Source organism: Deinococcus actinosclerus (assembly GCF_001507665.1).
GTDB classification, from domain to species: Bacteria; Deinococcota; Deinococci; order Deinococcales; family Deinococcaceae; genus Deinococcus; species Deinococcus actinosclerus.
In genome coordinates, this window is sequence record NZ_CP013910.1 from 461,060 (window position 1) to 516,593 (window position 55,534).

Genomic DNA, 55,534 nt, shown 5'->3' on the forward strand with positions numbered 1-55,534 from the left:
CGTGCCTGACTGGGTGGCGTACCTGCCGTACATGCCCGATCTGGGCACACCTGGGTGGCACCTCACGTACGAGGGCCGCGCGTACTACCCGACCGCTGACGCTGAGAACGCAGGCGGGCAGGGCGTCGTGTGGATCGTGCCACTCGCAAGTCCTGGGGAGGTCACAGATGGCCCAAGTGAACCCGGCTGGACTGGCTAAGCTGCGTGCCCGCCTGACCCCCCTGGCCCTGGCCGGTGCACAGGCGGCTGCGGACGTCGCCCGCGAGAAGCTCAGCGGTCCCGGCAGTGGCCGGCAGCACGCCCGGCTGCCCAACCGGTCCAGCGCGGAGGGCGAGTACCCCGCTGAGCAGAGCAGCCGCCTGCGGGACAGCCTGGGCGCCGAGGGGGCCGGGAGCCTGCGCGCCCGCTGGGGTGCCCTGCGCAACGTCCCCGGGTACGTCATGGCGCTGCACTTCAAACCCCCGGACATGGGCGGGCGCCCCTTCATGGACGACCTGCTGCAGGACCGGGACGTGCACCGCGCCGTCCGCACAGCCATGGGGGTGAAACCGTGAGGGTCTACGTCGCCACCGCACAGTGCCCTGTCTGTGAACCCGACAGCTGCGTCGTGCTGCGCATGGATGAGCAGGCTGTCACCATCCTCGCCCTCGACCAAACCCGGCAGGTCATTCCCGCCGCGCAGTTCCACCACTGGTATGAGCCCTACCGAGGTCGCCCATTCACCGTGGATGCCCACGGCACGGTGGTGTACCAGGAGCCCCCGTGAACGCCGCCCAGGCCCTCGCGCAGCTGTTCCCGACCCTCGTGCCCGTCCGGGACATCCACGAGGCCCGGCCCACCCCGCTCCCCACCGGTGCGTTCTGGGTGATCAGCGAGATCACGGACGCCGCCCGCCGCGACTACTACCCGGAAGTGGGCGGCGCGCGCCCCCAGGAGCGCACCCTGACGCTCCTGATCACCCTGTACGGCAAGGAAGGCTGGAAGCTCAGCGACCTGCGCCCCATCTGGCAGGCCGCCCGCGCTGGCCTCGCCAACCTCGTCACCGAACACCCCGGCTACCCGCCCCTGCGCGGCATCACCCGGGGCGCCGTCCTGCCCCCCACCCCAGACAGCGACACGCGCCGCCCCCTGGCCGCCGTGCGACTCATCTGCGTGTACATCGAGTAAATCCACCCCTGGAGGGAACCACCATGACCAAGACCGACGCCACGCCCAGCACCCCCGTCGTCAAGCCCAGGAAGGACAACAAGGGCAACAGCTACTACAGCGAGGAGGTGAACGGGCAGCACAAGGTGTACCTCACCACCAAGGACGGCCGCCAGCTGGAAAACACCGCCGACACCGCCGACGAGGCGTACCAGAACATCCTCACCTACCTCAAGAGCTAAGCGCGCCCGCGCCGGCCACCCGCCCCTCACCCGCCCCCACCTGACGTGGGGGCGTTCCCCTGGAGGAACCCATGCCCACCGCCGCCACTGATCCCGGATTCGTCGCGCTCGATACCGTCGCCGTCCGCAAGCAGCTCGACTACCTGCTCATCGCCGTGAAAACCCCGGGCGTCACCACGCCCGTGTTCGAACGCGTCAGCCTCGTCGCGGAACTGGGCGCGTTCGCCAAGAACGTCCAGACGAGCGAACTGCCGCTGTTCGTCGAGGCTGACGGCAGCACCCCCACCCTGCGCGCCACGCAGGACAACGGGGGCACCATCCCCTTCGCCACCGCGTCCGGCGCGAGCAACCCCCTCACCAAGAAGCTGATCGCCGCCGCGAAGAACGGCTGGCCCGTCGCGTTCAAGAGCATGTACCACAGCGCGGGCGTGCGCGTGTACGGCAACGGCACCATCGGCGACCGCGGCATCCAGGGTGACGCCACCGCGATCCCCACCTGGGGCTTCGACCTGAACGTCATCAACTACCGGTACGTCGACACCAGCAACAACTACATCGACGACAACGCCTAAAACTCGTGGACACCCTGACACTCACCGCGCGGGGCTGCAGCGTCACGCTGTTCGCCCCGCGCGACGTGCCGGGGGGCGTGGAGGCGTTCGCGTTCTACGCCACCGCGCCCCTCACGCGCGTCCGCACCCTCATCACCCCCGATAAACGAAGATTTCGCGCGCCTGCCGGTCTCCCCAGTGGCTTCCGGCTGGGCCGCGTATTTATGCCCCAGGAGGGCGAATGAACCTTTTGACCGTGCTCGCTGGTACCAGCAAAGACACCTTCACCATTCAGGAGGTCGTGTTCATGGCCGCGCCCCTGACCATCGCGGAGGTCGCGGAGTACAACGCCCTGCCCACCGTGACCGTCACGGTCGGTGGGGAGGCCCGCGAGCGGATCGCGGAGGACGCCCGCTGTGAGTTCTGGGCGGACAAGCTGCGCCGCCGCGTGAAGAACCACACGACCGACCCGGCCAGCATTACCGCCGAGTGGTTCATGGAGCACATGGAATCCAGCCGCCTGCCGCTGCTGGAGCACCTGCTGTTCTACGGTGAGCTGCCCAAGGCGGGTGAGAACACAAAAGCGCGCTGAGCGACCAGGAACTCTCGGACCAGATGTACGCCCTGATCGGCGTGACCGGGTACGACCTGCCCACCCTGGCCGCACTGACCATCCCGCAACTGCACTGGCTGATGCGGGGGCAGGGTCAGATCCTGTACCCCCGGCTGCGCCCGCAGCTGGACGCGAACTGGGCGCACATGGACAAGGACGGCGTGGCGAAGATCCTGCGGGGCCGCGCGGCGGAACCCCCGCCACCCACGAAGGAGGAACGGGACCGGGCCGAGGCGTACCGCATCGCCCACGCGTTCTACCTGCCCAGCACGCCCGCAGCGGGCACCGCTCTCGTCCCGAAGGCCGAGCCCATCGCGGGCCTGCCCGTGAGCACCGCGCGCGCCGTCATGGCGTTCGCGGAGGCCGGCGGCTTCCCCGAGAACGTCTGGGCGGATGACGTGGCGCCCCTGTGGCACCAGATTCAGGCAACGGCCGCACAGGGCACCCCGTAAGCTGGCAGCATGCCCCCCGAACTGGACGCCGAGACGAAAGCCCGCATTGAAGCGGAAGAGGCGTACCGTGCCCACGTGCGGGCTGAGCGTGCCGCCGGAGTCGAGGCCGCCCCACGGCGGCGCTCGGACCTGCCGCTCATCCTGGGTATCGCGTTCGCTGTTCTGATCGCCTCTGGCGTGATGTACCAGCTTGCGCCTCCTGGCATGTCCACCGTGCAACGACAGCAGTACAGCTTCGGGAACTTCGGAGCTGCCTGCCAGCGCCTCGTGCGCGAGCAGCTCAAAGCACCCACCACGGCAGTGTTCAGCAACTACTACACCGATCAGGACGAAGGCCGCGCCGGGGGAACGTTCCCAACCGGATTCCACTGGACTGGGAGTGTCAGCAGTCAGAACACGTTCGGCGGCATGGTTCGAGCGTCGTTTGCCTGCTCCACCCCAGCGGGGAGCGACGCTGTGCAGCTTGACGCCCTGAACTGAAACACCACACCACCCACAGCCCCCGCCCAGCGCGGGGGTTTCTCATTCCGCCCCGCGCGGGAGGTGAACCATGACCCAGAGTGACGCTCCCGACACCCCTGGCATCAGCCTCGGCAGCCTGACCGCCGACGTGGTGTTCAACCTCGACGAGGCGCAACTGAAACGCGCGCTCGACGCCGCCGAGGCCCGACTCGGCAAGAAGATCGAGATCCCCGTGCTCGTCGGCGGAAACGCCGTGCCCGCGCTGCGGGACCTGCGGGCCGAACTGGACCGCGTGAGCGGACAGACCACCAAGGTCAGCCGTGAGCAGGCCGCCGCTGCCCGCAGCCTGGAGCAGCAGTACCGCGCCGCCGGTCAGGCCCAGGTGCAGGCCGCGCGTGTCACGGCCGCCGAGAGTGCCGCCGCTGCCGCGAAGATCCGTGAGCAGTCGGCTGCTTACTCCCTGCAGACCCGCATGGCCGCCCAGGCCGCGCGGGATGAGCGCGTGCGCTCCCAGGCGACCATCACGGCCCTGGAGAACGAGCAGCGCAGCTACCGGAACCTGTGGCGGGCGCGGCAGATGAGCGACGACGAGACCATCGAGGCGCAGCGCCGCATCTACCAGCAGGCGCTCCTCCAGGCGCAGGCCGTGGACAAACAGAGCGACGCCTACCGCCGCCTCACGCAGGTCATGGCCAGCGCGCAGAACACGGTGAACAACGTCCAGGGCATCAACACGCCCGGTGGGTTCAGCGCGGGCATCACCCAGGGCATCCTCCAGGCGGTCGGGAACCTCGGGCCGTTCGGGCAGCTGCTCGAACAGGTGATCACCAGCGGCATGCAGGCCGCCGAGCAGGCCGCCCGCGAGGGCGCACGTGACGTGGCGCAGCAGGCCGGGGCGGGCCTGCAGGGTGGGCTCGCCGGGCAGCAGGGGCGCGTCCGGCAGGCCGCCGTGAACCTCGCGCACGAAGTGCAGGATGGCGCGGAGGACGCGCTGGACATTCACAGCCCCAGCCGCGTCATGCGCCGTATCGGTCAGTTCGCCGGGGACGGCCTGCGGGACGGGTTGCTCAGCAAACGCGCCGAGGTCGGTGCCGCCGCCAAGGCCCTCGCCAACGCCGCCGAGGTGAACGCCACGCCGAACATCCCCGTCGTGGCCACGCCCGTCAGCGGGGGCGCGCTGGGCGGCGCGGCCCTCCCGGCTGTCCTCCCCAGCGCGCAGGCGGGCCTCAGGGGTGTCGCCACGCAGGCCGCCCTGGCCACCGCTGCGCTGGGCGGCACGGCCCTGGCGGCCGGCGCCGTGAGCGTTGCCCTCGTGAACGGCACGCAGAAAGCCGCCGCGTACCAGCAGGGGCTCGCGGAGATCAGCACCCTGACGAACAAGATGCCGGGCGACCTCGACGACCTAGGCCGCAAGATGCTCAAGCTCAGCGTGGACACCCGCCGGTCCTTCGCGGACCTCAAGGCCGGGTACGAGGAAATCCTTGGTGCCAGCGTGCGCGGTACGGACAGCGAACCTGCCGCGCTGCAATTCCTGGAGCGCAGTGCGCAGCTGGCCCGCGTCACCCGAGAGGAAACCAAGGTCAGCGCCGACGCCCTGACCAGCATCCTGAACGCCTATGAATTGGACGCTACCAGCGCCGCACGCGTCACAGACATGCTGTGGGCCAGTATCAGCGCGGGCAAGGTGCGCCTCGGTGAGATCGCTGGGAGCCTGGGCGCCGTGGCCGGCCAGGCCAAGAGCCTGGGCGTCCCGCTGGAAGAACTGCTGGGTGCCATGGCACTGCTCACCACGCGCGGCATCCCCGCCAGCACGGCCCTGGAGTACATCCGCTCGGCTCTGAGCAACGTCCAGAAGCCCAGCGAGCAGGCCACCAAGACCGCCAAGGCCCTCGGCATCGAGTTCAACGCTACCGCCCTGAAATCCATGGGACTCGTGAAGTTCCTCGACCAGCTGGGCCGGGGCGTGGGTGACAACAGCCAGGCGCTCGCCACCCTGATCGGGGATGTGGGCGGCCTCCAGGCCGTGATTGGCCTCCTGAACGGCGGGCTGAGCGACACGGGGGGCATCCTCAGCAAAGTCACGAACAGTACCGGCGAACTGGACCGCGCCACCGCCAAACTGAAGGGCACCGCGCAGGACAGCGTGGGGGAGTTCAACGCCGCGTGGGACCGCACGCAGATCCTGTTCAACGGCACCCTTCTGAGCAGCTTCACCACGTTCCTGGAGAAGGGCGTGAATCCCCTGCTGATCAAGCTGGGCGACCTGAAAGAGGCCATGAACAACGCCGCCACCCCGGCGGAACTGCACGCCACGCTCCAGATCACGGCGAAGGACGACGGCACCACCGCCATCCTGAAGTTCCTGCTGGGCGCGGGACAGCAGATCGAGAAGGGCTTCAACCCGGCCAACAACCCGGCTCTGCGCGCCGCTGCCTTCATCGTGGCTCGCACCGGCCTGGGACGGGGGGCGGGAGAGGCCGCCCCGACCAACCAGGCGGACCTGACCCTGAAGCGGATTCAGCCGCAGGTGGGCGAGGGGCCGCTCCTGCCGGGGCAGCAGCGCGCGGTGCAGCAAGCCACGGACGGGATTGTCCAGGCGCTGGGTATGGCCGGGAAGCGCATCCTGAACGAGTTCGGCGTGAGCGGGAAGGACTACCACCACGACGGCGCCGTGCGGGCCGACGCGACCCACAACGGCATCGACTTCGGCGCGCCGCGCGGCACGCCGATCCTCGCGCCGTTCGCTGGGCAGATCAGCACCCGGCAGGACGCGCGGAACGGCAAGGTGTTCGAACTCGTGGACGCCCTCGGGAACAAACTGGTGGGCATCCACCTCGACCAGTTCGACGCGGGCGTGCAGGAAGCCCTGCGTAAAGGCGGCGGGAAGGCCCTGATCCTCAGGGGGCAGCAGATCGGCACCGTGGGTAACACCGGCACGACTGCCGGCAGCGCGCCACACCTCCACCTCATGGGCTACCGCGCGGGCAGCACGACGCCCGTGGACGCCCGGACCATCGGGTACGCGGGGCTCGACGGCAGTGTCCGCCCTGCCAGCACGAACACCACCCCGACCGCCACCGCGTTCGTGAAGAAAACCGATCAGGCGCTGATCGCCGAGGCGCGGCGCATCCTCGACCGCATCGAGGCCGCCACGAAAGCCGGGGACGTGACCGGCAAGGTCAAGGCCGAGGCCGTGCTGAAGGCGTTCACGGACAGCGGCCCGCGCGCGGCGGCGGCGCTGGAGATCGTGCGCAGCGAGGCGAAGGCTACCCGGAAGGAGGTCAGTCAGTACGGGCAGACGTTCGACAAGCTCAAGGGACAGCTCGACCTCGCGGGATCCACGTTCAAGCTCTCGGACGACGCGCAGGGGTACGTGCGGAGCCTCGACGCCATCAGCAAGGCCGCCCAGGCCGCCGCCAGCAGCGAGAAGGCGAAGAACGGGGAGACCGCGAAGTACCGCGCGCTGCTCGATCTCGCCGGGGACGCCGCCGGGAAGGCCCGCCAACAGCGGGAGGGGGATGACCGGGCCGCCCAGCAGGCCAGTGACAAGGCCAAGGCCCGAGCGAAGGAACAGGCGCAGCTGCGCGCCCGGTATGCCGCGCAGGCCCGCGACCTGGAGGTCAGTGAGCAGCAGGCCACCCTCGCCCGGGTCCGGACCCTGAACAGCGCCGAGCTGGACGCCTTCAAGGGCACGCAGGCCCAGCGGGTCGCGCTGATCAAACGGCAGGCGGCTGACGAGGCCAATGCCCGTGAGCAGGTCGCGCGCGCCGTGCGAGACAAGGCGGTGCGCGAGGCTCAGAACGCGGGCGGTCCCAACATGGCCACCACCATTACACAGGCCCGGCAGGCGTACACGGACGAGGTGCAGGCGGCGCGACTCGCGCAGCAGGCCGCGAACCGTGCCGCGCTCGCCGGGGAAGCCCAGGCCGTGCGTCAAGTGCGGGACGCGTACGGCGAACTGGCCACCGGCCTGCGCGAGAAGATCCGCGCGGGACAGGTGGACGAGGAGACCCTGGCCGCGTACCGCAAGCGGGTGGATGAACTGGCCACCTCGGCGCGCGCGGCGGGCGTGGCGGGCAGCCGCTTCGTGACCGGCGCGCAGGCCAGCGCCGAGGCCGTGTACCAGCTCGCCATCGACGCGCAGATCGCCAGCGGCGCGTACGACAACGTGGGCGACAGCTACGACCGGGCCACCCGCGCCGGGCAGGGGTACACCGTGACCCTGGAGCGGGCCCTGGATCTCCTGCCGGACGGGGAGGCCGCCACGGACGCGTACGTGCGCGCCCTGGAGGATCTCGCTACTCAGGGGAAGGTCAGTGCCGACACCCTGAACGCCGTGCGGCAGGCCATCGCGGACCGCACGGTCATCTGGCAGCTGGAGGCCGAGCAGATCGCCCGCGTCACCACCGAGGGCCTGGGCGCCGCCGACGCCCTGGCACAGGTCGGGGATACCGAGGGGGCCATCAACACGCTGTACGGCACGCTCGACGACCTGTACACCCGCCTGGAGAACGGGGAGGACGTGGCCGCCGCCATCGGGCAGGTCGTGGACCGGCTGAACGATCTGGGCAGCGCCCTGGATCTCGACACCGAGTTCGGGACGTTCGTGGCGGGCCTGGGCGGGATGATCGACGATCAGATCGCGCAGGTGGTGGACAAGATCGCCGATCCGGCCACGGGCGCCAAGCTCGCCGCGAAACTGAAGGTGTTCCTGGCGGACCTGCGCGGCCAGCTCCCGAAATACGCCGATCCGTACGCGGCCGGCCTGATCCCCGGGGGCAACGGGTTCGCGCCCCAGGTGCAGGACGGTGCGGACCTCGCCACCATCACCCGCGCCCGGGATCTGGGCACGCTGATCGCTGAGACCACCGACCCGGCCGCGCTCCAGGGCGTGATCGCAGAGGTGACCGACCTGCTCGCCAGCGAGGCAGGCAAGAAGCTCAGCGACGGCACCCGTCAGGGCCTGGAGGACGGCGTGAAGGACGCGCAGACCTACCTGGGCATCCTGAGCGACCTGACCGAGGAGGCGGTTGTGGATGGCTGGGAACGCGGCACGCGCGGCGCCCTGGCCAACCCCACCCCCACGAACGAGTTCACCGCCTGGGCCCAGAAGATCTTCGACCTGGGCGCGGCGGGCCTGAACGATCCCACCACCTTCGACGGGCTCACCCAGAGCCTCGACGAGGCGCGCTCGAGCGGCGAGCTGACCATCGCGGACCTGCAGAACCTGCTGGCCCTGATCGAGCAGCTCAAGAGCGCGAGCGACAACGTGGACCTCGGGCCCATCGGGCGCATGAAGGGCAACTACGACGGCCTGCTCACGCGGGGTGTCGGCATCGAGCAGGCCAGGGCGGCGGGGGAACTCGACACCGTGGACGCCACTACACAGCTGCGCGGACTGGCGAAGGAGGCCGAGCGGTACGCCGCAGCGGCTCAGGCCGCCGGGGATACCGAACTGGCGGGGCAGTTCCGCCAGATCGCTCGGGGCGCACGCGAGGCGGCCGGGGCCATCGGGAAGCTCATGGACGCGCAGGAGTACCTCGACTGGGGTGGTCAGGTCGCGGGCTCGCTCGGACAGGTCGCAGGCGCGCTGGGAGAGGTGGAACAGGCGTACGACGGGGTGACCGGTGAGAAGCTGTCCACACCCTGGAAGGACCTCGCGGCGAACCTCGACGGGGCGCAGAACGCCGCGAAGAAGCTGGGCAGCATGATCACCGACGTCATGCGGATCATGCAGAACCCGGCGGACATCGGCGCGTGGGTCAGCCTCATCACGAACGTGGTCAGCTCCATCGCCGACGCCATCAGTGGATTCAAGAAGGCGCAGGCGGAGGTCACCCGCCTCAAACAGGAGTTCGCGCAGGACAACCCCCTGCTCAACCCTGGCGACTACCAGAAGGCGTACACCCGCAGCCGCGGCTTCCTGGCCGACGTGTTCGGTGGTGGGCCCGAGGTGGTCAACGAGATCGACAAGATCGGCGTGATGTTCGCCAAGACCTTGCAGGACGCGCTGATCGGCGGCATCAAGACCGGGATGGTGGAGGCCATCAAACAGAACGACTTCAGCCTGTTCAAGAGCACCCTGCGCGAGAACACGTTCGACGGCCTGCTGGCCGGCATGGTAGACGCCTTCCTGAAAGACGAGATCCTGAAGAGCATCCTCGCCCCGGCCATCAAGGCCTGGAGTGACGCCCTGAAGACGCCGGACACGGCGGACGACGCGGCGGCCCTCGCGGGGATCGACGCGGCGATCAGTCAGGTGGACCAGCGGGCCGAGCGGTTCTACACGGACGTCGCGCCGAAGTTCATGGACCTGCAGCAGCGCTGGGGTATCGACCCGGCCCAGTCGGGCGGCGGGACCAGCGAGGGCCGCCCGGTGTTCGGGAACGCCCCGGACGTGCAGTACGGCGCCCCGCCCCGCGTGCTGTTCCCGCCCGAGGCGCTGCTGGGCTTCACGGCGTTCGGGCAGGCTGTGCCGGAGTGGCGGGCCGGGGTGGCCGAGTGGCGGCAGATCAACGCGGAGTTCCGGCAAACGGTCGCGGACCTCAGCCGCTCACGCCCCGGCGGGCTGCAACCCCTGTCCGGCGGCACCCTCTAGGAGGTGAATCATGGATGACCTGACCTACCGGCTGCTCGCGTACCCCGTTACGGGCGGCGAGCCCCGCGTGATCCCCGCGCGGGAGACGTACATCAGCGCGGATGGCGGGAACGGCCTGCGCCTCCAACTCGCCCGGGGCGACTGCCGGGAGGCCACATGGACGGCGGTGGGCCGCGACCTCGCCCTGCCGCCCCTGACGCCCACGCAGGTGCAGGTGCGCGTGAACGGCGTCTGGACGGCCGTGTGGTTCGGTGAGGTGCGGATCGGCGGGAACGCCCGCGACGTGGACGGCGAGAGCTACACCCTGCGCGGCATGAGCCGCACCTTCGACGAGGTAGTCCTCAGCGACGGGTTCGCGCAGCCCGCCCAGGCGGCCCACCTGACCCTGCGGGCCGCGTTCCAGGACGTGATCAGCAGCGGGCAGTGGGGCACGCCCAGCCTCGTGCTGTTCGACGAGGCGCGCGTCAGCGACCTGGGCTTCGACTTCCCGGAGGTGAAGGACGGCGCACAGCAGACCCTCGCCGGGCTGATCGAGGCGGTGCAGGCCGCCGGGACACGCGAGAACGTGGACGTGTGGGTGGGCGTGCGGCCGGACCAGTACGCGTTCGCGCGGCCCGCCGCGCAGACCGTGCGGAACATCACGGGTGAGATCAGTGCCCGGCCGCAGTGGCGCAGTCCGGTGGCCGAGACGCCGTACACCGCTGTGCTCTGGTATCTGGGGAAGCGTGCCAACGGGCGTCCCCTGACGTACCTGAGCCGTAGCGACAGCGCCCGCGTGTACCGCACCCGCATCAAGCGCCTCACGCCCGGCCCGGACCTCACGTACTGGCAGGCGGCACCCGGCACGTGGACGTGGGTGACCTACGACGGGGCCGGGCGGTACGTGCCCCTGAACCCACAGCCGCCCCTGGCCGCCTTCGGTGTGCTGCGGGATGGGAAGGCCGGCACGGAGGACGGCGGCCTCGGCATGACCCAGGACGGGACCCGCCTGGGCCTGCTGTTCGAGACGCCCTACCCCTTCCAGCGGATCACGTACACCGGCCGGGCCTACAGTGGCACCCCCGGCAGCCTGGGCAGCGACGTGGCCACGCTGGTCGCTGTGCCGGACGAGACAGGGTACGTGGTCGCGCCTCTCGCTGAACACGGCGCCGGATGGGCCGCAGGCAGCATCACGCTCGACGCGCCCGCCACCCGCGTCCTGTTCACCAACCGCGCCAGCCTGGGCGACGCCACCCAGACCACGCTGATCCTCACCGAGTTCCGCGCGGACCTGATCGACCCGCGCGACCTCGACAGCGCTGCCCAGTACCACTACGCGCCGCCCGCGCGGGAACCCGCCGAGCTCGAAACGCAGGTGTTCGTGCCGCCGGATGATCTACCGGGACGCGTGCGCCTCGACGATCCGGACTTCGGCCCGGCGTACGAGCGGGGGCTGGACGCCGTGGAGTATCGCATCACCGACAACCTGTACACCGCGTACCTGACCGAGCAGGCTGACGACCCCAGCAAGCTCGCGCAGGCCGCCCTCATCAAGAAACGGGACGACGCCGCCGTGATCACGGCCGTGACCGCATAGGAGGTGCCATGCCCACACCTGCCGTAGACCCCACCTGGGCGACCGGCCCTGACCTGAGCCCCGCCAGCTGGCGGGACGTGAACTTCGAACTGCGGGACACTAGTGAGAACTTCCTGGTGGCCCTGCCGCCCACCGTGGGGTTCCGCGAGGCGCTGGGCACGCCCGACCCGTACACCTGGGACCACCCGCCGCTCACGGACCGCTGGTTTCCGCGTGGGGACGGCGTCCCCCGCATTCGCCCGATCATGACCCTCACCGGCAGCTGGACGTATCAGGATGACGAGGAGGCGCTGATTCACACGGCCGCCATCGAGGACGCCATGCCGTACGCACGGAGCGTGTGGTGGCGTGGGCAGTTCCTGATGCTGCTGGACGCCACGCGGCCCGGCAACACCCTGATCACGTCCGGCACGCGCCTGCGCGAGACGACGTTCAACGTGTCCCTGAACACGGTGGAGCGCGTGACACGCAGTAGCCTCCTCGCCATCTATCCGCTGCGCAAGCTCCGCATCGAGGAGATCGGCGGGGGCACCGCCACCCTGACGCCCCTGAAGGGCGTGAGCACACAGCGGGGGCAGTTCCTGCTCGTGACCGACGACGGCACGGCCTTCGCATTCGACACTCTGGAGGCCACCTATGGCTGAAGCCGTACTCACCAACACCAACGCGAACTTCCAGGCGTTCCAGCAGGCCACGACGTACGCGCAGCAGCGCGCGCAGGCCGCCGAGAACGCCCGCGCGGCCATCGTGGCCTTGATTCCGGACGCGCAGGCAGCCGCGAACGCCAAGGCGGACGCTCTGGTCGCCGCCGGAGCGAAGGCGGACGCCCTGGTCGCCGCTGGGGCCAAGAGCAACGCCGTGGCCGCCGCCGCCCTCCTACCGGACCTGCGGGCCGCGCGGCTCGCCGCGATCGCGACTGCTGGACTCATCGCGTATGAGGGGGGGATCACACCACCATCCCGGCCGGTGCCGGGGTGTACCGCCTCATGACCGGCGCAGAGGCCGGGCAGGTCTGGGAGCGCGTGGCGGGTGGTGGCGTGCTGCGCCGCCCGGAACTGGAGGCCGCCGCCGCCACGGACGTGCAGGAGGCCCGCGACCTGGCGCAGCAGGCGGACGGCCGGGCAGCGGGTGCGCAGACCCTCGCGGAGCAGGCCGATACCAAGGCCGAGAGAGCCTCGAATGCCCTGGGAAACCTGCATCTGTCTACCTTGAATACCCGCTCGCAGGCAGATGGACCGCAATTCGTGGACGGCAACCGCTGGGTGTGGCAGCCGGGTGGTACTCCGAACGGGGGCACGGTAGTTTCTGCCGCTGATGGCGGCATGTGGATGCGCGAGGTGAGCGGAGCTCTGACGCCAGAGATGTTCGGCGCGGCCGGGGATGGCGTCACGGACGACACGGCCGCCATCATCGCGGTTATGGCTGCCAGCACAAATCAGGTGGTCGAGTACCGCCGTCCGTACCTGATCAAACCTACCAGTACCATCAACGTCCCGGCGAGTAGTACACACCGCATGAGTGGCGCCGGCCGACTCATCCTGGGGGCCAACACGCAGTTGGGGACGGATGCCATGACCCTCCGGTATGTGCTGACCATTCTCACTGATGACGTGCATCTCGAAAACTGGGTCATGGACGGCCAGCGCACACTTCAGACACATCGCCTTGCCGGTATCGTCGCGTACAACGCGCGCCGCCCCAGACTCGTCCGCCCACGCCTCTACGCCTGGACAGGCTTCGGCTACCTGCTTCAAAACTGCCCTGGGGCTCTGGTCGATGATGCGACGGTTACCGACTGCGGAATGATGCCCGGCATGGCCGGTGAGGACCCTGCCGCTACGGCAGGTGGTGCAGTTGGTATGGACGCGAATCTCACTCCAGCAGACCCCTATTACGCAGCAGGATGCATTGTGCGGGGTGGCACATACAGCTACAACGGACTGGACGGCCTCAGCATGAGCACGCCGGGAGGACGCGCGGAAGGTATCACAGCCCTCCACAACGGTCAGGGCGACACCGTCCAAAGCCTCAGTATTGGCGCAGCGGGGATCTACTACCTGGCTGGAGCTGATACGACCATTACCGGGTGCACGGCGGCATACAACAGCGGTAACGGCATCGATACCGGTCCCAACTCATCGTTAGTTCCGCGCGTCAAGATCCTGAACAACACCTGCTTCAGCAACGGCAGCGCTGGAATTCAGGCAGATGACGTGGCGGGCGTCGTGATCGAGGGCAACACCTGTTTCAACAATGGCCAGAGGGGGTTCAACAATCAGAAGGCGGGGATCATCCTGGCCAGTTTCGGACAGGTACAAGGGGCGACGATCCGGAACAACCGCTGCTATGACGACCAGGGCAACGCCCAAACGCAGACCTGGGGTCTGGGTGTCGGCACATCGCTCACCGGCGGATTCTCGATCTCCAATCTGCTGATCGAGGGCAACGACTTCGCAGGTAACAAACTTGGGGCGATTGGCAGCGACGCTCCATCGGCGCCCTACGGATTGGTCACCAGTGGATACATCAGTGCCCGCCGGAATCTGGGACATCTGCCGAATGCTGTGCTCCCTGCGGGGAATACTGCACTGAACCCCATCAACGAGTACATGTTCATAACTCCTCAGGGTGCGGGCAGCACCATCACCTTCATCACGCCGGGCCGTCAGGGCGACATGCTCATCCTGAAATCACTAGGGAACACCGTGACGTTGAAGGCGACAGGCGGCAACCTTGCCTTAATGGGAGGTACAGATAAGGCGCTTGGAGCGGGACAGACAGCCACACTCCTCTACGATGGTGGGGCATGGAGCCAAGTTGCTGGTGGGTAATGATCGTGCTCTTGGCACTAGGCGGGTCTGTTGGCGCCTGTGACGTTGCGGTTGTAGGTGACAGCACGGCCGAAGAGGACATCCTGACCGTGCCAGGTCTGACCTGGGTAGCTCAGTGGCGCAGCAGCCTGACTGACACCGAAATCTGCAATTTCGCGCTGGGAGGCCGGAGTCTCGCCCACTTCGTGAAACCGCACTTCCTCGGGGCGACGGCTGAACCGGAGCAATGGTGGGAAGGGTTCGGTCCCAGGCATCCTGGGGATCGGTCATGGATTATCCCCGGAAAATCGTGGATGACCACTGTCCGGGACAGTCATCCACGCACCTTAGTGATGGCCTGGGGCCTGAACGAAATCTGGGAGGGTGCAGCCGATGGATCCTTCGTGACCATGTACAGGGACCGGCTGCGCTCGGTCGTTACACAGACCCGAGCGTGGCAGCCGGCCCCGCGCATTGTGCTGCTCACCAGCTTGGAGCTGCAGCCTGATCCGGCAGTAATGGAGGCTGTTCCTCCCAGTCGCTTGGCCGCCATCAACGATGTGACCAGGCAAGTCGCTGCCGAATCAGGGTCGATGCTGATTGACGTCAACAGAGCCTGGCGGGCGTACCCGAAACCATCTCGGCTGCTTGACAAATCGATGGGTGGTAACGGCATCAGCCACCCATCGACTCTGGGTCATCTCCTCATCTCGCGGATCGTCATGCTGAGTCCGTTACTTCCAATTTCTCACCACTGAGTCGAGATCTTCACTGACACCGCCCCAGCCTCTCCGGCCCTGGGGCGGTTCCTATTCACCCCAGCCAATCAAGCGAGCCTATCTGCGAATACTCATAAGAATTTCATTTGTAATGCGTCTGACACGCAGCCCAGATGATCCGTTCTAGAATCCTAAACGAACCTTAATCTAGTTGATTCCGGAGGACCCATGATCCTGACCACCATCGCCCTCATCCTGGGCGCGACGTACTACTTCGTCCATTCCGTGGCCCAACGCGAGACGCCCCCCATCACGCCAGAGGAGCAGCTCGAGTTCCGCACGGCACTCTCCCGCAAGCACACCGTCTGAGCACGCGCGCCCCCTGTCCGTAAGCCGCCCCCTGTGGGGCGGTTTTCCATTGGAGCCCACCATGCCAGCACAACGAACGCGCGGCCCGCCTGGAGGGCATGGGCCGCGAATCACTTCCGGGTCTCAGTTCCACGCTGCTGACCCGGCCCATACCAGATCACGCTTTCTCCCCGCGTCCCAACGATTCCCGTTGGGGCGTTCTTCATCTCACCAGGAGACTCATGGATAAACCTTCCGTTCCTCCCCTCTGGGTCCTCGCCTTCGGTGCGGCTGGCCTCGGCCTGGTCGCCCAGCTGGGCACCAGCCTCGCCATGGACATGGCCAAAGACCGCGCCAAGCTCTACGGCTTCCTGCTGCTGTCCCTGGTATTCAGCGCCAGCACCACCGTGCTCCTGGCCCAGCTGACCAGCCTCGACGAGTACGTCTGCGCCACCATCGGCACGCTCGCTGGCGCGATCCCGCCCCTGTGGACCCTCAGGGCGGCCGTGAAGCTGATCGGGCAGAAGTACAACGTCGACCTCGGCGAACTCACGAACCCCGGCGGCCCCGCGGCCCCGAAGAAGGAAGGTGACCCCACGTGATCATCGAAGGGTACTGGCTCAAGCTCATGTGGGCAGTCCTGGCCGGCGGATGGTTCCTGTCCGCCCTGGTCCGACTGCTGCTCACGGCGCTGTCCTGGCCGGAACAGCGCATGTGGCGACTGTTCACCGTCTTCGTGCACGCCGTGGCGGGCGTGTTCTTCGTGTGGCGCCACGTGAACGGGGCGGCCACCATTCCAGCATTCATCCCGATCGAGGAGACGTACCGCAACTGCGCCGCGCTGCTGCTCGTCGTGTGGGCACTGCTCGACGGCATCTGGGCGGTGCTGGGCATGACCGAGCGGCGCGCGCGACTCATCCAGCAGGGAAGGGGAGAGCATGACGACTGACTTCGAGAAGGCCCACGAATTCACCGCGAAGTGGGAGGGTGGGTACGTGAACCACCCCAGCGACCCCGGTGGCGAGACGAACCTGGGTGTCACCCGGAAGGTCTGGGAAGCCTGGACGAAAGAGCGCGGCCTGCCCGCTAAGCCCATGCGGGCGCTCGTCATGGCGGACGTGCTGCCGCTGTACGAAGCGCGCTACTGGCCCGCCGCATCCGGCCTGCCCTGGCCCATGTCGGGTGTCGCCTACGACATCGCCGTGAACCACGGCCCTGGCAACCTGCGCCTCATGCTGGGCAGCGTCCCAGGGACGGGCACCCCGGCGGAACGCGCGGCGCGGCTGATCGATGCGCGCGAGCAGTTCTTCCGGAACATCGTCAAGGCGCGGCCCAATCAGCAGGTCTTTCTGAAGGGGTGGCTCAGGCGGGTGGCGGCCCAGCGCGACTGGCTTGCCGAACAGGCGACGCGTCCGGCCGTCCCGCGCGTGTTCCTGCGAGGCACCGGCGGGGAGAACGTCCTGTGGGATGGCAAGCCCACGATCTACAACGGCGCCCGGCTAACCCTGTACCCGGACGGCGCGCTGCAGCTGGAACGCGAGTAAGGCCCGCCGCGCAACAGCACCGCGATGAGGATCCGCCAGCTCCGCAACCGTGTTGCGTCATGGATCTGCCTGACCGGCAACCCTGTTGCGCTTCCCAACTCACCCTCTCACCGGCCCCTGCCTCAGCGCGGGGGCCGCGCCTATTGGAGGTACCCCATGAACCAGTTCACTGTCCTGTCCGCCGTCGTCGCCCTCGGCACCGCCACCCGCTCCGGGGCCCTGCTTGATGCCCCCACCGTCCAGCCCTGGCTCGACAAGCACCTGCCCAACCTCGTCACGAAAGCCCAAACCCTGCGGGACGGCGCCACGTGGACCGAAGTGGGCGCGCTGCTGGAAGCCGCGGTGCAGGCCGCCCAGGAGCTCAAGCCCGTCTTGGCCGGTACGGCCCGCGCCGCGTTCGTCCTGGCCGTCGTGCAGTCCTTGGTCCGCGAGTTCGCCCCGCCCAGCGCGCAGTGGCTGCGCCTGCTGCTGGACAGCCCCTTCGCGGCCATGCTCGTCGAGATGGCCTTCAGGCGGCTGTTCCCGGGTGGGTAAGCCCTCGGACAACTCAGGCGATTGAGACGCCCCCACCCTGGCCTGAGCGCTGGGGTGGGGGTGATTTGTGCTGACTGACCGCGTAGAGTCTCTAGCCAACTGCCGATCTCATCGACAGGGTGATCGCCGCCCACAGGATCAGACGCAGCAGCGCCCCGATCATCCAGCCTGTGGTGAGCGCCACGCCCGCGGCGTACAGGCGTGACCCTTGCCGCTTCCCGAGCAGCAGCCCCGTCAACAGCATGGTGGGTGGGATCACGGCCCAAGTCCACCACCAGACACCCAAGGGAGTGGTGACCTGCTGTCCGAGGATCCCGCACAGGGTCAGGAAGGCGAGCAGGGGCGGCGGCAGCGGCCGGTCTGGCGGGGAGGATGTCACGCGGACCTCCGGTTCACTCGCACGCGATCCCGTCCTTATCCCGGTCCAGTGCGGGGCGGTACCCCGGCTGCCCCACACGGATGGGGGCGGCCCCGGCGGCGCGGGCCGCTGTGCAGTTCGCGTAGTACACGTCTGCGCCTGCTGGGACGGAAGAGGGAGCGGTGGCCGGTCTGGGTGTGCCCGCTGTTGCGGGACTGCTGGGGTTGCGCCGGTAGTCCCAGGGGTTCTGGAAGGTTCCGGCGTACAGGCCCTTTTTCGCTTCTTTCGCCACGCTGGCCGCGCTGCTGTAGATCCCGCCGCCGTACTGGAGGTACGGGAGGGCCCAGCCCTGCTGCACCAGCCAGCGATTCACCTCGGTTCCGCCGACGGTGCAGACGCCGACCATCCGGCTATAACGGTCGGTGTCCTTGCGGGTGCAGGTGACGGTCTTGTTCCGCACGAGGTCCGCCAGGGCGAACGCCGCCTCGCGCCCGCAGCCGTACACCTTCCCAGCGCGGGTGCAGGTCTGGCTGGACTCCGGCGCGTCGATGCCATGCAGGCGCACCTTCACGCCCCGGATCTGCAGGGTGTCCCCGTCGGTGACGGTCGGGACGCCGGTCACCGTGGCGGGGACCTGCGCGGCGGCGGTCGACAGGAGCAGCAGGAGCATCAGGGCGCGCATACCCCCAGCGTACCCCCGGCGGTCAGATGCGGCACGCGCAGGTGAGCGGCCCTGTCACACTGCGCGCATGTCCCCTCACGACGATGCGAACCGTGCCCTGATCGAGATCCTGCGGGCTGAGCTGCCCGCCGCGCCGAAGCCTGCACCCAGGCCTGCATCGGTGCCGCAGGACGCGCCGCCCACCCCGGCCCGGTAGTCTGGCTGGATGACGTTCCTTCCCGGCCGCCCACTCCCCGCCGATCCACAGACCTCCTCAGAGCGCACCCTGTATCACGCGCAGCGGACGTCCGGCGAGATGGGCACCATGACCCGCGAGGGCGGCACGTGGCAGTGGCGCCTGCTGCGAGGCAGTGGGCCGGAGGCATACGGCAGTGGTGGCTGGAATGACCTGAGGACCTGGCTGAGCAAATAGAAGAAGGCGACCCGGAGGTCGCCTTGATTTCTTCAATATAGGGCGGTATTCACCCATGGTCAACCCTATGCGCTGACTTCCGGCGCATCGGCGGGCACGTGGTACGCCAGTGGGTACTTCTCCGACCGCCACGTCTCCGCCGTGCGCTCCCAGGTCATGGCCTGCCCCGTGACTGCCGGAACAGCCCGGCGCGCCGCTGCCGCGTTCGCATACGGCCCGAGCTGTCGCACGACCTCACCCGTCTCCACATAGTTCACGGTGACAAAGACCTTCGGCGTATGGCACGGCATGGACTCAAGATAAGGCCACTGCGTTCTCCACACCCCGCCTGTGGACACCTGTGGACTAACTCTTAAACCGGACAACCGATATCCAGCGGCTGCCGCAATGTTTCCAGCGCCTTGCGGCTGAACTCCGGGAACTCGTCGAGAAAGAGGAGGCCCCGGTGGGCGAGACTCACCTCGCCCGGGCGGGGCACGCCCCCACCCCCGATCAGTCCCGCGTCCGACACGGTGTGGTGCGGCGCGCGGTACGGCGGCTGCACGCTCAGGCGACCGCGCGCCGTCAGCAGGCCCGCCGCTGAGTGGATGCGCGTCACCTCCAGCGCCTCCGAGCGCGTCAGCGGCGGCAGCAGCCCTGGCGCGCGGCGCGCCAGCATCGTCTTCCCGCTGCCCGGCGAGCCCACCAGCAGCAGGTTATGCCCCCCGGCCAGCGCGACCTCCAGCGCCCGCCGCGCCCCCGACTGGCCCTTCAGGTCGGCCAGATCCAGCAGCGCCTCGCCGTCCGGGGCGTCCGGCACGGGCGGCGGCGTCACCCCCAGCGGCGCCTGCCCGGTCAGGTGCCGCACCGCGTCCAGCAGGGACGCCGCCCCGAACACCCGCGCGTCCTCGATCAGGGCCGCCTCGGGCGCGTTCCCCTCTGGGAGGAGCACGGCCGCGCCCAGCGACCCCGCCAACAGCGCCAGATTCACCGCGCCCGCCACCGGCCGCAGCGACCCGTCCAGCGCCAGTTCACCCGCCACCAGCGTCCCCGCCAGCGCCCCCAGCGGCACGACCTCCTGCGCGGCCAGCACGCCCAGCGCAATCGGCAGGTCATACAGCGGGCCCTCCTTGCGCAGATCCGCCGGGGCGAGGTTCACCGTGATCCGCGCCGCCGGGAACGGCAGGCCCGCGTTCCGCACCGCCGCCCGCACCCGCTCGCGCGCCTCGCTCACCGACTGGTCCGGCAGGCCCACCACCGTGAATGCGGGCAGGCCCGGCGAGACGTCCACCTCGACCTCCACCGGCACCGCGTCCACCCCGAACAGCGCCGCACTCCGCACGCGCGCCAGCACTCACAGCCCCCCAGGCAGCCACATATGACCCGCAGCGTAACAACGCCGGTCCCCCCGGCAGGCCGCAGGTGAGCGGCGGGCCGGGGGGACTCGGCGGGTGGGTTACGCCCGGTCTGTGGGGGTGGGGGCCGCCACCGCTTCAGCCGTGACGGGCTGGGGGGCGGCCGGCTGGACGCTCACCGGCGGGACACTCACCGACTGGGCCGTCGCAGGCTGGGCGGTGACGGCGGCCGCCTGGGCCGGCTGGGACGCGGCCGCCACGGCCTGGGCCGGGGCGTGGATGGTCTGCACGGGCGCGGGGCCGGGGGGGGTGTCGCGCATGCTGCCCTCGAAGTCCTCTTTCAGGCCCTGGGTGCTCTTGCGGAACTCTCGCAGGCCCGCGCCCAGGCTCTTGCCGAGTTCGGGGAGTTTACGTGGACCGAAGACGACCAGCGCGACGATCAGGATCACCAGGAGTTCAGCGGGGCCGATGTTGGGCATGTGGGAGTTCCTCCTCGGGCCGGTCCCGGTGGGCGGGTGGCCGCATTCAACTGCGTCCAGTGTAGGCCCGTGGGTTAAAGCAAATGTCATTCCCATCTGAGAATGCCGGCCCGGCGCTCAGGGGGTGCGGGCGCGGTAGGCGCGCAGCGTGCCGTTCATGAACGCCACGTACAGCGTGCCGTCGGCGGCCAGTGGCGTGGCCTGCACGCCGGTGCTCTCGCGGTGCGTCCAGCGGACCGCGCCGCTGCGGACGTCCAGCGCGCACAGTTCGCCGTCCTCGGAGGCCAGGAAGACCAGGCCGGCGCTGATGACGGGACTGGCCGTCACGCGGCCCTGCATCCGGTGCGTCCAGAGGTCCTCGCCGTCCGCGAGGCTCAGGGCGCGCACCTCGCCGCCCCAGCCGGCCAGGATGGCGGTGCCGCCCGGCGCCCCCGACAGCGTCAGGGCGGGGGAGGCCCACACCTCGTCCTCCAGGTCGTACGTCCAGAGGATCGGGTCGGGGTCCACGCTGACCCGGCCGGTGGTGGCGCGCAGGGTCAGGGCGTGCACCTCGCCCTCCCAGGTGGCGACGACCAGCGTGGCGGCCCCCGGCGCGGTGGGGATCAGGGCGGGCGTGCCGTGCATGGTGCCCACCTCGACCTTCCACAGCCCGTGGCCGCTGCGGGCGTCCAGGGCGTGCAGCCAGCCGTTCTCGTCGCTGACCAGCGCCGCGCCCGCCCACACCAGCGGACTGGCCGCGACCGGGCCGCCGGTGCGGTAGGCCCACTTCAGGTCGCCGCTGCGGGCGTCCAGGGCGTACAGGTGCCCGTCGCGGCTGCTGGCGAGCACCTGATCGTGCCAGAGGGTCGGGGCGCCCGTGAGTTCCGCGCGTGCCTTGTGTTGCCACAGCTGCGCGCCGCTCATGAGGTCCACGCGGCGCAGCGTGCCGTCCCACGCGCCGAACAGGACGTGCCCGCCGTGGAAGGTGGCGGGCGCCGTGACCTCGTCGCGCGCGGCGTACGTGGCGAACGGTCGGCCCGAGGCGTGCGTGAGGACCAGCTGCCCGCCGCGGGTGCCCACCGCGACCAGATCGCCGTCGCCCATCACGGCAGCGGGCCAGGTGACCTCGCCGGGCAGCGGCACGCTCCAGGCCTCGCGCAGGGCGTCCACCTGCGCCGGGCCGTCGGGGTGCTCGCCGCTGCGGGTGCGGCCACCCCGGTACTGCCCGCGCGCGTGCGAGGTCCAGATGTCGCGCCGCGCCAGCGCCCACAGGTGCGCCAGGGCCTCGCCGCTGGGTGGGCGGTCCTCGGGTTTCTTGGCGAGGAGACCCAGGAGCACGCGCGCCACGGCGTCCGGCACGGCCGGGTTCAGGTCGCGCGGGTCGGGCGCGGCCTCGTACACGTGCTGGTAGAGCACGCTCTGGTCGCTGTCGCCCACGAAGGGCGGACTGCCGCACGCCACGCGGTACAGCACCGCGCCCAGCGCGTACAGGTCGCTCAGGGGGCCCACGCCCACGCCGCGCGCCTGCTCGGGCGCCATGTACGCCGGGGTGCCCAGCGTCACGCCGCTGCGGGTGAGGTGGCGGGTCTGCTCGGTCAGCGCCACCAGCCCGAAATCCATGATGCGGGGCATCCACGCGTCGTCGAGCAGCACGTTGCCCGGAGTCAGGTCGCGGTGCGTGATGCCGCGCGCGTGAATGAAGTGCAGCGCCCGCGACGCGGCGGCCGCCGCCGTCAGGAAGCGCGCCAGGGGCAGCAGCGCGTCCTCCAGCGGCCCCAGCGCCGTGACCGGGCCGCCGGTCATGAGCGGCATGGTGAAAAAGGGCCGCCCGGCCTCCGGGTCGGTGCCCAGGTCCAGCACGGGAATCACGCCCGGGTGCGTCAGGCGCGCCAGGGTGCGGACCTCGCGCAGGAAGCGTTCGCGGTCACTGTCGGGCACGTGGGCGTGCTGGACCTTCACGGCCACCTCGCGGCCCAGCAGGGTGTCGTGCGCGCGGAACACGCGGGCGCTGCCGCCCTCGCCCAGCAGGGTCAGCAGGTCGTAACGTCCGGTCAGTTGCGTCCCCGGTTCCAGCGGCATCCGAGCGTGAGTCTAGCGCCCGGGCGTCCCCCCGCGCCGGACTGCCACGGACGGACGGCCCCGCCGCTCCCCGCGCTCAGGGCGCGGTGGGGGACACGCGGTTACGCCCGGCGTTCTTCGCGCGGTACAGGTGATCGTCCGCGGCCCGCAGCGCCTGCGGCAGCTGCTGCGGGGACGTGACCGCGTACCCCACGCTGGCGGTCAGCTGCGTCCCGGGCAGCAGGGCCGACCAGTCGTGCCGCTCCACGGCCCGCCGGCACCCCTCGGCCAGCCCGTGCGCCCGCCCCCGCGTCCGCACCGGCGTCACGAGCACGAATTCCTCGCCGCCGTACCGGCCCAGCAGGTCGCCAGCGCGCACCTGCGCCGCCAGCAGCCGCCCGACCTCGCGCAGCACCTGATCCCCCACCGCGTGCGAGTGCCGGTCGTTCACGTGCTTGAAGTGATCCACGTCCACGAACACCACCGCCAGCAGCGAGCCGTCGGCCGGGCGCGGCCCGTCCCCGGGGAACTGCAGCCGCTGCAGGCCCTCTTCCAGCCCGCGCCGGTTGAGCAGCCCGGTCAGGGGATCCTGCCGCGCCTGCACCTCGGCCTGCCGCAGGCGATCCTGCCAGGTGCTGGCGTCCGCGCGGGCCTGACGCAGTTCCCGGGTCAGCTGCTGGTGGCGCGCGGCGGCCGTGTTCACCCGGTCGAGCGCGGCCGTCGCGGCCTGCAGCGCCTCGCGCGTGACGTGCAGCGCCTCGCTCAGGCGGCCCTGCCGCTCGTGCAGCGCGCCGATGGCACTCAGGAGCCGCTGGATGTCCAGGTGCCGGTGCTGCCGCCGGGCGATGGTCAGCGCCGAGTGGTACTCGGCCAGGGCCGCGTCGAACTCCCCGCGGGACTGCAGCAGTTCGGCCAGGCACAGCTGCGGCTCGATGTACAGCTGCTGGCGCAGCAGGGCGTTGAGCTGGGCCGCGCGCCGGGCCGCGCGTTCCGCGCCGATCAGGTCGCCGTGCAGCCGCAGCAGCGTGGACTCGTGCGCGGCGCACAGCAGCTCGCTGGTGAGGCTGGGCGTGTCGCGCAGCGCCGAGTGCGCGGCGCGCAGCACCATCAGGCCCTGCTGCGCCGCCTGCCGCTGCGCGTCGGCGCGGCCCAGTTCCTGGGCCTGCCGGGCCAGCAGGGCGTAGGCGTGCGCCCGGCCCTCGTGCAGGCACAGCCGCAGTTCGTCGCCCTGCGGCCCCGCGGGCAGGGCGTGGGTGAGTTCTTCCAGCAGGTTCAGGTGGTGCAGGGCGTCCTTGGGGTCGCCGCTGCTGCAGGCCAGCCACGCCAGGTTCACCAGGGCGTTGCCCTGATCCCCGGGGTGCCGGGCGTGCCGGGCCAGATCCAGGGCGTCTTGCAGGTCCTGCCGGGCGCCGGTCACGTCCCCGCCGGTCAGGCGGGTCAGGGCGCGGGTGTTCAGCACGCCCGAGAGCAGGTCGGTGAGCTGATGCTCCTCGAGCATGGTCTGCGCGCGCGCCACGGTGTCCAGCGCGCGTTCCTGCTGCCCCAGGCTGGCCGAGACGAAACTCAGGCCGATCAGGGCCTCCACGGCGGCGCGCGGGGAGGCGGCGCGCAGCGCCTCGCTCAGGGCCGCCTCGCCCAGCGCCTGCGCGCCGCTCAGGGTCGTCTCGCGGGTGTGGCGCGCCACGGCCACCAGCGCCAGCGCACGCGTCTCGCCGTCCGGCGCGGCCCGCAGGCGCGCGATCAGGTCGGGAGGCGTGTCTGCGGGCAACAGCTCGTCCAGGACGTCCCTGGTGGGGCAGGCAGGCATCTGCGCTGCATTCTCCATGAATCGGGCCGCGCCGACAGGAAAAACCCTTCAACGTTCATTGGGGGAACTGGGGGGGCCGAAAGGAGGACGCCGCGCCGCCCGGCCGCCCCCTATGCTGACCGGGTGACTGCCCACCCACCTGCCATCGACACGCGCGAACTGCGCAAGGAGTACCGGGGGCGCGCCGTCGTGGACGGCCTGACCCTGACCGTCCCCCGGGGCGAGGTCTTCGGGTTCCTGGGGCCCAACGGCGCCGGCAAGAGCACCACGGTCAAGATGCTGCTGGGTCTGGTGCAGCCCAGCGGCGGCGAGGTGCGCGTACTGGGCGGCTCCCCGCACGACCCGGCCGTGCGCGCGCAGCTGGGGTTCCTGCCCGAGCAGTTCCGCTTCCAGACCTGGATGACCGCCTCGGAATTCCTGGACTTCCACGGGCGACTCGCGGGCCTGAGCGCCGCCGAGCGCCGCACCCGCGTCCCCGCGGTTCTCGACGAGGTGGGGCTGGGCGGGCGCGGACACGAGACGCTGGGCGGTTACAGCAAGGGCATGCTGCAGCGCGCCGGGCTGGCCGGGGCGATCCTGGCACGCCCGCAGCTGGTCTTCCTGGACGAGCCCACCAGCGCCCTCGATCCCATCGGGCGGGTCGAGGTGCGCGAGATCATCGAGCGGCTGCGCGCGCAGGGCGCGGCGGTGTTCCTGAATTCCCACCTGCTCAGCGAGGTGGAGCAGGTGTGCGACCGGGTGGCGTTCGTGAAGCGCGGGCGGGTGCTCACGCAGGGCAGCATGCGTGAACTGATGGGCGGCGTCCTGCCCGTCGATCTGCGCGTGGATACCCTCAGCGCCGAACTGCTGGCCGATCTGGGCCGCCTGGGCGAGCTGCGCCGCACCGACACGAACACCCCGGGGCGGGCCGACGTGGAACTGTGGCTGACCCGCGACGACCAGATTCCCGCCGTGGCTGACGCCGTGCACGCCAGCGGGGCGCGCCTGTACGCCCTGACGCCGCGCCGCCCGGATCTGGAGACCATGTTCCTGGACCTGATCGAGGACACCCCGGAGGCGGCCCGCGCGGGGCGCGGGGAGGCCAGCCGTGCGTAACGTCCTCCTGATCGCGGAACTGTCCCTGCGCGAGGCGACCCGCAAGCGCCTCGTGAGCGTCCTGCTGGTCCTCTCGGCGCTGTTCCTGGGCTTTTTCCTGTTCGGCGTGTACCGCCTGGAACTCCGCCTGGACGACCGCGCCGTGCAGGCCGGGCTGGACGGCCGCAGCCCGACCGGCGCGGCGAACCTGCCCGTCATGTTCGCCGCGCTGTTCGGCATGTACCTCGTGTACTTCCTGGGGTCGCTGATGAGCGTGCTCTCCACCGTGGGGGCGGTCAGCGGCGACATCGAGAGTGGGGTCATGCAGAGCGTCATCGCCCGCCCGGTGAGCCGCGCGCAGCTCGTGGCGGGCCGCTGGCTGGGGTTCACGGCCGTGAACGTCGCGTACGTCGCGCTGCTGGCAGCAGGACTGCTCGTCGGCGTGCGGCTGATCACCGGGTACACCCCGCCCGAGGCGCTGCCCGCCGCGGCGCTGCTGCTGCTGGCGGTCACGGTGCTCACCTCGCTGACCGTGCTGGGCAGCACGCTGTTCACCACGCTCGCCAACGGCATCGGCGTGTTCGTGCTGTACGGGGTGGGCTTCACCGGCGGGATCCTCAGCGCCATCGGGACGTTCGCGGACACGCCCACCCTGACCAGCCTGGGCCGCGTGGCGAACGCCCTGATGCCCACGAACGCGCTGTGGCTGGGCGCCAGCTACCACCTCCAGCCGGAGATCATGCGGCAGGTCGGCGAGGTGAGCCGCGGCGCCAACCCCTTCGTGAGCAGCGTGCCGGTTGAGCCGCTGCTCGTCGCGTGGGCCGCCGTGCTGGCCGTGCTGGGCGTGCTGGGGGCCATGTGGCGCTTCAGCCGCCGCGACCTGTAACCCGGGCGCTGCCTCCCCGGCCGAGTGCGCCGCGCGGGCCGCCTCCGGAAACGCTCCAGGGGCGGCCCGCGCGGCGTGGGGTCACTCCAGCGTCAGGAGCTGCCCGCCGAGCTCGAACCACACCCGGCCGTCCGGGGTGACGGTCAGGGCGCGGGCCGCGCCGCCCAGCGGCACCCGCGCCGCCCGCCCGTCCGTCAGGCGCAGCAGGGTGCCCGCCGTGGGATCACTCACCCACATGCTCCCGTCGGGGGCGGCGGCCAGCGTGCCCGCCCGCGTGCCGGCCGGCAGCGGCAGGGCTACCTGGGCGCCGCCGCGCGGATCGAGCCGCCACGCGCTGCCCGTGCGGGTCTCCGTGAACAGCAGCGTGCCGTCGGGGGCCGGGGTGAGGGCGGCGGGCACGCTCACCCCGGGGGTGCCGACCGCGAAGGTCTGCGTGGCGCCCCCGGCGGGGTCCACGCGCAGGATCGCCGGGTGCTCCCCGCGCCGCGTGAGGTAGAGCGCCCCGTCCGGGCCGACGGTCAGGGCGTCCGGGACGCTGCCCAGCGCCAGTTCGCCGCGCGTGCCGTCCGGGGCGGCGCTCAGCAGGCGCGGCTGCCCGTACGCCACCGCCCACACCCGCCCGTCCGGCGTGACCCCCAGGCTGCTGAGGGTCTCGGTGGTGCCCGCCGGCACGCGGGTCAGGGTGCCGTCCGGCGCGCGGCGGATCAGTTCGCTGCCCGCAGCGGTCGCGCCGCGTACCGCTGCCCACACGCTGCCGTCGGGCGCCACGGCGTGTCCGGTGATGGTGTCCAGCCCGGAGAGAGGAAAGGCCAGGGCCGTGATCCCCGCCGCGCTGGCCGCCGTCAGGGCGTGGCGGTCGTCCGCGCCGGCGTTCGCGGCGGCGCGCAGCAGCACCCCGCCGTTCCAGGGCGTGGCCCCGCCCGCCTGGTACGCGCCGTCGGTCCGGACGGGCCGGGCGGCGGCGCGCAGCAGCGGCAGGGTCACGTTCGCCCGCGCCGCGCCGGCCTGCACGGTCAGCGTGACGGGCCCGCGTCCGCTCCCGACCGGCGTGACCTGCACCAGCGTGTCGTTCCCGCTGGCCTGCAGGGTGGTGGTCACGGTCACGGCCTGCTGCGGGCCGCTGGCCGTCACGGTCAGGTCGGCCGGCGCGCGGCCCGCGATCCGCAGGGTGCCCGGCACGTTCAGCGCCCCGCTGACGGGCAACGTCTCCACGCTGGCACTCAGGCCGGCCGGCGCGGCGGGGCCGGCGGTGGGGGCCGGAGTGGCTGCGGGCGTGCCGGGACTGCCGCCGCAGGAGGCGAGCAGCGCCGCCGTGAGCAGGGGAACGGTCAGGATCGCGGTGAGGGAACGCGTCATGCCCACAGTGCACCGCATCCCCCCTCACCCGGCCCTTACCGGCCGTGGCGGTGAAGGACCCCTCAGGGCCGCCGGGCCGCATCTGGACGGGGCTGCCGGCCCGACCGCCCCTGAATGGGGGAGGCGGGCCGGCAGTTGCCTCCCGCTGCGGTCAGGGGCCGGGTGAGGGCGCCGCCAGGAACGCCCCCCGCGTCAGCCGTGCGGCGCGCAGGCGACGGCCCAGCGCGTGCAGGTCGTCCGGGCCGCCCGCCGGGAGCAGCGCGTCCAGGTGCGGCAGCGCCGCCGCCACCGCCCGCTGCACCGGGCGGTACCCGGGCGTGGCCGCCAGCGGCGAGAGCCACACGACGCCCGCCGAGCGGCGCCGCAGGTCCCGCAGCGCGCGGCCCACCAGCGCCGGATCGCCGGTATCCAGCCCGTCACTGAGGATCAGCACGACCGTGTCGCGGTTCACGCGGCCCCGCTCGTCCCGCGCGAGCTTCAGCAGGTTCTCCCCGATGCGCGTGCCGCCGCCCCAGGCGTCCCCCAGGTCCGGCAGGGTCAGCGGCTGGCCCGGCGCCGCGCCCCGGATCAATGGGGTCAGGCGGGTCAGGCCGGTGCTGAACGCGTAGACCTCCACCCGCCGCGAGCGCAGGTGCAGCGCCTGCGCGAAGCGCAGCAGCAGCGTGGCGTCCCGGCCCATCGAGCGGCTGCCGTCCAGCACGAGCAGGAACCGCGGCGCGCGCCGGGGGCGGCCCAGCCAGCGCAGGTGCACGGCGTCCCCGGCGGTGCGGGCGGCGGCGTGCAGGGTGCGCCGGGCGTCCAGCTTCGAGCCGCGTGGCAGTGGGCGCAGCCGCCGGGCGCGGCCCAGTTCCAGCGCGCGGATCAGGCCCGTCGCGGCGCGCAGGAGGCTGCCGAGGTCGCCGCTGTCCACGCGCAGCGCCTCGCCCGGCGCGGCGTTCGGACTGACCCGCGCCTGCATCACCGGGGCGTCCTGCTCGTCGCCGTCCTGGCTCTCCTGCCCGTCCTGCAGGGCGTCACCGTCCGGGAGGTCGCTGCCCGGATCGCTCCCGGCCTGCGGGGTGGACGGGGCCGGCTCCGGCCGGGTCTCCGGGTCGCCCGGCTCACGGTCGGGCTGCTCCTGCTCCTTCCCGTCCGGGTCGGGTTCGGCCGGGGCCGGCGTCTCGGGCAGCAGGGGCGGGAGGGTGGGCGGTGGCTGATCGGCCGCGCGGAAGAACGCATTGAATTCCAGGTCGAAGGTGCGGCCCTGCTCGGGCCCGGCGGTCAGCACCGCCCGCAGCGCCCCGCGCAGCTCGCGCCGCGAGAGGACGTCCACCAGATCCAACGCCCGCAGCGCGTCGCGCACCTCGCCCGGGCCGATCAGGAACCCGTGCCGCTGCCGCAGCCGCCCGGCGAAGGCGGTCACCTGCGCGGCCAGCGAGGCGGGCAGCCCCGCGCGGGACGGCTCAGCCACGGGCCTGCGCCTTCGCCGCCACCCCCTGCAACGTGGGCGCGGCCAGCAGCTGGTCCTCGCGCAGCTTGAGGACCGCGCCCAGCGTCGCGTGCAGCGACTCGGCGTCCAGGTGGTCGGCGTGCAGGCTGACCAGCGCCGAGGCCCAGTCGAGTGTCTCGGCCACGCCCGGCGTCTTGCCCAGCGGCAGGGCGCGCAGCGCGTGCACGGCGTCGGTCACCTGCCGCGCCAGCGTCTCGTTGATGCCCGGCAGGCGCGACAGCACGATGTGCAGTTCCTGCGCGCGGCTGGGGTACTCGGTCCAGTGGTACAGGCAGCGGCGGCGCAGCGCGTCACTCAGTTCCCGCGAGCGGTTGCTCGTCAGGATCACGTGCGGCCGGCTGACCGCCGCCAGGGTGCCCAGTTCCGGCACGGTGATCTGCCACTCGGCGAGCAGTTCCAGCAGGAAGGCCTCGAAGGCGTCGTCGGCGCGGTCGATCTCGTCGATGAGCAGCACCGCCGATCTCGGCTCGCGGATCGCCTGCAGCAGGGGCCGCGGCATCAGGAACGTCTCGCCGTACAGGTCGTCGTCCCCTGCGGCCTCGCCGCGCAGCTCGGCCGCGCGCAGGTGCAGCAGCTGCCGCGCGTAGTTCCACTCGTACAGCGCCGACTGCGCGTCCAGCCCCTCGTAGCACTGCAGCCGGATCAGGCGGGTGCCCAGCACGTCCGCCAGGGTCTTGGCCGCCTCGGTCTTCCCGACGCCCGCCGGACCCTCCAGCAGCAGCGGCTTGCCCAGCCCCACCACCAGCCGCAGCGCCGTCGCCAGGGCGTCGTCCGCCACGTACCCGCGCGCCTGGAACGCTGCCTGAAGTTCCTGTACGGCCGGGATCATGAGACCCTCCCGGCACCCTGACCGCCGTTCTTACACGTCATGATCTGCGCTCCTGGGGCGGAAAAACAGGCCGCCTCCGCCCATCTTAATCTGCGGGGCGCGCCCGCCGCGTGACGCTCCGGTGAGACCCGCTGGCCTAGGGTGGGCGGCATGACGCTGCCCCTGCTCCTGTGCACCCTGATCGCGCTGACCTCGGGCCTGCATTTCGGGGGCCGGTTCGCGCAGGCGCACCACGCCGGGCGCAGCCTGCTGCCCGCCATCCTCGCCCACGGCGGCGTGTCCACCGCGCTGGTCGTCGTGGCGGCGCTCGTTGACCCCACGGACGCCCGGCTGCTGTGGCTGGCGGTCGCCACCGTCAGCCTGATGGCCCTGGCGACCGGCGCGCTGTGGCGCGCGCCCCGCTCGACCGGGCTGGCCCTGACGGACCCCCCGGAGGCCCTCGGGGCGTCCGGTCAGGCCGCCTGAAGCCCAGCGCAACCGGCCGGGCCGCCACCCCGTACTGGGAGTCGGGCGGCCCGGCCGGCCGCCTTCACCGCACCTTTCGGCGGACGCGCCCGCCGCGCACGGGCCGCTAAGCTGACCCCACGCGCCCCCCAGCGGGGCGCCGGAGCCCCCATGAGTGAGCGCAGACGTACCCTGAACACCCTGATCCGCCTGGGCCGCGCCCTGGCCGACCCGGAGCCCGATCCGGTGGGCGACGCCACGCAGGTGGCCCGCCGCACCGCCCAGGCCCTGCGCGAGCCGGTGCAGGAGGCCGCCGGTGGCCTGCGCGCCCGCGCCCGCGACCTGCGCGACCGCGCCGCGCAGCGCGCCGACGACCGCCTGGAACGCCTGATCGCCGAGCGCCGGGGCGGCGAGAGCGACCCGGAGGTGCTGGCCCTGCTGGCCCGGCGCCGCGAGACCCGTGAGGCCCGCCTGCGGCAGGAGGACGCCCGGCGCGCCCTGCTGGCCCAGGCGCAGACGCCGGCGCAGCGGCAGGTGCTGCGGGCCGTGCTGGACGTCACGCCGTGGGCGGGCGGCGCGGCAGGGGCCGTGCGGTATACGCAGCTGCTCGACCGGCTGGCGCCCGCTGGGGACGCCGCCACGGAGATGAGCGTGCACCGCGCCATCTGGACGCTTGCCGAGGCGGGCGTGCTGGCCGTCTCGCCGCACGGCGAGGTGAGTGCCGTGCCGCCCCGCGCGCCCCTGGCCCTGCCGAGCAGCGCGGCGGAGTAGGGCTGCGCCCGGCGTCACGCCGGGGGCCGGGGCCACCCGGGAACACCGGACGCCGGGCACGCCTACGCCAGCGTGCCCGCGGAAGCACTCACGTTGGCGCTCATGTTCTCGAAGGTCTTCGAGATGAGCTTCTGCGCCTGCGCGTCCAGCAGGCGCCCGCCCACCGTAGCGACCGGGCCGCGCATGGTGGCGTCCCCGGTCCAGTCCAGGGTGGTCGTGCCGTCCCCGTTGTCCACGACGTTCGCCCCGGCGGTCAGGTCCACGACGCTGCCCAGCCCGCCGCCCTGCACCTTCACGTTCACGCGGTTCGCCGCCTCGTCGGGCAGCACCTCGATCTTGAACTTGAACTTGCCGCGCACCATGCCGACGCCCACCTGCACGGTGGCGTCCATGTGCGTCTGGTCGTGCACGACGACCTCCTGCACGTCCGGCAGGCAGCGCGCGACCCGCTCGGGGTCCTGCACGAACGCCCACACGGCGGCGGGGGCCGCCTGCACCTTCTCCTGACCTGAGTAACTGAGTTTCATGGGGGACCTCCACGGAAAACTGGGAGCGTTGACCCGCAGCGGCGCGGGCAGAGGCGGAATTGACCTGACGCCCCGCATTGTAGGAGAGCGGGGGTTGCAGAAAGATTGGCCTACGATTCAGGGTATGCCCCCACTTCCCCAGGCGCCGGTCGCGGGCGTGCTCCTCGCCGCCGGACGCAGCGCCCGCATGGGCCGCCCCAAGCAGCTCGAACTCCTGGCCGGTCAGCCGCTGGTCCGGCACGCCGCGCAGGCCCTCGCGGAGGGCGGCGCCGCGCCCCTGCTGTGCGTCGTGCCCCCCGGCGAGGTCGGGGCGAGGATCCGGGCGGCCCTGGCCGGACTGCCCTTCGCGTTCGTGGTGAATCCGGACCCCGGGCGCGGACTGGCGAGTTCCTTCCGCGTGGCGGTGGACGCGCTGCCCGCCGGGCTCGCGGGCGCCCATTTCGCGCTGGCGGACATGCCGCTGCTGACCGGCGCTCACCACGCCGCGCTGCTGGGCGCGTTCCGGGAGACGGGCGCCCCCGTCGTGCTGGCCGAATACGCCGACCCCGGCGCGGCGCCCGTCCGGGCGCCCCCGCACCTGCTGCGCGCCGACCTGCTGGGCGCCGTTGCCGCCACCCCGGACGCCGACCACGGCCCCCGCGACCTGATCCGCGCGCACGCCGCGCAGGCGGTCACGCTGACCTTTGCGGCTCGGCTGCTGCTCGACGTGGACACCCCGGCGGGGCTGGCGCAGGCCGAGGCGCTCCTGACAGCCGCTGGGCCTGTTCCGCCGACCAGCTGAGCCTCTATCCTGGCGCATGGCCCCCAACACGGCAGTGAACGCGCTTCAGGACGGGAAGCGGCGGCAGGCCCAGGCCCTGCTTCAGGACGGCGAGGTCTGGCTGATCGCGGCGCGCGAGTCCGGCGTGCGTCCGGAACCCGCCCTGACGCTCGTGGCGGGCGTGGACGTCACCTGGGACAGCCTCTTCCTGCTGACCCGGGATGAGGCCGTGGCGATCGTGGGCCGCTTCGACGCGGACGCCGTGCCGCCCGGCTGGACGGTGTACGGCTACGACGCCGACCTGCGCGATCTGCTGCGCGCCGAGGTGACGCGGCTGGGCGCGCGGCGCGTGCTGCTGAACATCAGCGAGGACGACCCGCTGTGCGACGGCCTGACGGCGGGTCTGGAGCGCCGCGTGCGCGGCTGGCTGGCCCCCGCCTCAGATCTTGCCGGTGACGACCTGCCCGCGCTGGAGTGGGGCAGCGCCGCGCCGCTGCTGGGCCAGCTCCGGTCGGTCAAGACCCCGGCGGAACACGCCGCGATCCGGGGGGCGGTGAACCTGGCCGAGGCGCACCTGCGCGAGATGGCGGCCGCCGCCCGCCCCGGCTGGACCGAGCGGGACGTCGCCGCGTTCCTGCACGGCCTGTGCCGCCGCGACGGCGCCGAGCCCTCCTGGGGCTGGGCCGCCTGCCCGAACGTGCATGTCGGCCCGGACAGCCGCCCCTCGCACGCGCCGCCCGGCGACCACGCCCTGCGCCCCGGCGCGCTGCTGCACATCGACTACGGCGTGCGGCTGAGCCACGGGTACTGCTCGGACATCCAGCGGGTGTACCGCCTGCCCGACGGAAACCCGGTCCCCGAGGAGGTGCAGGCCGCCTTCCGCGCGTGCTGGCAGGCCATCCAGGCGGGGGCGGCTGCCCTGCGCCCCGGCACGCCCGGCTACGCGGTGGACGCCGCCGCGCGCGCCGCCCTGATCGCCGCCGGGTACCCCGAGTACCAGCACGCGCTGGGTCACGGCCTGGGCCGCGCCACCCACGACGGCGGCACCCTGCTGGGTCCCCGCTGGCCCCGCTACGGGCAGACCGTCGAGGGACCCGTCCGCGAGGATGAGGTGTACACCCTGGAACTGGGCGTCATGGTCGCCGGGCACGGGTTCATCGGCCTGGAGGAGGACGTGATCGTCCGGGACGGGCCCCCGGAGTGGCTCTCGGCCCGGCAGGACGACCTGCGGGACCTGACCGGCTGACCGGGCTGGTCCCGGGGGCGACCCTCAGCGGCTGGCCTTCAGCGGCTGGGGGCGCCCGGCAGGTCGACGGGCGTGACCGGCACCGGCTCCCCGAACCGGGCGTACTTGCGGCCCCGGGCGGGTTCGCCGCGCCCGCACAGCACCGTCACGCCCGGCAGGCCGTGCACGTTCACCTCCGCGACGGCCAGGCGGCCCGTCTCGTAGGCCCCCAGGTCGAGGTACAGGTGGCGGCCCAGGCGGCAGGGCGTGGGCACCGGCGTGTGCCCGTGCACCGAGTACGTGACGCCCTCGGGCAGCGGGAAGGGCCCCTCGAAGGGCCGCAGCCACAGCGCCGCCGACAGCGGGTTGGGATGCTGCGGGTGGCGCACGGGTGGCGCGGCGTGCGACACGAGCACGCTGGGGTGCGCGGGCGGCTGGTCGTGGATCTCGCCGTCGGCCGTGACGTACACCACGCGCTTGAGGACGCTCAGGTAGTCCTCGAGGATGGGGGGGAACTTCTCCAGCGTCAGGCCCCCCAGTTCGGCGCGCACGGTCTCGCCCCCGGCGCGCATCCACCACTGGAAGCCCTCCATGGCGCGGCGGTAGTCGCCCAGGTCGTGCGTGCCCAGGTACTGGCGGTAGTACTTCACGCCCTCCTGCATCATGCGCTCGTGGTTGCCCATCAGCAGCGTGGCGCGCCCGGCGCGGCGCAGCTCCATCAGGGTCTCCACGACCGGCATGGAGCGCGGCCCGCGGTCGATCGCGTCCCCCAGGGACAGGTAGTGCGCGTCCGGGTACTGGTGCAGCGCGGCGCGCAGCAGATCCGGGCGGCCGTGCACGTCCGGGATGATCAGCACCTGCCGGGTCACGCGCGGCTCCCCGGCTCATCGTGTTCGTCACTGAAGTCCAGCAGCGTCTGCTTGCTGCGTTCGCGCAGCTGCCGGGCGGCGTCCACGTCGGGGGTGAAGGTCACGTGGCCGCCCGCGAGGGTCACGCGGTACCCGGCGCCGTCGGCGGCCTGGGGCAGCCACTCGGCGGGCAGCTGGTAGGTGCGGCCCCGGCTGTCCTCCACGTCAGCGAGGCCCGCGTCCTCGTCCAGCACGTCGATGACCAGCAGTTCAGGCGGCACGTTCATAGGGGGCAGTCTAGCGCCTGCACCTTCCGGTGGACGCCCCGGTGGGGGGCCGGGGTGTAGGGTGCGGGCGTGAAGGTCACGAGGCGGGCAGTCGTGCGTTCCCTGCTGGGCGGCGGAACGGTCGCCGCGCTGGCGGGTGGGGCGGCGGTCGCGCAGGGCTACCGGTTCGGCGTGACCCGCCACGCCCGCACCCTGGCCGGGCTGCGCGAGCCGCTGCGGGTGGCGTTCCTGACGGACCTGCACTACGGGCTGTACATCGGGCCCGGCAGTGTGGCCGCGTGGGTGGACGGCACGAACGACCTGCGCGCCGACCTGGTCCTGCTGGGCGGTGACCTGCTCGACGCCCGGATGGACGAGCTGTCACCGGACCTGCTGCGTGAACTGCGCCGGCTGCGCGCGCCGCTGGGCGTGTACTCGGTGTGGGGCAATCACGACTACGGCAGTTTCGGGCGGTACGGCAGCCGGCAGTACGGCGAGCCCCGCGCGGACTGGGCGGCGCGGCGCGAGCAGTTCAGGGCGGGTCTGGCCGGGGTGGGGGTGACCACGCTGCGCAACGAGGGCCGCGCCGTGCGGGGCGACCTCTGGCTGGGCGGCACGGATGACCTGTGGTTCGGGCCGCCGGACCCGGCGGCGGCGCTGGCGGGAGCGGGCGGGCGGGCCACGCTGCTCGTCACGCACAATCCGGACGTGCTGCCCACCCTGCCGGGGCCGGCGGGGCTGGTGCTGTGCGGGCACACGCACGGCGGTCAGGTGCGTCTGCCGCTGCTGGGCGCGCCGGTGGTGCCCAGCCGCTACGGGCAGCGGTACGCGATGGGCTGGGTCACGGGCGCCCATGACACGCCCGCGTACGTGAGCCGGGGCCTGGGGCTCAGCGGGGTGCCGCTGCGCAACCTGTGCGAACCGGAAATCGCCCTCTTCCTGCTCTCGCCGGCCTGACAGCGGGGGGAGCCGGGGTACTTGCACGGCGCATGAAAGTGTGTATGGCAGCGCTTCCAGCCGGCTGTTCCAGCATGGGGGGCGGCTGCGCGGATGTGGGGCCAGGGCGGCGCGATGGTGAAGCCCTGTTGCGCAGATGACACGACTGAACGGCATTCGTTGCCGACTTCCGGCAAAACCGTGCACTTTGGCGAAAAATGATGTGGGTCACCTTGAGACCTGTTATAAACAACGGCCCTGCATAGACATGCGCCCGTCTGTATCGTGAGTTCAGCAGCCTGCACCCCGCAGGACGATGCGAGTCACGAGCGAGATGGGAGCGTCAACATGAACAGAACAGACAACCGGGTGACGCCGGCTGAAGCGCCGCACACCCCCGTAACCCCCGCAAGCGGCGCGGAACTGAACCTCGCCCGTGAGCAGGGCCTGTACAGCGCCGCCGAGCACGACGCCTGCGGCGTGGGCTTCGTCGCGCACATCAAGGGCCGCAAGAACCACGCCATCGTGCAGCAGGGCCTCAAGATCCTCGAGAACCTCGACCACCGCGGCGCGGTCGGCGCCGATCCCCTGATGGGCGACGGCGCGGGCATCCTGATCCAGATTCCCGACGACTTCTACCGCGCCGAACTTGCCGCGCAGGGCGTGACCCTGCCCCCGCTGGGCGACTACGGCGTCGGCATGATCTTCCTGCCCAAGGAGATCGCCTCGCGGCGCGCCTGCGAGCAGGAACTCGAACGCGCCATCGTCGCCGAGGGGCAGGTCGTGCTGGGCTGGCGCGACGTGCCGGTCAACCGCGAGATGCCCATGAGCCCCGCCGTGCGCGAGAAGGAACCCGTCATCCGGCAGGTGTTCATCGGCGCCGGACCCGACACCCTGGTCCCCGACGCGCTGGAACGCAAGCTGTACGTCATCCGCCGCCGCGCGTCCAACGCCATCCGCGCGCTGAACTTCACGCACGGGGCCGAGTACTACGTGCCCTCCATGTCGTGCCGGACCGTGATCTACAAGGGGCTGCTGCTCGCCACGCAGGTCGGCGAGTACTACCTCGACCTCCAGGACGACCGCGTCGTGTCCGCCCTGGCCCTGGTGCACCAGCGCTTTTCCACGAACACCTTCCCCGAGTGGCCGCTGGCGCACCCCTACCGCATGGTCGCGCACAACGGCGAGATCAACACCGTCAAGGGGAACTTCAACTGGATGCGCGCCCGCGAGGGCATCATGCAGAGCCCCGTGCTGGGCGACGACCTGAAGAAGCTCTACCCGATCTCCTTCGAGGGTGAGAGTGACACCGCCACCTTCGACAACGCGCTCGAACTCCTGACCCTGGCCGGGTACCCCATGGCGCACGCCGCCATGATGATGATCCCCGAGGCCTGGGAGCAGAACGCCAACCTCGACCCGCGCCGGCGCGCGTTCTACGAGTACCACGCCAGCATGATGGAGCCCTGGGACGGCCCCGCCGCGATGGTCTTCACCGACGGCCGCCAGGTCGGCGCGACCCTTGACCGCAACGGCCTGCGCCCCGCCCGCTACCTCCAGACCCGCGACGACCTCGTGATCCTGGCCTCCGAGTCCGGCGTGCTGCCCGTGCCCGAGAGCAAGATCGTCAAGAAGTGGCGGCTGCAGCCGGGCCGCATGTTCCTGATCGACTTCGAGCAGGGCCGCATCATCGAGGACGACGAGCTGAAGATGCAGTTCGCCTCGGCCAGACCGTACGCGCAGTGGGTGGACAGCACCCGCTTCCGCCTGGACGACAGCGAGGAGACCGGCACCGTGGGGCAGTTCCGCGAGACGCTGCTCGACCGCCAGCAGGCCTTCGGGTACACCCAGGAGGACCTGAAGTTCCTGATGGGCCCGATGGCCCTGACCGGCGAGGAAGGCATCGGCTCCATGGGCAACGACAGCCCGCTGGCCGTGCTGTCCGGCAAGAACAAGCCGCTGTACAACTACTTCCGGCAGCTGTTCGCGCAGGTCACGAACCCGCCCATCGACCCGATCCGCGAATCGGTCGTCATGAGCCTCGTGTCGTTCGTGGGCCCGCGCCCGAACCTGCTCGACATCAACGCCGTGAACCCGCAGCTGCGCCTGGAAGTCGAGCAGCCCATCCTGGACTTCGACGACATGGCCCGCGTGCGCAACATCGCCGAGCACACCCGCGGCAAGTTCAAGGCCTACGACCTCGACATCACCTACCCCGCCGAGTGGGGTGCGCGCGGCGTGGAAGCCAAGCTCGCGACCATCAACGCCTGGGCGGTGGACGCGATCGAGAGCGGCCACAACATCATCATCATCAGTGACCGCCGGGTGGACCGCGAGCGCGTCGCGATTCCCAGCCTGCTGGCCCTGAGCAGCATCCACCACCACCTCGTCAAGGCGGGCCTGCGCATGAAGGTCGGTCTGGTCGTGGAAACCGGCGACGCCCGCGAGGTCCACCACTTCGCCGCGCTGGCCGGGTACGGCGCGGAAGCCATCCACCCGTACCTCGCGCTGGAAACGCTGATCAACCTGCACACCGACGTGCCCGGCATGCCCGCCCTGCACGGCATCGACGCGCACAAGGCCATCTACAACTACGTCAAGGCCATCGGCAAGGGCCTGAGCAAGATCATGTCCAAGATGGGCGTCAGCACGTACATGAGCTACTGCGGCGCGCAGCTGTTCGAGGCGGTGGGCCTGAAGACCGACTTCGTGCAGAAGTACTTCTACGGCACGCCCAGCCAAGTCGGCGGCATCGGCATCTTCGAGGTGGCGGAAGAAGCCCTGCGCAACCACCGCGCGGCGTTCAGCGAGGACCCGGTGCTGGCGCAGAACCTCGACGCGGGCGGCGAGTACGCCTGGCGCGTGCGCGGCGAGGAGCACATGTGGACGCCGGACTCCATCGCCAAACTCCAGCACTCGGTGCGCAGCGGCAACTACGCCACCTACGAGGAGTACGCCCGCATCATCAACGACCAGAGCAAGCGGCACATGACCCTGCGCGGCCTGTTCGAATTCCGCACCGACGGCGTGACCCCCGTGCCGCTGGAGGAGGTGGAAAGCGCCAGCGAGATCGTCAAGCGCTTCGCCACCGGCGCCATGAGCCTCGGCTCGATCAGCACCGAGGCGCACACCACCCTGGCCGTCGCCATGAACCGTATCGGCGGCAAGAGCAACACCGGCGAGGGCGGCGAGGATCCCGCCCGCTACGAGCGCGAGATGCGCGGCGAGACGCTCGGTGAGGGCCACACCCTCGCCAGCATCCTGGGCGAGAGCCGCGTGGAAGTCGACTACCCGCTGAAACCCGGCGACTCCCTGCGCAGCAAGATCAAGCAGGTCGCCTCGGGCCGCTTCGGCGTCACCACCGGCTACCTGACGAGCGCCGACCAGATCCAGATCAAGATGGCCCAGGGCGCCAAGCCCGGCGAGGGCGGCCAGCTGCCCGGCGGGAAGGTCAGCGAGTACATCGGCTTCCTGCGCCACTCCGTGCCCGGCGTGGGCCTGATCAGCCCGCCCCCGCACCACGACATCTACTCCATCGAGGACCTCGCGCAGCTCATCCACGACCTGAAGAACGTCAATCCCCGCGCGGACATCAGCGTGAAACTCGTCTCCGAGGTCGGCGTGGGCACCATCGCCGCCGGGGTCGCCAAGGCCAAGGCCGACCACATCGTGATCGCCGGGCACGACGGCGGCACCGGGGCCAGCCCCTGGAGCTCCATCAAGCACGCCGGTAGCCCGTGGGAACTGGGCTTGGCGGAGACGCAGCAGACCCTGGTCCTGAACCGCCTGCGTGACCGCGTGCGCGTGCAGACCGACGGGCAGCTCAAGACCGGCCGTGACGTGGTGATCGCCGCGCTGCTGGGCGCCGACGAGTTCGGCTTCGCCACCGCGCCGCTGGTCGCGCAGGGCTGCATCATGATGCGCAAGTGCCACCTGAACACCTGCCCCGTGGGCGTCGCCACGCAGGACCCGGTGCTGCGCGCCCGCTTCCAGGGCAAACCCGAGCACGTCATCAACTTCTTCTTCTTCATCGCCGAGGAGGTCCGCGCCGTCATGGCCAGCCTGGGCATCCGCACCTTCGACGAGCTGATCGGCCGCGCCGACCTGCTCGACACGAAGAAGGGCGTCGAGCACTGGAAGGCACAGGGCCTGGACTTCAGCCGCGTCTTCTACCGCCCCGAGGTGCCTGAAGAGGTCGGCGTGCGCCACCTCCACACCCAGGACCACGGCCTGAGCGGCGCGCTCGACCTCCAGCTCATCGAGAAGTGCCGCCCCGCCTTCGAGAAGGGCGAGAAGGTGCACTTCCTGCAGGACGTCCGCAACGTGAACCGCACCGTCGGCGCGATGCTGTCCGGCGAACTGATCCGCGTGCGCCCGGAAGGGCTGCCCGACAACACCGTGTTCGTGCAGATGGAAGGCACCGGCGGCCAGAGCTTCGGCGCGTTCCTCGCCCCGGGCCTGACCCTGTACCTGATCGGCGACGCGAACGACTACACCGGCAAGGGCCTCTCGGGCGGCCGCGTGGTCGTGCGCCCCAGCATCGAATTCCGCGGCAAGGCCGAGGAGAACATCATCGTCGGGAACACCGTCCTGTACGGCGCGACGAGCGGTGAAGCCTTCTTCCGGGGCGTGGCGGGCGAACGCTTCGCCGTGCGCCTCAGCGGCGCTGAGGCCGTCGTGGAGGGCACCGGCGACCACGGCTGCGAGTACATGACCGGCGGGACCGTCGTCGTGCTCGGACAGACCGGCCGGAACTTCGCCGCAGGCATGAGTGGCGGCGTCGCGTACGTGTACGACGTGGACGGCAGCTTCGAGAAGCGCTGCAACACCAGCATGGTGGACCTGCACCCCCTGCTGCCCGAGGACCAGCAGCTCGCGCAGACGGGCGGCGCCCTGCACCTGGGCCAGAGCGACGAGGCCCACCTGCGCCGCCTGCTCGAAAGCCACCACAAGTGGACCGGCTCGCAGCGCGCCTCCGACCTGCTGGACGACTGGGAGGCCACCCTGAAGCGCTTCGTCAAGGTCTTCCCGAAGGAGTACCAGCGCGCTCTGCGCGAACGCGCCGAGGCTGGCACTGTGCACGCCGCCGACACCACCAGCATGCAGACCGCGCAGCCCGGCAACCCCGTGGCCGCGCAGGGCACCCTGACCAAGTAACCCCTCCCAGCGCCCGCCCAGTTCAGGCGGCGGGCGCTGCCCCACCACCGGAGCACGCATGAGCAAGATCACCGGCTTCCTCGACCAGCCGCGCATCAAGGACCAGTACGCCCCGGTCGACGCGCGCCTCAAGCACTACCACGAGTTCCTGCTGCCCCTGGCGCCCGACGCCGCCCGCCTCCAGGCGACGCGCTGCATGGACTGCGGCATCCCGTTCTGCAACAACGGCTGCCCCGTCGGGAACATCATCCCCGACTTCAACAACCTCGTGTATCAGGACGACTGGCGCTCGGCGCTGGACACCCTGCACTCCACGAACAACTTCCCCGAGTTTACGGGCCGCATCTGCCCCGCGCCCTGCGAGGCCGCCTGCACCCTGAACATCAACGGCGACGCCGTGGGCATCAAGAGCATCGAGCTGAGCATCATTGAGCGCGGCTGGCAGGAAGGCTGGGTCACGCCGCAACCCCCCGCCGTGAAGACCGGGAAGAGGGTCGCCGTGATCGGCTCCGGCCCCGCCGGGCTGGCCGCCGCGCAGCAGCTCGCGCGCGCCGGGCACGCCGTGACCGTGTTCGAGAAGAACGACCGCGTGGGCGGCCTGATGCGCTACGGCATCCCCGACTTCAAGATGGACAAGCATCACATTGACCGCCGCGTCGAGCAGATGCAGGCCGAGGGCGTCACCTTCCGCACTGGCGTCCTGGTGGGCGCGTGGCCCGAGGGCAGCCGCGTCACGAACCTCAGCAGGCAGACCGTCACGCCCGACGAGCTGAAAGCCGAGTTCGACGCCGTGCTCCTCGCGGGCGGCGCCGAGCACCCCCGCGACCTCCCCGCCCCCGGCCGCGAGCTGGACGGCATTCACTTCGCCATGGAATTCCTGCCCCAGCAGAACCGCGTGAACGCCGGGGACAAACTGAAAAAGCAGCTGCGCGCCGACGGCAAGCACGTCATCGTGATCGGCGGCGGCGACACCGGTAGCGATTGCGTCGGCACCAGCAACCGCCACGGCGCCGCGTCCGTGACGCAGTTCGAGGTCATGCCCCAGCCGCCCGAACAGGAGAACAAACCCCTCGTGTGGCCCTACTGGCCCATGAAACTCCGCACCAGCACCAGCCACGAGGAAGGCGCCGTGCGCGAATTCGCCATCGCCACCAAGGAATTCATCGGCAAAGGCGGCAAGGTCACCGGCGTCAAGACCGTCCGCATGGAGTTCAAGGACGGCCAGCTCTCCGAGGTGCCCGGCAGCGAGGAAATCCACAAGGCCGACCTCGTCCTGCTCGCCATGGGCTTCGTCAGCCCCGTCGGCAGCGTCATTGACGCCTTCGGCATCACCAAAGACGCGCGCGGCAACGCCCACGCCCACACCGACGAGGGCGGCTACCACACCAACGTCGAAGGCGTGTTCGCCGCCGGGGACATGCGCCGCGGCCAGAGCCTCGTCGTGTGGGCCATTCGCGAGGGCCGTCAGGCCGCCCGCGCCATCGACCAGCACCTCATGGGCACCAGCGTCCTGCCCCGCTGAGCGTAGGCAGGGAAGAGGAGGCGGGCCTTCACGCCCGCCTTTTCGGTTTCGGCGATGTAAAGATCACTTGACAGTGCGGGGGACGGCCGGTTAGGGTGGGTCAAGCAAGCTTGACATGCTGGAGGCTCCCATGAAATCGGAACGAATGCCCACCCGCCGCGACCGCCAGTTCAGCCAGATGCGCCGCCTGGAACTGCTGTTCATCATCGTCTGCATCGCCCTGTTCCTGCTGGCTGCCCGCTACCCCACCAACTTCGGCGCCCACTGGACCCTGATGACCGCCTCCCTGATCGGCGGCCAGTTCATCTGGTTCCGGCAGTACCGCGTCCTCGACGAACGCGCCCGACTGCGTTTCCTGAAAGCCTGGATGGTCACCGGCATGTTCCTGTCGAACGCCGTCGCCCTGCTGCTCCTCTGGAGCTTCCTGTCCACGATGAACACCGCGGGCGCCCCGCTGACCACCCCGCCGCCCCTGCCGTTCTGGCCGGTTTACCTCGCCCTGGTCGGGTCCATGCTGATCATGTGGGCCACCAACCGCTACCTGCGCTGGAAGGACGGCGAATGAACAACCGCCTGCGCGAACTCCGCACCGCGCGCGGCTGGACGCAGGCCGACCTCGCCGATCAGCTCGACGTGTCCCGCCAGACCGTCAACGCCCTGGAAACCGGCCGGTATGACCCCAGCCTGCCGCTGGCCTTCAAACTAGCCCGCCTGTTCGGGCAGCGCATCGAGGACATCTTCCAGGACGACCCCCAACCGTGACGACACAAGAAGGCCGCGCCGCCCCAGGCGGGGGAGAGGCGCGGCCTTCTGCCTGCCCCTTCATGCCGGTCGGTGGAGGTTGACCTTGCCGGTTTCGAAATCGGCGGGGGCGCTGCTGTGTTCGTGGAGGATCAGCCAGCGGTCGCCGCTGCGGGTGAGGGTGAGGGTCAGGCGGTTGTTCATGGCGCGCAGGCGTTCGCCGCTGGCACTCAGGCCCGCGTAGGTGACGAAGGCGTGCACGAGGGCCATCTCCGGCGTGACATGGCTGCGGATGTCGTCGAAGGTGACCTGCACCCGCTCGTCACCCAGGCTGGCGAACCAGCCCTCGACCATGCCGCGCCACTGGGGCTGGCCGTCGTAGAGCCAGTGTGCCCACATGTCGTACACGGTGACCTGCGGGTGGTACAGGGCCAGGAGGGCTTCGGCGTCACGGGCGTACACGGCGTCGGCGTAGGCCTGGAGGATCTGTTCGGGGGGCATGGTCTACCGTACCACCTGATTGCGCGTGGACGGAATAGGCTGATACCAGTATGTTCTCTGACTAGGCTGCGTGGTGCCCGAGCACCTGCGTGAGGGCCTGCACGACCTGCGGGTCGAAATGCGTGCCGCTGCCCTGCTGCACGAACTGCAGGGCGTCGCCGGGTGTCCAGGCGGGCTTGTAGGCGCGGGGGCTGGTCAGGGCGTCGAACACGTCGCACGCGGCGAAGATCCGGGCGGGCAGGGGAATGGCGGTGCCGCTGCGGCCGCGCGGGTACCCGGTGCCGTCCCAGCGTTCGTGGTGCGCGGCGATCACGTCCAGCGCCTCGGGTGGCAGGAAGGGCAGCTGCCGGGCGAGGTTGAGGCCCTCGTCGACGTGCTGGCGCATGCGTTCACGCATGACGGGGGTCAGCGGCCCGGGGTGGTGCAGGACGTCGTCGGGCAGGGTCAGCTTGCCGATGTCGTGCAGGTACGCGCCCCAGCGCAGGGCGTCGAGCGCCTCCGGGGCGAGGTGCATGGCCTGCCCGACGAGCGTGGCGAGCTGCGTCACGCGGTCGGTGTGACCGCGCATGGCGCTGTCGCGGGCTTCCAGCGCCAGACCCAGGGCGCGCAGGGCGTGTTCCTGCGCGTCCCGTTCGCGTTCCTCGGCGTTCAGGCGCGCGGCGACCAGCGTGACCAGTCCCGACAGGGTGCGCAGCAGGTTGCACTCGCTGGAACTCCAGTGGCCGGCGCTGCGGGTGAGCAGCAGGGCGCCCAGCAGTTCGCCGCTGCGTTCGCGGATGGGCGCGGCGAGCAGAGCGGGGTGCTGCGGGGTGGGGGGCAGGTTCAGCAGATCCGCCTCGTGGGACAGGCGGCGCCGCACCTCCGGCGGCAGCGTGGGCAGCGGCGCGGGGCCCTGGCACACCCGGACGGGATAGCTGGGGTCACGGGTCAGGGCGGCCGGAGGGTACGGGCGGTCGTCGGCGGCCGCCACGGCGTCACGGCGCTGGTAGTACGCGGCGGCGGTGGCGCCGGTGTGGCGCGTGATGGTCTGGAGGACGGGGGTCAGTGCGCTGGACAGACTGCTGGCCGTCAGGCCCACCTGCGTGAGCTGCAGGGTCAGTTCGCTGGGGGGCGGGCCACTGTCCATGAGTAGAACCACTATGCCACGCCAGAGTGGAAAAATTCACATAAATAGGGACGGGGGCGGCCCCTGGACCGCCCCTCCACCCACCGGGTGGATCCGGTTCAGGGAATCGGGAAGCCGCCCGCGAAGGCATGTACCTCGGCCTTCACGTCCTGGCCCTTCAGGGCGCGGTCGATCAGGTCGGCGACGGTCTGCATGTCCGCTTCCGTCATGCCGCGCGTGGTGACGGCGGGCGTGCCGATGCGGATGCCGCCGCCGTGCAGGATCTTCTCGGTGTCGTACGGCAGGGTGCTCTTGCTGATCGTGATGTGGTTGGCGTCGAGCAGGCGCGTGGCCTTGGTGCCGTTCAGGCCCTGGGGGCGCAGGTCGAGCACGAACAGGTGGTTGTCGGTCCCGCCGGACACCACGCGGTAGCCCCGCTCCTGGAAGGCGGCGGCGAGCGCCTGCGCGTTGCGGATGATCTGCGCGGCGTACGCCTTGAACTCGTCGGTCAGGCACTCGCCGAACGCGACGGCCTTCGCGGCGATCACGTGCTCCAGCGGGCCGCCCTGGTAGCCGGGGAACACCGCGCGGTCGATCTTGGCACCCAGTTCCGGGTCGTTGCTCAGGATGATCCCGCCGCGCGGCCCGCGCAGGGTCTTGTGGGTGGTGCTGGCGACCACGTGCGCGTGCGGCAGCGCGTTCGGGTGCACGCCCGCCGCGATCAGCCCCGCGATGTGCGCGATGTCCGCGAACAGGATCGCGCCCACCTCGTCGGCGATCTCGCGGAACGCCGCGAAGTCGATGGTGCGGCTGTAGGCGCTGGCCCCCGCGATGATCATCTTCGGCTTGTGCTCGTGCGCCAGCCGGCGGACTTCCTCCATGTCGATGAGTTCCGTCTCGGGGTTCACCTTGTAGCCTACGATCTGGTAGCGCAGGCCCGAGAAGTTCACGGGGTTCCCGTGCGTCAGGTGCCCGCCGTGGCTCAGGTCCATGCCCAGCACCACGGAACCCGGCTCGATCAGGGCGTTGTACACCGCGAGGTTGGCGCTGCTGCCACTGTGGGGCTGCACGTTCGCCCAGGCCGCGCCGAACAGTTCCTTCAGGCGGTCGATGGCGAGCTGCTCGATGCGGTCGACGACCTCGCAGCCGCCGTACCAGCGCTTGCCGGGGTAGCCTTCCGCGTACTTGTTCGTGACGATGCTGCCCTGCGCCTCGCGCACCGCCGCCGACGTGAAGTTCTCGGAGGCGATCAGTTCCAGCCCCAGCCGCTGCCGCTCGGCTTCCTGGGCGATCAGGTCGAAGAGGGCCGTGTCACGGGCGGGCGCAGTGGGATGGGCGGTGCTGGTCATGACGTCACGGTAACACCCCCCCACCACGCGGGTCGGGGGGGTGTCTTTGCAGGTCAGACGAGCTGAAGGCCAGACCGGGCGCCCGTCAGATGGGGCGGCCGCTCAGGTGGGGGCGCTGCGGCCCAGCATGCGCCGCACCTCGCGCAGTTCCTCCGGCCCGGCCAGCACGAGCACGTGATCCCCGCCGCGCAGGTCGGTCGCGCCGCGCGGAATGAGGTACTCCCCGGCGCGGTTGACGAGGATCACCAGCGCCTCGGGCGGCAGCTTCAGGTCCACGATGCGCTGCCCGTCCGCCTCGCTGCCGGGCGTGACCTCCACCTCGACCATGTTGTTGCGGTCGTGGCCGGTGGGGGTGTACGTGATCGGGGACGCCGCGTTGACCGGCAGCGCCTCGCGCACGTGCAGGAACCGCGCCACCAGCGTCAGGGTGGTGCCCTGGAGCAGCACGCTGACGAGCACGATGAAGAACACGATGTTGAAGAGCGTCTGCGCCTGCGGCACGCCCGCCAGCAGCGGGAAGGTCGCCAGGACGATCGGCACCGCGCCGCGCAGCCCCACCCACGCCACCATGCTCTTCTCGTTCAGCGGCATCTTCGCGCGGGCCAGCGCCAGGTACACGCTGACCGGCCGCGCCAGGAACACCAGCACGAGCGCGCACGCGATCGCCAGCCCCGCCGTGGGCAGCAGGTCGTGCGGGTTGACCAGCAGGCCCAGCGTGAGGAACATCGCCACCTGCATCAGCCACGACAGCCCGTCGTGGAAGCCGATCAGGGAGCGCTTGTGGATGAAGTCCGCGTTGCCCAGGATCACGCCCGCGATGTAGATCGCCAGGAAGCCGCTGCCGCCCGCGACCGCCGTGCCCGCGAAGATCGTCAGGGCCAGCGCCAGCGACAGCACCGAGTACAGCCCCTCGAACTGGAGTTGCAGGCGGTTCAGGACCCACAGCGCCGCGCGCCCCAGCACCACCCCGAACACCGCGCCCAGCAGCATCTGCTTGATGAACAGCGGCACGATGCCCAGCACGCCCAGTTCCGGGTGCGCCATCAGGTCCAGGATGCCGACCGTCAGGAAGACCGCCATCGGGTCGTTGCCGCCGGACTCGAACTCCAGCAGCGGGGCCACCTCTCCCTTGAGGCCCAGCTGCCGCTCCTTGAGGACGCTGAACACCGCGCTGGCGTCGGTGCTGCTGACGATGGCGCCCAGCAGCCACGCCGTCAGCCACGGCAGCCCGAAGGCGTAGTGCACGAACGCCGCCATGATCCCGGCGGTGCCCAGCACCCCGACCGTCGCCAGGCTCAGGCCGCGGCGCACCACGGGCCGCGTGTGCGCCCAGTTCGTGTCCAGGCCGCCCTGAAAGAGGATGAAGCACAGCGCCACCGTGCCGATCGCCTGCGCCAGATGGTAGTCCTGAAACTGGATGCCCAGTCCGTCGGACCCCGCGACCATGCCCACGCCCAGGAACAGCAGCAGGCCCGGAATGCCCAGCCGGCCCCCGATGCGGCTCATGAGCAGACTCATCAGCAGCAGGACCCCCACCACCAGCAGGAACACTTCGGCGTGCACTTCACCCATGCGGTCTCCAGATCATGTGGGTCATCTTTTCATGCGCCTGGACACGCAAAACAGGACCGGCCGCCCAGAAGCGGGCCGCCGGTCAGGAACGTGAAGATTAGATGAAGATCAGAGATCCTTCGCCAGCCAGCGCACGATGTTCTTGCCCATCGCCGCGTTGCTCAGGTTCGGCCAGTTGTTGTACGTGCCGGTGCTGCCGTCCGACAGGGTGTTGTCCTCGAAGGTGCTGCTGTCGCCCCACATCACCACGCGGCCCGTGCCCACGCTGTTCACCGCGAGGTACGTCTTGCCGCCCGTGCCCATCAGCGCCGTGCCCGCCAGAACGTCCACGCTGGTGCCCACGTACACCCCGGCGCTGCTCACGCCACTGAGGATGGGGTGCGTGGTCAGGGGGGTGGCCGTGAGGACCGGATCGCTGAAGCTGGAGTTGAACGACGCGTTCAGCCCGAAGGTCACGTCACTGTTCAGGCTGGCCTGATACGTGCTGCTGACGCTGGCGGGCGTGCTGCCGTCCCAGCCGTCGAACACCTCCGGGCTGTCCCAGCCGCTGTTGTTGCGGTCGCTGACGCGGTGGTCGGTGATCATGAACAGCCCGCCGCCGTTCTGCACGAAGCTCTGGATCGCGGCGCGCTCCGCATCACTGAAGGGATTCTGCGGTTCGGGAATGACGAGCACCGACGCGCCCGACAGGCTGGTCGAGGTGATGCTCGTGCCGGTCACGCTGCTCACCGTGTACCCCAGCCCGCGCAGGGCATTGGCGTAATCGCTGTACGCCCCGTCGATGCGCCAGTCGGCGTTCCCGGCGTCCTCGGCCTTCGTCAGGTCGAACAGGACCTTCTTCCCGGTCGTGCCGCCCCCGCCGCCGGTTCCGCCCCCGTTCGCCGCGCCGGGCGTGCTGACCTGCACCTTGAAGTCCACGCTGTTCGCGTTCGTGTCCGACCCGTCCGGCACGCGCGCCAGGGCGCTGCCCGCCCCGGTCGTGGGCGCCGAGCTGCCCTCGCCCCGGTTGCTGGTGGGCGAGCCGTACGCCACCGCGTCGATGATCGTGGTGCTCTTCAGCAGGCGCAGACTGCCCGCGCCGTTGTTCAGGTCCGTGCCGGCGTTCACCAGCGTGCGGCTGGGCACGGTCGTGTCCTGCGCCACCACGAAGTACCCGCTCGCCGGGATCGTCCCGGACAGCGTGATCGTGCGGTACTGCGTGCCCGCCGTATCGAACGCCGCCAGGGTGTACCCGCTCAGGCTCGCGCCCGCCGGGCCCTTCAGTTCGATGAACGTCCCCACGTCCGTGCTGGGCGAGTCGTAGTACAGCTCGTTGATGACCGGCTCACCCGCCGCCGCCAGGGCAGACAGGTTCGGCGCCGCCGAGGCGGGCGTGCGACCACAGGAAGACAACGCAAGGGAAACGGAGGCCAGCAGCACGAAGCCGCGCCGGAGGGTTGAATTGAACATCGGAGTCCCATTCTGCCCCCAGTTGTCAAGTAGATGTCAACACCGCCCGGTCACCTTTGCCCCACATCAGACCCCACCCGGACCTGCTACCCTGACAGGCATGACGTCCCGGACCGGTACACCTTCGCCGTTTACCCGCACCGGGGTCACGCTCGCCTGAAGCATGCTCGGCAGCGCGTCACCCCGCCCGCACCCGCGAGGCGGGGCTTTTCATTGCCAGACTGTTCATTCCCCCCCACACCGGAGGACCCATGCAGCACGAAGCCATCCCCGAAATCCAGGCGGCCGCCACCCTCGACGCGCTCCAGGCCGTCAAGACCAAGTACGTCGGCAAGAGCGGCCTCGTCACCCGCGAACTCGGCACCCTGGGTAAACTGCCCCCCGAGGAACGCAAGGCGCGCGGCGCGGAGATCAACGCCGTGAGGCAGGCCATCCAGGACGCCCTCGACACCCGCGAAGCCACCCTGAAACGTGAAGCCCTGGACGCCCAGCTCGCCAGCGAGGCCATTGACGTCACCCTGCCCGGCCTGCCGCTCCCCGCCGGGGGCCTGCACCCCATCAACCGCGTGTACGACGACCTGATCGCCATCTACGAACGCATGGGCTACACGGTCGTCGAGGGCCCGGAAGTCGAGGACGAGCACCACAATTTCGAGGCTCTGAACGTCCCCTGGTACCACCCCGCCCGCGACCTCCAGGACACCTTCTGGCTGGAAGACGGCCGGCTGCTGCGCACCCACACCAGCAACATGCAGATCCGCTACATGGTCAACCACGACCCCCCGCTGAAAATGGTCAGCCGCGGCAAGGTGTACCGCTACGAGGCCACCGACGCCACCCACGAGGCCATGTTCCACCAGCTCGAAGGGATGGTCGTCGGCGACGGCATCAGCATGGCCGACCTGAAAGGCACCATCGCCGAGATGGCCCGCGGCCTCTACGGCCCCGGCGCGAAGGTCCGCTTCCAGCCCAGCTACTACCCCTTCACCGAACCCGGCGCGGACTTCGCCGTGTACTGGGACAACCCGCGCGGCGAGAGCAAATGGCTGGAACTCGGCGGCTGCGGCATGATCCACCCCAACGTCTTCAGGGCCGTCGACGACCTGCGTGAAGCCCAGGGCAAGCCCCGCGTGTACGAGGGCAAGACCGGCTTCGCGTTCGGCCTCGGCCCGGAACGCATCGCCATGCTCAAGTACAAGATTCCCGACATCCGCTACTTCTACGCCAACGACCCCCGCGTCATCGGGCAGTTCCGGGGAGAACTGGAGTGAGGGCGCGCGCCGTCGCCATCATCCTCAACGACGCCACCAGCGACAGCGCCGAGGTGCTGCTGATGCTGCGCCGCAAGCAGGGCCGGGCGTACGCCACGCTGCCCGGCGGCGGCATCGAGCCCGGCGAGACGCCCGCGCAGGCCTGCGTGCGCGAGGTGCTGGAGGAAGTGAACCTGACCGTCACGGTCGGCCCGCCCCTCCTCGTGCTGGAGAACATCGGCAACCTGGAGCACTACTTCCGGGCGCAGGTGCAGTCCGGCGAGATGCGCCTCGGCGACGGTCCCGAAGCGATCCGCAGCAGCGACGACAACTGGTACTCGCCGCAGTGGGTGCCCCTCACGCAGCTGGAAAGCGTGAACCTCGTGCCTGAGCGGGCAAGGGAACTCGTGCGCGAGGTGGCCGGGCCCTCCTCGCTTCGGCACGACTGACCGCAGGCTGAAACTGAAGATTTTTTCTCCCTCTCCTGTTGCGCAGAGGGATGGGTCAGGGGGAGCTGCTCCCCGACCAACTCAAGAGGTAGTCAATGAAAATTCCGTATTCGTGGTTGAAGGAACTGGTGCCGAACCTGCCGTCCGTGACGGAGCTGGAGCCGATCTTCGCGGGGCTGGGCCTGCCGCTGGAGGGCGTGGAGGAGGTCGCCGCGCCGCCCGCGGGGGTGCTGCTGGTGGCGGTGAAGGCGGCCGAGGCGATGCCGGGCACGCAGCTGACGAAACTGACGCTGGACGCCGGTGAGCACGGCGTGAAGGTCATCGCGTCGGGCGCGGGGAACGCGGTGGGGCTGCCGGCGGGGACGATGCTGGCGCTCGTGTCGCCGGGCACCGAGCTGGGCGGCATGACGTACGGCGTGCGGGCCCTGCAGGGCGTGGAGTCCTGGGGCATGGCCGCCAGCGCGAAGGAACTGGGCCTAGGCGAGAGCAACGCGGGCCTGATGCTGTTCCCGGCGAATACTGCGAAGCCCGGCACGCCGATGCGGGAGCTGTGGGCGGCGGATCACGTGCTGGACGTGGAGGTCACCCCGAACCGCGCGGACGTGCTGAGCGCGCTGGGGCTGGCGCGGGATCTGGCGGCGTTCCTGAAGCTGGACCTCGTGCAGCCCCCGATGGGGCCGCAGGCGGTGGGGGAGGGCGAGATCCGCGTGTCCCTGCCCGAGAAGGGCATCCGCATCGAGCGTGACCCGACCCAGAAGCTGCGCTTCGGCTGCGACCGCTTCGTGGCCCGCACCGTCAGTGGCCTGCGCAACGGCCCGGCGCCACTGTGGATGCAGCGCCGCGTGACCCTGGCGGGCATGCGGTCCATCGACCTGATCGTGGATACCAGCAACTACGTGATGCTGGAACTGGGCCAGCCGACCGCGCTGTACGACCGCCGGGACGTGCGCGGCGATCAGATTCTCGTGGCGTTCGGGTTGCGTCAGGGCGAGGTCGTGCGGGACCTGCTGGGGGGCGAGCAGGAGGTCGGTCCGGAGGACCTGCTCATCCTCGACGGCGCGCAGCCCGAGGTGTCCACCGTCGCGGAGGCCTTCGAGACGGCCGGGCAGCCCAGGGCCGGCGACACGGTACTGGGCATCGCGGGCATCGTGGGCGGCGACCACGGGCACGTCCGCGCCGACACGACCGACGTGGTGGTGGAGGTCGCGCACTTCGACCCGGTGCTGCTGCGCCGCACGAGCACCCGCCTGGGCCTGAAGACAGACGCCGTGTTCCGCTACGAGCGGGGCGTGGACCCCCTGCTGCCCGAACGCGCGGCGGCCCGACTGGTGGGCCTGCTGGGCGACACGGGCGGACAGGTGCACCCCGGCGCGACCGTCGTGGGCGACCCGGAGATCCCCGGCCGGATCGAGGCGACGGGTGAGCAGATCCGCGCGCTGCTGGGCATGCCGGTGGACACCGACGAGATGCGCGGCATCCTCACCCGCCTCGGGTGCGTCGTGGATGGCGAGGGGGACACGCTGAGCGTCCTGCCGCCCTCGTGGCGGGTGGACATGGCGATCTGGCAGGACCTCGCCGAGGAGGTCGCGCGCCTGCACGGCTTCGTGCACCTCCCCGAGACCCTCCCCACCCTGCGCGTGCACGAGAGCAACCTCGGCGCGGAAAGGGAAGGCGTGGCCCGCGCGACCCTGCGCCGCACCCTGGCCGGGCTGGGCGCGCAGGAGGTCGTCACGTACACCTTCACGAGCGACGAGGAAGCCCACAAGGCCCGCACCGAGCGGCCCGGCGTGCGCCTGCGTAACCCCCTGAGCGCCGACCGGACGGCCCTGCGCACCGCGCTGTACCCCAGCCTCGTGAAGGCCGCGCAGGCCCACGCCAAGGGCGACCGCGCGCTGATCTTCGAGATGGGCCGCATCTTCCCGGCCACCGGCGAGACCGAGCGGATGGGCCTCCTGATGCGCGGTCCGCTCGCGCCCCGCACCGATCAGGCGGGCGTGGCCGGGGACTTCCGCGCGTTCAAGGGCCTCGTGGAATCCCTGGCGGGCACCCTGGGCGCCAGCTTCGAACTGCGCCAGCTGCGCGGGGACGCCGTGCCTGCGGCGCTGCACCCCGGCATCGCGGGCGAGGTCGTCTGGAACGGGCAGAGCGTCGGCTGGCTGGGCGCGCTGCACCCCGAGATCGCCCAGGCGTTCGGCCTCAAGGGCGACACCTTCCTGATGGAAGCGGCGCTGCCCCTGCCGCCCCGCGAGTGGGCGTTCCGCGACCCCAGCCGCGCCCCCGCCGCGTGGCGCGACCTCGCCGTCATCACCCCCACCGGTGTCAGCTACGGCGAGATCGCCGCCCTGCTGCGCGAACACGGCGGCACGCTGCTCGAAAGCGTGGAACCCTTCGACGTGTTCACCGGCGAGCAGATCGGCGCGGGCAACCGCTCCGTCGCGGTGCGCCTCGTCTTCCGCGGCGAGAAGACCCTCACCGACGCCGAGGTGGACCCCGTCATGGACGCCCTCATGGGCGCCGTGCGCGCGCAGGGCTGGACCATCCGCGAGAAGTAAGCGGCCTGTGCGCTCTGAGCCCCGAGCTCTGAGCAGGTAGAAGGGGGCCAGGGCTATGTGCTCTGACCTCCTTCCCGTGCAGGTGCAGCAGCAGCGCCGCGCGGAGGCGGATAGGCTCGGGCATGACTTCCGAAACGGTGACGGCAGACGTGCGCGGCTTCCGGGGCGAGGCGCTGCCCTGCGTGGTGAACCGCCACCCGCCGGGCGAGGCGGTGGGGGCGGCGCTGCTGCTGCCGGGGCTGGGGTACGGGGCGCGGCAGCCGGGCCTGCTGTACCCGGCGCTCCTGCTGGATGAACTGGGGTTCGACACGCTGGCACTCGATACCCGCTGGAACGTGCCGGCGTTCATGGACGCCCCACAGGAGGAGCAACTGGCCTGGCTGCGGGAGGACGTGCGGGCCGCCTACCACGCGATCCTGCCGGGAAGGGGGGGCGCGTGCGTGGTGGCGAAATCCATAGGGACACTGGGCCTGACCCTGCTACTGCACGGGGGAGCGGTGCCGCCCGGTGCGCGGCTGGTGTGGCTCACGCCACTGCTGGAACGCCCGGAAGTGCGCGCGGCTATCGCGGCGCACGCGGCGACCTCACTGGTCGTGATCGGCACCCAGGACGGCCACTACCGCCCCGAGTGGATCACGGAACTGACCGGCGCGGGCGTGCAGGTGCTCGTGCTGGACGGCGTGAATCACGGCCTTCAGGTCGAGGGCGACGTGGTCGGCACGCTGGGCGCGCTGCACGCCCTCATGCGGGACCTCCGCGCGTTCCTGACCGGGCAGGCTGGAAAAGGAGCCGCCCGCTGACTCGGGTCAGCCGTGCGTGCGCCACCAGCGGAGGTTCGCGCGGATCAGTTCCCCGCTCAGGTCCTCTTCGCCCGGCAGGTCGTCGGGGCTGAACCAGCCGACCTCCATCACCTCGCCGTCCTGTGGGGTGAGGGTGCCGGTGACGCCGTGGGCGCGGTACAGGACCGAGACGAAGTCCACGACGTGCCCGTTGGGGTACGTGAAGCGGTACTCGGGTCCGGCGAACATGTGCAGCGGCTCCAGGTGGGTGGCGTGCAGGCCGGTCTCCTCATGCAGCTCCCGCGCGGCAGTCTGGGCGAAGGTCTCGCCGGGTTCCAGGCTGCCGCCGGGCAGGGTCCATAGGTGCGTGTGCCCGTGCCGCAGCAGCAGGAGGCGCCCCCGGTCGTCGGTGACGACGACGTTCGAGCCGGGCGCGAACCAGGGGCGCGGGCCGATCACGCGCCGCAGCTCCATCAGGAAATTCCCGACTGGTGGCGCGGGGGGCGTGGGGGCCAGCGGCAGGGGTGGGAGGCCAGCGCGGGCGCGCAGGACGTTCAGGCTGGCGCGGTTGGCGTTGTTGCTCAGGTCCGGCAGGGCGTCCAGCGGGAACCAGCGCAGCTCCAGCGTCTCGCCGCTGTCGTCCGGCGCGGCCCCCTCCAGCGCGGCGGCGCTCAGGGTGCCGTGGGCGCGCATCCCGACGATGTAGATCTCGTGCCCGTTCGGGTAGCGGTGGAACAGTTCCGGACCGTCCTGCAACCCCTCGGGGAGCGGCAGGAGGGTCAGGTCGGGGCACGTCAGCCCGGTCTCCTCGAACAGTTCGCGCCGGGCGCCGGTCAGGAACGCTTCGCCGGGTTCCAGCGCGCCGCCGGGTTCGCTCCACAGGCCGTCGTCGCCGCGCCGTTGCAGGAGCACACGGCCCTGCTCGTCCTGGATCAGGACGCCCACGGCGGCGGCGATCAGCGGGCGGTTGCCCCACACTTCGCGCAGTTGCAT

General features: G+C 70.9%; 57 protein-coding genes (2 of these 57 cut by a window edge). 38 read left to right on the forward strand and 19 right to left on the reverse strand.

Translation table 11 applies throughout. The features are described 5' to 3' along the window. From AUC44_RS02245 to AUC44_RS02330, 21 genes are all read left to right on the forward strand, one after another. Positions 1 to 199, forward strand: partial view of a hypothetical protein gene (locus tag AUC44_RS02245; protein ID WP_062157202.1) — the 3' end only. Its footprint begins 212 nt before the window's first position; only the last 199 of its 411 coding nucleotides appear in the window; its start codon lies off the left edge, out of view; the stop codon is at positions 197 to 199. Next, positions 168 to 554: a hypothetical protein gene (locus AUC44_RS02250; RefSeq protein WP_157445132.1), complete on the forward strand. Its 387-nt coding sequence runs from the start codon at positions 168 to 170 to the stop codon at positions 552 to 554. The genes AUC44_RS02245 and AUC44_RS02250 overlap by 32 nt, the downstream gene beginning before the upstream one ends. Positions 555 to 616: 62 nt before the next feature. Next, positions 617 to 766: a hypothetical protein gene (locus AUC44_RS16380; RefSeq protein WP_157445133.1), complete on the forward strand. Its 150-nt coding sequence runs from the start codon at positions 617 to 619 to the stop codon at positions 764 to 766. Beyond that, positions 763 to 1,167 carry a hypothetical protein gene (locus AUC44_RS02255; RefSeq protein ID WP_062157204.1) on the forward strand — a complete coding sequence of 135 codons (405 nt, stop codon included), beginning with the start codon at positions 763 to 765 and terminating at the stop codon, positions 1,165 to 1,167. Before AUC44_RS16380 ends, AUC44_RS02255 begins: the two co-directional genes overlap by 4 nt. Before the next feature lie 23 nt (positions 1,168 to 1,190). Then, positions 1,191 to 1,388 (forward strand): hypothetical protein, encoded by a 198-nt coding sequence (locus AUC44_RS02260; protein WP_062157205.1) that lies wholly within the window; start codon positions 1,191 to 1,193, stop codon positions 1,386 to 1,388. A 71-nt stretch (positions 1,389 to 1,459) separates the two neighbouring features. Continuing rightward, positions 1,460 to 1,960: a hypothetical protein gene (locus tag AUC44_RS02265; protein WP_058975512.1), complete on the forward strand. Its 501-nt coding sequence runs from the start codon at positions 1,460 to 1,462 to the stop codon at positions 1,958 to 1,960. Positions 1,961 to 1,965: 5 nt separating this feature from the next. Then, positions 1,966 to 2,184, forward strand: a complete 219-nt coding sequence (locus AUC44_RS02270; RefSeq protein WP_058975514.1) for a hypothetical protein — start codon at positions 1,966 to 1,968, stop codon at positions 2,182 to 2,184. After that, a complete protein-coding gene (locus AUC44_RS02275) occupies positions 2,181 to 2,531 on the forward strand; it encodes a hypothetical protein (protein ID WP_157445134.1) in 351 nt (116 codons plus the stop codon). The genes AUC44_RS02270 and AUC44_RS02275 overlap by 4 nt, the downstream gene beginning before the upstream one ends. A 23-nt stretch (positions 2,532 to 2,554) precedes the next feature. Further along, the gene (locus AUC44_RS02280) at positions 2,555 to 3,004 is read left to right on the forward strand and encodes a hypothetical protein (RefSeq protein WP_062157207.1); all 450 of its coding nucleotides are present in this window, start codon (positions 2,555 to 2,557) and stop codon (positions 3,002 to 3,004) included. A gap of 9 nt (positions 3,005 to 3,013) precedes the next feature. Beyond that, a complete protein-coding gene (locus AUC44_RS02285) occupies positions 3,014 to 3,484 on the forward strand; it encodes a hypothetical protein (protein ID WP_062157208.1) in 471 nt (156 codons plus the stop codon). Between the two features lie 70 nt (positions 3,485 to 3,554). Continuing rightward, on the forward strand, positions 3,555 to 10,064 hold the full coding sequence (locus AUC44_RS02290) for a phage tail tape measure protein (RefSeq protein WP_062157209.1): 6,510 nt from the start codon (positions 3,555 to 3,557) through the stop codon (positions 10,062 to 10,064). A gap of 10 nt (positions 10,065 to 10,074) precedes the next feature. Then, positions 10,075 to 11,640: a hypothetical protein gene (locus AUC44_RS02295; protein ID WP_062157210.1), complete on the forward strand. Its 1,566-nt coding sequence runs from the start codon at positions 10,075 to 10,077 to the stop codon at positions 11,638 to 11,640. Between the two features lie 8 nt (positions 11,641 to 11,648). After that, positions 11,649 to 12,284 carry a hypothetical protein gene (locus tag AUC44_RS02300; RefSeq protein ID WP_062157211.1) on the forward strand — a complete coding sequence of 212 codons (636 nt, stop codon included), beginning with the start codon at positions 11,649 to 11,651 and terminating at the stop codon, positions 12,282 to 12,284. After that, positions 12,277 to 12,630: a hypothetical protein gene (locus AUC44_RS02305; RefSeq protein WP_062157212.1), complete on the forward strand. Its 354-nt coding sequence runs from the start codon at positions 12,277 to 12,279 to the stop codon at positions 12,628 to 12,630. The genes AUC44_RS02300 and AUC44_RS02305 overlap by 8 nt, the downstream gene beginning before the upstream one ends. Further along, positions 12,627 to 14,471, forward strand: a complete 1,845-nt coding sequence (locus tag AUC44_RS02310) for a right-handed parallel beta-helix repeat-containing protein (RefSeq protein WP_157445135.1) — start codon at positions 12,627 to 12,629, stop codon at positions 14,469 to 14,471. Before AUC44_RS02305 ends, AUC44_RS02310 begins: the two co-directional genes overlap by 4 nt. Then, entirely contained in the window at positions 14,471 to 15,208 is a 738-nt protein-coding gene (locus tag AUC44_RS16075; protein WP_197408570.1) for an SGNH/GDSL hydrolase family protein, read from the forward strand. Before AUC44_RS02310 ends, AUC44_RS16075 begins: the two co-directional genes overlap by 1 nt. A gap of 189 nt (positions 15,209 to 15,397) precedes the next feature. After that, positions 15,398 to 15,538, forward strand: coding sequence for a hypothetical protein (locus AUC44_RS16385; RefSeq protein ID WP_157445136.1), 141 nt, complete (start codon positions 15,398 to 15,400; stop codon positions 15,536 to 15,538). A 221-nt stretch (positions 15,539 to 15,759) separates the two neighbouring features. Further along, positions 15,760 to 16,119 (forward strand): hypothetical protein, encoded by a 360-nt coding sequence (locus AUC44_RS02315; RefSeq protein ID WP_062157214.1) that lies wholly within the window; start codon positions 15,760 to 15,762, stop codon positions 16,117 to 16,119. Then, a complete protein-coding gene (locus tag AUC44_RS02320; RefSeq protein WP_062157215.1) occupies positions 16,116 to 16,466 on the forward strand; it encodes a hypothetical protein in 351 nt (116 codons plus the stop codon). Before AUC44_RS02315 ends, AUC44_RS02320 begins: the two co-directional genes overlap by 4 nt. Beyond that, positions 16,456 to 17,061 carry a glycoside hydrolase family 108 protein gene (locus AUC44_RS02325; protein ID WP_062157216.1) on the forward strand — a complete coding sequence of 202 codons (606 nt, stop codon included), beginning with the start codon at positions 16,456 to 16,458 and terminating at the stop codon, positions 17,059 to 17,061. Before AUC44_RS02320 ends, AUC44_RS02325 begins: the two co-directional genes overlap by 11 nt. A gap of 156 nt (positions 17,062 to 17,217) precedes the next feature. Then, the gene (locus AUC44_RS02330; RefSeq protein WP_062157217.1) at positions 17,218 to 17,595 is read left to right on the forward strand and encodes a hypothetical protein; all 378 of its coding nucleotides are present in this window, start codon (positions 17,218 to 17,220) and stop codon (positions 17,593 to 17,595) included. A gap of 91 nt (positions 17,596 to 17,686) precedes the next feature. On the opposite strand, the gene AUC44_RS16390 is transcribed toward AUC44_RS02330, so the two are convergent. Beyond that, on the reverse strand, positions 17,687 to 17,974 hold the full coding sequence (locus AUC44_RS16390) for a hypothetical protein (protein ID WP_157445137.1): 288 nt from the start codon (positions 17,972 to 17,974) through the stop codon (positions 17,687 to 17,689). 13 nt (positions 17,975 to 17,987) lie between these two features. Beyond that, the gene (locus tag AUC44_RS16970) at positions 17,988 to 18,635 is read right to left on the reverse strand and encodes an excalibur calcium-binding domain-containing protein (protein WP_062157218.1); all 648 of its coding nucleotides are present in this window, start codon (positions 18,633 to 18,635) and stop codon (positions 17,988 to 17,990) included. Positions 18,636 to 18,702: 67 nt separating this feature from the next. On the opposite strand from AUC44_RS16970, the gene AUC44_RS17170 reads away from it, so the two are divergent. Then, positions 18,703 to 18,831, forward strand: a complete 129-nt coding sequence (locus AUC44_RS17170) for a hypothetical protein (RefSeq protein WP_257721367.1) — start codon at positions 18,703 to 18,705, stop codon at positions 18,829 to 18,831. Between the two features lie 9 nt (positions 18,832 to 18,840). Further along, positions 18,841 to 19,047, forward strand: coding sequence for a hypothetical protein (locus tag AUC44_RS02340; protein ID WP_062157219.1), 207 nt, complete (start codon positions 18,841 to 18,843; stop codon positions 19,045 to 19,047). Between the two features lie 65 nt (positions 19,048 to 19,112). Here AUC44_RS02340 and AUC44_RS02345 read toward each other — a convergent pair whose 3' ends face one another. The 5 genes from AUC44_RS02345 to AUC44_RS02365 form a co-directional block, all read right to left on the reverse strand. Continuing rightward, entirely contained in the window at positions 19,113 to 19,337 is a 225-nt protein-coding gene (locus tag AUC44_RS02345) for a hypothetical protein (protein ID WP_062157220.1), read from the reverse strand. A 62-nt stretch (positions 19,338 to 19,399) separates the two neighbouring features. Further along, the gene (locus AUC44_RS02350; protein ID WP_082688917.1) at positions 19,400 to 20,380 is read right to left on the reverse strand and encodes a YifB family Mg chelatase-like AAA ATPase; all 981 of its coding nucleotides are present in this window, start codon (positions 20,378 to 20,380) and stop codon (positions 19,400 to 19,402) included. A gap of 102 nt (positions 20,381 to 20,482) precedes the next feature. Then, on the reverse strand, positions 20,483 to 20,860 hold the full coding sequence (locus AUC44_RS17250) for a Sec-independent protein translocase subunit TatA/TatB (RefSeq protein ID WP_062157221.1): 378 nt from the start codon (positions 20,858 to 20,860) through the stop codon (positions 20,483 to 20,485). A gap of 117 nt (positions 20,861 to 20,977) precedes the next feature. Continuing rightward, on the reverse strand, positions 20,978 to 22,918 hold the full coding sequence (locus AUC44_RS02360) for a serine/threonine-protein kinase (RefSeq protein ID WP_062157222.1): 1,941 nt from the start codon (positions 22,916 to 22,918) through the stop codon (positions 20,978 to 20,980). Positions 22,919 to 22,994: 76 nt separating this feature from the next. Next, positions 22,995 to 24,704 (reverse strand): GGDEF domain-containing protein, encoded by a 1,710-nt coding sequence (locus tag AUC44_RS02365; RefSeq protein ID WP_062157223.1) that lies wholly within the window; start codon positions 24,702 to 24,704, stop codon positions 22,995 to 22,997. A gap of 123 nt (positions 24,705 to 24,827) precedes the next feature. Here AUC44_RS02365 and AUC44_RS02370 point away from each other — a divergent pair, with 123 nt between their 5' ends. Then, positions 24,828 to 25,799, forward strand: a complete 972-nt coding sequence (locus AUC44_RS02370) for an ABC transporter ATP-binding protein (protein ID WP_062157224.1) — start codon at positions 24,828 to 24,830, stop codon at positions 25,797 to 25,799. Continuing rightward, a complete protein-coding gene (locus tag AUC44_RS02375) occupies positions 25,792 to 26,664 on the forward strand; it encodes an ABC transporter permease subunit (RefSeq protein ID WP_062157225.1) in 873 nt (290 codons plus the stop codon). The genes AUC44_RS02370 and AUC44_RS02375 overlap by 8 nt, the downstream gene beginning before the upstream one ends. A gap of 81 nt (positions 26,665 to 26,745) precedes the next feature. On the opposite strand, the gene AUC44_RS02380 is transcribed toward AUC44_RS02375, so the two are convergent. From AUC44_RS02380 to AUC44_RS02390, 3 genes are all read right to left on the reverse strand, one after another. Then, a complete protein-coding gene (locus tag AUC44_RS02380; RefSeq protein WP_062157226.1) occupies positions 26,746 to 28,020 on the reverse strand; it encodes a Vgb family protein in 1,275 nt (424 codons plus the stop codon). Between the two features lie 151 nt (positions 28,021 to 28,171). Continuing rightward, positions 28,172 to 29,470, reverse strand: a complete 1,299-nt coding sequence (locus tag AUC44_RS02385; protein ID WP_231724503.1) for a vWA domain-containing protein — start codon at positions 29,468 to 29,470, stop codon at positions 28,172 to 28,174. Continuing rightward, a complete protein-coding gene (locus tag AUC44_RS02390; RefSeq protein ID WP_062157227.1) occupies positions 29,463 to 30,338 on the reverse strand; it encodes an AAA family ATPase in 876 nt (291 codons plus the stop codon). Before AUC44_RS02390 ends, AUC44_RS02385 begins: the two co-directional genes overlap by 8 nt. Before the next feature lie 150 nt (positions 30,339 to 30,488). On the opposite strand from AUC44_RS02390, the gene AUC44_RS02395 reads away from it, so the two are divergent. Both AUC44_RS02395 and AUC44_RS02400 read left to right on the forward strand, forming a co-directional pair. Then, complete coding sequence (locus tag AUC44_RS02395; protein WP_062157228.1) at positions 30,489 to 30,803, forward strand: hypothetical protein; 315 nt, start codon at positions 30,489 to 30,491, stop codon at positions 30,801 to 30,803. Positions 30,804 to 30,953: 150 nt separating this feature from the next. Then, positions 30,954 to 31,553: a hypothetical protein gene (locus AUC44_RS02400; protein WP_062157229.1), complete on the forward strand. Its 600-nt coding sequence runs from the start codon at positions 30,954 to 30,956 to the stop codon at positions 31,551 to 31,553. A gap of 62 nt (positions 31,554 to 31,615) precedes the next feature. Here the strand turns inward: AUC44_RS02400 and AUC44_RS02405 are convergent, their stop codons facing one another. After that, the gene (locus tag AUC44_RS02405; RefSeq protein ID WP_062157230.1) at positions 31,616 to 32,080 is read right to left on the reverse strand and encodes an SRPBCC family protein; all 465 of its coding nucleotides are present in this window, start codon (positions 32,078 to 32,080) and stop codon (positions 31,616 to 31,618) included. A gap of 124 nt (positions 32,081 to 32,204) precedes the next feature. Between AUC44_RS02405 and AUC44_RS02410 the strand changes: the two genes are divergently transcribed. After that, the gene (locus AUC44_RS02410) at positions 32,205 to 32,861 is read left to right on the forward strand and encodes a nucleotidyltransferase family protein (RefSeq protein WP_062157231.1); all 657 of its coding nucleotides are present in this window, start codon (positions 32,205 to 32,207) and stop codon (positions 32,859 to 32,861) included. Between the two features lie 16 nt (positions 32,862 to 32,877). After that, a complete protein-coding gene (locus tag AUC44_RS02415; protein WP_062157232.1) occupies positions 32,878 to 34,086 on the forward strand; it encodes a M24 family metallopeptidase in 1,209 nt (402 codons plus the stop codon). 38 nt (positions 34,087 to 34,124) lie between these two features. On the opposite strand, the gene AUC44_RS02420 is transcribed toward AUC44_RS02415, so the two are convergent. Then, complete coding sequence (locus tag AUC44_RS02420) at positions 34,125 to 34,934, reverse strand: metallophosphoesterase (protein WP_062157233.1); 810 nt, start codon at positions 34,932 to 34,934, stop codon at positions 34,125 to 34,127. Continuing rightward, on the reverse strand, positions 34,931 to 35,200 hold the full coding sequence (locus tag AUC44_RS02425) for a hypothetical protein (protein ID WP_062157234.1): 270 nt from the start codon (positions 35,198 to 35,200) through the stop codon (positions 34,931 to 34,933). Before AUC44_RS02425 ends, AUC44_RS02420 begins: the two co-directional genes overlap by 4 nt. 93 nt (positions 35,201 to 35,293) lie before the next feature. Between AUC44_RS02425 and AUC44_RS02430 the strand changes: the two genes are divergently transcribed. From AUC44_RS02430 to AUC44_RS02450, 5 genes are all read left to right on the forward strand, one after another. Next, positions 35,294 to 36,136: a metallophosphoesterase gene (locus tag AUC44_RS02430; RefSeq protein WP_231724504.1), complete on the forward strand. Its 843-nt coding sequence runs from the start codon at positions 35,294 to 35,296 to the stop codon at positions 36,134 to 36,136. A gap of 327 nt (positions 36,137 to 36,463) precedes the next feature. Then, positions 36,464 to 41,272 carry a glutamate synthase-related protein gene (locus AUC44_RS02435; protein WP_062157236.1) on the forward strand — a complete coding sequence of 1,603 codons (4,809 nt, stop codon included), beginning with the start codon at positions 36,464 to 36,466 and terminating at the stop codon, positions 41,270 to 41,272. Between the two features lie 58 nt (positions 41,273 to 41,330). Then, positions 41,331 to 42,794, forward strand: coding sequence for a glutamate synthase subunit beta (locus AUC44_RS02440; protein ID WP_062157237.1), 1,464 nt, complete (start codon positions 41,331 to 41,333; stop codon positions 42,792 to 42,794). A gap of 130 nt (positions 42,795 to 42,924) precedes the next feature. Then, entirely contained in the window at positions 42,925 to 43,359 is a 435-nt protein-coding gene (locus tag AUC44_RS02445; RefSeq protein ID WP_143342060.1) for a hypothetical protein, read from the forward strand. Continuing rightward, on the forward strand, positions 43,356 to 43,556 hold the full coding sequence (locus AUC44_RS02450; protein WP_062157239.1) for a helix-turn-helix transcriptional regulator: 201 nt from the start codon (positions 43,356 to 43,358) through the stop codon (positions 43,554 to 43,556). Before AUC44_RS02445 ends, AUC44_RS02450 begins: the two co-directional genes overlap by 4 nt. A gap of 60 nt (positions 43,557 to 43,616) precedes the next feature. Here AUC44_RS02450 and AUC44_RS02455 read toward each other — a convergent pair whose 3' ends face one another. The 5 genes from AUC44_RS02455 to AUC44_RS02475 form a co-directional block, all read right to left on the reverse strand. Then, positions 43,617 to 44,036 carry a YybH family protein gene (locus AUC44_RS02455; protein WP_062157240.1) on the reverse strand — a complete coding sequence of 140 codons (420 nt, stop codon included), beginning with the start codon at positions 44,034 to 44,036 and terminating at the stop codon, positions 43,617 to 43,619. Positions 44,037 to 44,097: 61 nt separating this feature from the next. Beyond that, positions 44,098 to 45,162, reverse strand: a complete 1,065-nt coding sequence (locus tag AUC44_RS02460) for an HD domain-containing phosphohydrolase (RefSeq protein ID WP_062157241.1) — start codon at positions 45,160 to 45,162, stop codon at positions 44,098 to 44,100. Between the two features lie 98 nt (positions 45,163 to 45,260). Next, positions 45,261 to 46,490 (reverse strand): serine hydroxymethyltransferase, encoded by a 1,230-nt coding sequence (gene glyA / locus AUC44_RS02465; protein WP_062157242.1) that lies wholly within the window; start codon positions 46,488 to 46,490, stop codon positions 45,261 to 45,263. Between the two features lie 102 nt (positions 46,491 to 46,592). Further along, the gene (locus AUC44_RS02470) at positions 46,593 to 48,062 is read right to left on the reverse strand and encodes a potassium/proton antiporter (RefSeq protein WP_062157243.1); all 1,470 of its coding nucleotides are present in this window, start codon (positions 48,060 to 48,062) and stop codon (positions 46,593 to 46,595) included. Between the two features lie 108 nt (positions 48,063 to 48,170). Next, a complete protein-coding gene (locus AUC44_RS02475) occupies positions 48,171 to 49,511 on the reverse strand; it encodes a DUF4350 domain-containing protein (protein ID WP_062157244.1) in 1,341 nt (446 codons plus the stop codon). Between the two features lie 251 nt (positions 49,512 to 49,762). Here AUC44_RS02475 and pheS point away from each other — a divergent pair, with 251 nt between their 5' ends. The 4 genes from pheS (at position 49,763) to AUC44_RS16395 (ending at position 54,562) form a co-directional block, all read left to right on the forward strand. Further along, positions 49,763 to 50,782 carry a phenylalanine--tRNA ligase subunit alpha gene (gene pheS, locus AUC44_RS02480; RefSeq protein WP_062157245.1) on the forward strand — a complete coding sequence of 340 codons (1,020 nt, stop codon included), beginning with the start codon at positions 49,763 to 49,765 and terminating at the stop codon, positions 50,780 to 50,782. After that, the gene (locus AUC44_RS02485) at positions 50,779 to 51,210 is read left to right on the forward strand and encodes an NUDIX hydrolase (RefSeq protein ID WP_062157246.1); all 432 of its coding nucleotides are present in this window, start codon (positions 50,779 to 50,781) and stop codon (positions 51,208 to 51,210) included. Before pheS ends, AUC44_RS02485 begins: the two co-directional genes overlap by 4 nt. A 95-nt stretch (positions 51,211 to 51,305) precedes the next feature. Then, positions 51,306 to 53,762, forward strand: coding sequence for a phenylalanine--tRNA ligase subunit beta (locus tag AUC44_RS02490; protein WP_062157247.1), 2,457 nt, complete (start codon positions 51,306 to 51,308; stop codon positions 53,760 to 53,762). 122 nt (positions 53,763 to 53,884) lie between these two features. Beyond that, positions 53,885 to 54,562 (forward strand): hypothetical protein, encoded by a 678-nt coding sequence (locus AUC44_RS16395; RefSeq protein ID WP_062157248.1) that lies wholly within the window; start codon positions 53,885 to 53,887, stop codon positions 54,560 to 54,562. A 6-nt stretch (positions 54,563 to 54,568) separates the two neighbouring features. Here AUC44_RS16395 and AUC44_RS02500 read toward each other — a convergent pair whose 3' ends face one another. After that, positions 54,569 to 55,534 carry the 3' portion of an NUDIX domain-containing protein gene (locus tag AUC44_RS02500; protein WP_062157249.1) on the reverse strand. 9 nt of this gene lie beyond the right edge of the window, so 966 of the gene's 975 nt are visible here — the last part of the coding sequence; its start codon lies beyond the right edge, outside the window; its stop codon occupies positions 54,569 to 54,571.

Coding starts and splice junctions, on each gene's coding strand:
- AUC44_RS02250 (WP_157445132.1), top strand. CDS start 168: ATGGCCCAAGTGAACCCGGCTGGACTGGCTAAGCTGCGTGCCCGCCTG.
- AUC44_RS16380 (WP_157445133.1), top strand. CDS start 617: ATGGATGAGCAGGCTGTCACCATCCTCGCCCTCGACCAAACCCGGCAG.
- AUC44_RS02260 (WP_062157205.1), top strand. CDS start 1,191: ATGACCAAGACCGACGCCACGCCCAGCACCCCCGTCGTCAAGCCCAGG.
- AUC44_RS02265 (WP_058975512.1), top strand. CDS start 1,460: ATGCCCACCGCCGCCACTGATCCCGGATTCGTCGCGCTCGATACCGTC.
- AUC44_RS02275 (WP_157445134.1), top strand. CDS start 2,181: ATGAACCTTTTGACCGTGCTCGCTGGTACCAGCAAAGACACCTTCACC.
- AUC44_RS02280 (WP_062157207.1), top strand. CDS start 2,555: ATGTACGCCCTGATCGGCGTGACCGGGTACGACCTGCCCACCCTGGCC.
- AUC44_RS02285 (WP_062157208.1), top strand. CDS start 3,014: ATGCCCCCCGAACTGGACGCCGAGACGAAAGCCCGCATTGAAGCGGAA.
- AUC44_RS02290 (WP_062157209.1), top strand. CDS start 3,555: ATGACCCAGAGTGACGCTCCCGACACCCCTGGCATCAGCCTCGGCAGC.
- AUC44_RS02295 (WP_062157210.1), top strand. CDS start 10,075: ATGGATGACCTGACCTACCGGCTGCTCGCGTACCCCGTTACGGGCGGC.
- AUC44_RS02300 (WP_062157211.1), top strand. CDS start 11,649: ATGCCCACACCTGCCGTAGACCCCACCTGGGCGACCGGCCCTGACCTG.
- AUC44_RS02305 (WP_062157212.1), top strand. CDS start 12,277: ATGGCTGAAGCCGTACTCACCAACACCAACGCGAACTTCCAGGCGTTC.
- AUC44_RS02310 (WP_157445135.1), top strand. CDS start 12,627: ATGACCGGCGCAGAGGCCGGGCAGGTCTGGGAGCGCGTGGCGGGTGGT.
- AUC44_RS16075 (WP_197408570.1), top strand. CDS start 14,471: ATGATCGTGCTCTTGGCACTAGGCGGGTCTGTTGGCGCCTGTGACGTT.
- AUC44_RS16385 (WP_157445136.1), top strand. CDS start 15,398: ATGATCCTGACCACCATCGCCCTCATCCTGGGCGCGACGTACTACTTC.
- AUC44_RS02315 (WP_062157214.1), top strand. CDS start 15,760: ATGGATAAACCTTCCGTTCCTCCCCTCTGGGTCCTCGCCTTCGGTGCG.
- AUC44_RS02325 (WP_062157216.1), top strand. CDS start 16,456: ATGACGACTGACTTCGAGAAGGCCCACGAATTCACCGCGAAGTGGGAG.
- AUC44_RS02330 (WP_062157217.1), top strand. CDS start 17,218: ATGAACCAGTTCACTGTCCTGTCCGCCGTCGTCGCCCTCGGCACCGCC.
- AUC44_RS16970 (WP_062157218.1), bottom strand. CDS start 18,635: ATGCGCGCCCTGATGCTCCTGCTGCTCCTGTCGACCGCCGCCGCGCAG.
- AUC44_RS17170 (WP_257721367.1), top strand. CDS start 18,703: ATGTCCCCTCACGACGATGCGAACCGTGCCCTGATCGAGATCCTGCGG.
- AUC44_RS02340 (WP_062157219.1), top strand. CDS start 18,841: ATGACGTTCCTTCCCGGCCGCCCACTCCCCGCCGATCCACAGACCTCC.
- AUC44_RS02345 (WP_062157220.1), bottom strand. CDS start 19,337: ATGCCGTGCCATACGCCGAAGGTCTTTGTCACCGTGAACTATGTGGAG.
- AUC44_RS17250 (WP_062157221.1), bottom strand. CDS start 20,860: ATGCCCAACATCGGCCCCGCTGAACTCCTGGTGATCCTGATCGTCGCG.
- AUC44_RS02360 (WP_062157222.1), bottom strand. CDS start 22,918: ATGCCGCTGGAACCGGGGACGCAACTGACCGGACGTTACGACCTGCTG.
- AUC44_RS02365 (WP_062157223.1), bottom strand. CDS start 24,704: ATGCCTGCCTGCCCCACCAGGGACGTCCTGGACGAGCTGTTGCCCGCA.
- AUC44_RS02380 (WP_062157226.1), bottom strand. CDS start 28,020: ATGACGCGTTCCCTCACCGCGATCCTGACCGTTCCCCTGCTCACGGCG.
- AUC44_RS02390 (WP_062157227.1), bottom strand. CDS start 30,338: ATGATCCCGGCCGTACAGGAACTTCAGGCAGCGTTCCAGGCGCGCGGG.
- AUC44_RS02395 (WP_062157228.1), top strand. CDS start 30,489: ATGACGCTGCCCCTGCTCCTGTGCACCCTGATCGCGCTGACCTCGGGC.
- AUC44_RS02400 (WP_062157229.1), top strand. CDS start 30,954: ATGAGTGAGCGCAGACGTACCCTGAACACCCTGATCCGCCTGGGCCGC.
- AUC44_RS02405 (WP_062157230.1), bottom strand. CDS start 32,080: ATGAAACTCAGTTACTCAGGTCAGGAGAAGGTGCAGGCGGCCCCCGCC.
- AUC44_RS02410 (WP_062157231.1), top strand. CDS start 32,205: ATGCCCCCACTTCCCCAGGCGCCGGTCGCGGGCGTGCTCCTCGCCGCC.
- AUC44_RS02415 (WP_062157232.1), top strand. CDS start 32,878: ATGGCCCCCAACACGGCAGTGAACGCGCTTCAGGACGGGAAGCGGCGG.
- AUC44_RS02425 (WP_062157234.1), bottom strand. CDS start 35,200: ATGAACGTGCCGCCTGAACTGCTGGTCATCGACGTGCTGGACGAGGAC.
- AUC44_RS02435 (WP_062157236.1), top strand. CDS start 36,464: ATGAACAGAACAGACAACCGGGTGACGCCGGCTGAAGCGCCGCACACC.
- AUC44_RS02440 (WP_062157237.1), top strand. CDS start 41,331: ATGAGCAAGATCACCGGCTTCCTCGACCAGCCGCGCATCAAGGACCAG.
- AUC44_RS02445 (WP_143342060.1), top strand. CDS start 42,925: ATGAAATCGGAACGAATGCCCACCCGCCGCGACCGCCAGTTCAGCCAG.
- AUC44_RS02450 (WP_062157239.1), top strand. CDS start 43,356: ATGAACAACCGCCTGCGCGAACTCCGCACCGCGCGCGGCTGGACGCAG.
- AUC44_RS02455 (WP_062157240.1), bottom strand. CDS start 44,036: ATGCCCCCCGAACAGATCCTCCAGGCCTACGCCGACGCCGTGTACGCC.
- AUC44_RS02460 (WP_062157241.1), bottom strand. CDS start 45,162: ATGGACAGTGGCCCGCCCCCCAGCGAACTGACCCTGCAGCTCACGCAG.
- glyA (WP_062157242.1), bottom strand. CDS start 46,490: ATGACCAGCACCGCCCATCCCACTGCGCCCGCCCGTGACACGGCCCTC.
- AUC44_RS02470 (WP_062157243.1), bottom strand. CDS start 48,062: ATGGGTGAAGTGCACGCCGAAGTGTTCCTGCTGGTGGTGGGGGTCCTG.
- AUC44_RS02475 (WP_062157244.1), bottom strand. CDS start 49,511: ATGTTCAATTCAACCCTCCGGCGCGGCTTCGTGCTGCTGGCCTCCGTT.
- pheS (WP_062157245.1), top strand. CDS start 49,763: ATGCAGCACGAAGCCATCCCCGAAATCCAGGCGGCCGCCACCCTCGAC.
- AUC44_RS02490 (WP_062157247.1), top strand. CDS start 51,306: ATGAAAATTCCGTATTCGTGGTTGAAGGAACTGGTGCCGAACCTGCCG.
- AUC44_RS16395 (WP_062157248.1), top strand. CDS start 53,885: ATGACTTCCGAAACGGTGACGGCAGACGTGCGCGGCTTCCGGGGCGAG.